At 63.3% G+C, this 55,297-nt stretch carries 54 protein-coding genes and 1 pseudogene (2 of these 55 only partly in view); 34 read left to right on the top strand and 21 right to left on the bottom strand.

The window, feature by feature from the left end; all coding sequences use genetic code 11:
* On the top strand, positions 1–1,050 hold the 3' portion of the coding sequence (locus AC4FS3_RS08510) for an ABC transporter substrate-binding protein (protein ID WP_491020179.1). It extends 138 nt beyond the left edge of the window; only the last 1,050 of its 1,188 coding nucleotides appear in the window; its start codon lies off the left edge, out of view; it ends in the stop codon at positions 1,048–1,050.
* Between the two features lie 15 nt (positions 1,051–1,065).
* Here the strand turns inward: AC4FS3_RS08510 and AC4FS3_RS08505 are convergent, their stop codons facing one another.
* Positions 1,066–1,827: a DeoR/GlpR family DNA-binding transcription regulator gene (locus AC4FS3_RS08505; RefSeq protein WP_491020178.1), complete on the bottom strand. Its 762-nt coding sequence runs from the start codon at positions 1,825–1,827 to the stop codon at positions 1,066–1,068.
* A gap of 164 nt (positions 1,828–1,991) precedes the next feature.
* Here AC4FS3_RS08505 and AC4FS3_RS08500 point away from each other — a divergent pair, with 164 nt between their 5' ends.
* The 3 genes from AC4FS3_RS08500 to eutH all read left to right on the top strand — a co-directional run bounded on the left by AC4FS3_RS08500 (position 1,992) and on the right by eutH (position 6,625).
* Positions 1,992–2,900 carry a phosphotransferase gene (locus tag AC4FS3_RS08500; protein ID WP_491020177.1) on the top strand — a complete coding sequence of 303 codons (909 nt, stop codon included), beginning with the start codon at positions 1,992–1,994 and terminating at the stop codon, positions 2,898–2,900.
* Entirely contained in the window at positions 2,900–5,356 is a 2,457-nt protein-coding gene (locus AC4FS3_RS08495; protein WP_491020176.1) for a GcvT family protein, read from the top strand. Before AC4FS3_RS08500 ends, AC4FS3_RS08495 begins: the two co-directional genes overlap by 1 nt.
* A gap of 72 nt (positions 5,357–5,428) precedes the next feature.
* A complete protein-coding gene (gene eutH, locus AC4FS3_RS08490) occupies positions 5,429–6,625 on the top strand; it encodes an ethanolamine utilization protein EutH (protein WP_491020175.1) in 1,197 nt (398 codons plus the stop codon).
* 49 nt (positions 6,626–6,674) lie between these two features.
* On the opposite strand, the gene AC4FS3_RS08485 is transcribed toward eutH, so the two are convergent.
* Positions 6,675–8,633, bottom strand: coding sequence for an oxidoreductase (locus AC4FS3_RS08485; RefSeq protein ID WP_491020174.1), 1,959 nt, complete (start codon positions 8,631–8,633; stop codon positions 6,675–6,677).
* 95 nt (positions 8,634–8,728) lie between these two features.
* Here AC4FS3_RS08485 and AC4FS3_RS08480 point away from each other — a divergent pair, with 95 nt between their 5' ends.
* Both AC4FS3_RS08480 and AC4FS3_RS08475 read left to right on the top strand, forming a co-directional pair.
* Positions 8,729–9,328 (top strand): helix-turn-helix domain-containing protein, encoded by a 600-nt coding sequence (locus tag AC4FS3_RS08480; protein ID WP_491020173.1) that lies wholly within the window; start codon positions 8,729–8,731, stop codon positions 9,326–9,328.
* Positions 9,329–9,589: 261 nt separating this feature from the next.
* Positions 9,590–10,627, top strand: coding sequence for a LacI family DNA-binding transcriptional regulator (locus AC4FS3_RS08475; RefSeq protein ID WP_491020172.1), 1,038 nt, complete (start codon positions 9,590–9,592; stop codon positions 10,625–10,627).
* A gap of 152 nt (positions 10,628–10,779) precedes the next feature.
* On the opposite strand, the gene AC4FS3_RS08470 is transcribed toward AC4FS3_RS08475, so the two are convergent.
* The 3 genes from AC4FS3_RS08470 to dapF form a co-directional block, all read right to left on the bottom strand.
* Positions 10,780–11,877 carry a hypothetical protein gene (locus tag AC4FS3_RS08470; RefSeq protein WP_491020171.1) on the bottom strand — a complete coding sequence of 366 codons (1,098 nt, stop codon included), beginning with the start codon at positions 11,875–11,877 and terminating at the stop codon, positions 10,780–10,782.
* A gap of 171 nt (positions 11,878–12,048) precedes the next feature.
* A complete protein-coding gene (mtaB, locus tag AC4FS3_RS08465; RefSeq protein ID WP_491020170.1) occupies positions 12,049–13,323 on the bottom strand; it encodes a tRNA (N(6)-L-threonylcarbamoyladenosine(37)-C(2))-methylthiotransferase MtaB in 1,275 nt (424 codons plus the stop codon).
* Positions 13,320–14,174, bottom strand: a complete 855-nt coding sequence (gene dapF / locus AC4FS3_RS08460; RefSeq protein WP_491020169.1) for a diaminopimelate epimerase — start codon at positions 14,172–14,174, stop codon at positions 13,320–13,322. The genes mtaB and dapF overlap by 4 nt, the downstream gene beginning before the upstream one ends.
* A 155-nt stretch (positions 14,175–14,329) precedes the next feature.
* Between dapF and AC4FS3_RS08455 the strand changes: the two genes are divergently transcribed.
* Positions 14,330–15,748: an amidase gene (locus AC4FS3_RS08455; protein WP_491020168.1), complete on the top strand. Its 1,419-nt coding sequence runs from the start codon at positions 14,330–14,332 to the stop codon at positions 15,746–15,748.
* A gap of 166 nt (positions 15,749–15,914) precedes the next feature.
* Here the strand turns inward: AC4FS3_RS08455 and exaC are convergent, their stop codons facing one another.
* Complete coding sequence (gene exaC / locus AC4FS3_RS08450) at positions 15,915–17,432, bottom strand: acetaldehyde dehydrogenase ExaC (RefSeq protein WP_491020167.1); 1,518 nt, start codon at positions 17,430–17,432, stop codon at positions 15,915–15,917.
* 179 nt (positions 17,433–17,611) lie between these two features.
* The gene (locus AC4FS3_RS08445; protein WP_491020166.1) at positions 17,612–18,574 is read right to left on the bottom strand and encodes a helix-turn-helix domain-containing protein; all 963 of its coding nucleotides are present in this window, start codon (positions 18,572–18,574) and stop codon (positions 17,612–17,614) included.
* A 305-nt stretch (positions 18,575–18,879) separates the two neighbouring features.
* Here AC4FS3_RS08445 and AC4FS3_RS08440 point away from each other — a divergent pair, with 305 nt between their 5' ends.
* The 5 genes from AC4FS3_RS08440 (at position 18,880) to modC (ending at position 22,848) form a co-directional block, all read left to right on the top strand.
* Positions 18,880–19,764 (top strand): bestrophin family protein, encoded by an 885-nt coding sequence (locus tag AC4FS3_RS08440; RefSeq protein WP_491020165.1) that lies wholly within the window; start codon positions 18,880–18,882, stop codon positions 19,762–19,764.
* 41 nt (positions 19,765–19,805) lie between these two features.
* Positions 19,806–20,150 carry a winged helix-turn-helix domain-containing protein gene (locus AC4FS3_RS08435; RefSeq protein WP_253188428.1) on the top strand — a complete coding sequence of 115 codons (345 nt, stop codon included), beginning with the start codon at positions 19,806–19,808 and terminating at the stop codon, positions 20,148–20,150.
* Positions 20,151–20,251: 101 nt separating this feature from the next.
* The gene (gene modA, locus AC4FS3_RS08430) at positions 20,252–21,034 is read left to right on the top strand and encodes a molybdate ABC transporter substrate-binding protein (protein ID WP_491020164.1); all 783 of its coding nucleotides are present in this window, start codon (positions 20,252–20,254) and stop codon (positions 21,032–21,034) included.
* Positions 21,035–21,058: 24 nt separating this feature from the next.
* Positions 21,059–21,757: a molybdate ABC transporter permease subunit gene (gene modB / locus AC4FS3_RS08425; RefSeq protein ID WP_491020163.1), complete on the top strand. Its 699-nt coding sequence runs from the start codon at positions 21,059–21,061 to the stop codon at positions 21,755–21,757.
* Positions 21,754–22,848 carry a molybdenum ABC transporter ATP-binding protein gene (modC, locus tag AC4FS3_RS08420; protein ID WP_491020162.1) on the top strand — a complete coding sequence of 365 codons (1,095 nt, stop codon included), beginning with the start codon at positions 21,754–21,756 and terminating at the stop codon, positions 22,846–22,848. Before modB ends, modC begins: the two co-directional genes overlap by 4 nt.
* A gap of 215 nt (positions 22,849–23,063) precedes the next feature.
* Here the strand turns inward: modC and AC4FS3_RS08415 are convergent, their stop codons facing one another.
* A complete protein-coding gene (locus AC4FS3_RS08415; RefSeq protein WP_491020161.1) occupies positions 23,064–24,152 on the bottom strand; it encodes a helix-turn-helix transcriptional regulator in 1,089 nt (362 codons plus the stop codon).
* A gap of 77 nt (positions 24,153–24,229) precedes the next feature.
* Positions 24,230–25,249 (bottom strand): polyprenyl synthetase family protein, encoded by a 1,020-nt coding sequence (locus AC4FS3_RS08410; RefSeq protein ID WP_283176187.1) that lies wholly within the window; start codon positions 25,247–25,249, stop codon positions 24,230–24,232.
* Between the two features lie 81 nt (positions 25,250–25,330).
* Between AC4FS3_RS08410 and AC4FS3_RS08405 the strand changes: the two genes are divergently transcribed.
* The 3 genes from AC4FS3_RS08405 (at position 25,331) to AC4FS3_RS08395 (ending at position 26,592) form a co-directional block, all read left to right on the top strand.
* Positions 25,331–25,546: a putative signal transducing protein gene (locus AC4FS3_RS08405; protein ID WP_491020160.1), complete on the top strand. Its 216-nt coding sequence runs from the start codon at positions 25,331–25,333 to the stop codon at positions 25,544–25,546.
* Positions 25,543–26,313, top strand: a complete 771-nt coding sequence (locus AC4FS3_RS08400) for a tRNA1(Val) (adenine(37)-N6)-methyltransferase (protein ID WP_491020159.1) — start codon at positions 25,543–25,545, stop codon at positions 26,311–26,313. The genes AC4FS3_RS08405 and AC4FS3_RS08400 overlap by 4 nt, the downstream gene beginning before the upstream one ends.
* Positions 26,314–26,421: 108 nt before the next feature.
* A complete protein-coding gene (locus AC4FS3_RS08395; protein ID WP_491020158.1) occupies positions 26,422–26,592 on the top strand; it encodes a YdcH family protein in 171 nt (56 codons plus the stop codon).
* Positions 26,593–26,638: 46 nt separating this feature from the next.
* On the opposite strand, the gene yddG is transcribed toward AC4FS3_RS08395, so the two are convergent.
* The 4 genes from yddG to AC4FS3_RS08375 all read right to left on the bottom strand — a co-directional run bounded on the left by yddG (position 26,639) and on the right by AC4FS3_RS08375 (position 30,720).
* Positions 26,639–27,490, bottom strand: a complete 852-nt coding sequence (gene yddG, locus AC4FS3_RS08390) for an aromatic amino acid exporter YddG (protein ID WP_491020157.1) — start codon at positions 27,488–27,490, stop codon at positions 26,639–26,641.
* Between the two features lie 141 nt (positions 27,491–27,631).
* Positions 27,632–28,357, bottom strand: a complete 726-nt coding sequence (locus AC4FS3_RS08385; protein ID WP_092899490.1) for a beta-ketoacyl-ACP reductase — start codon at positions 28,355–28,357, stop codon at positions 27,632–27,634.
* A 196-nt stretch (positions 28,358–28,553) separates the two neighbouring features.
* Positions 28,554–29,729, bottom strand: coding sequence for an acetyl-CoA C-acetyltransferase (locus AC4FS3_RS08380; RefSeq protein ID WP_491020156.1), 1,176 nt, complete (start codon positions 29,727–29,729; stop codon positions 28,554–28,556).
* 133 nt (positions 29,730–29,862) lie between these two features.
* Positions 29,863–30,720, bottom strand: coding sequence for an EAL domain-containing protein (locus tag AC4FS3_RS08375; protein WP_491020155.1), 858 nt, complete (start codon positions 30,718–30,720; stop codon positions 29,863–29,865).
* A 104-nt stretch (positions 30,721–30,824) separates the two neighbouring features.
* On the opposite strand from AC4FS3_RS08375, the gene AC4FS3_RS08370 reads away from it, so the two are divergent.
* The 4 genes from AC4FS3_RS08370 to AC4FS3_RS08355 all read left to right on the top strand — a co-directional run bounded on the left by AC4FS3_RS08370 (position 30,825) and on the right by AC4FS3_RS08355 (position 33,262).
* Positions 30,825–31,406 (top strand): DNA-3-methyladenine glycosylase I, encoded by a 582-nt coding sequence (locus AC4FS3_RS08370; RefSeq protein WP_491020154.1) that lies wholly within the window; start codon positions 30,825–30,827, stop codon positions 31,404–31,406.
* 95 nt (positions 31,407–31,501) lie between these two features.
* Complete coding sequence (locus tag AC4FS3_RS08365; RefSeq protein ID WP_491020153.1) at positions 31,502–32,419, top strand: tetratricopeptide repeat protein; 918 nt, start codon at positions 31,502–31,504, stop codon at positions 32,417–32,419.
* A 1-nt stretch (position 32,420) separates the two neighbouring features.
* The gene (locus tag AC4FS3_RS08360) at positions 32,421–33,062 is read left to right on the top strand and encodes an LON peptidase substrate-binding domain-containing protein (protein WP_491020152.1); all 642 of its coding nucleotides are present in this window, start codon (positions 32,421–32,423) and stop codon (positions 33,060–33,062) included.
* Positions 33,059–33,262, top strand: coding sequence for a Trm112 family protein (locus AC4FS3_RS08355; protein WP_491020151.1), 204 nt, complete (start codon positions 33,059–33,061; stop codon positions 33,260–33,262). The genes AC4FS3_RS08360 and AC4FS3_RS08355 overlap by 4 nt, the downstream gene beginning before the upstream one ends.
* A 74-nt stretch (positions 33,263–33,336) precedes the next feature.
* Here the strand turns inward: AC4FS3_RS08355 and AC4FS3_RS08350 are convergent, their stop codons facing one another.
* A complete protein-coding gene (locus AC4FS3_RS08350) occupies positions 33,337–34,569 on the bottom strand; it encodes an RsmB/NOP family class I SAM-dependent RNA methyltransferase (protein WP_491020150.1) in 1,233 nt (410 codons plus the stop codon).
* Between the two features lie 67 nt (positions 34,570–34,636).
* Here AC4FS3_RS08350 and AC4FS3_RS08345 point away from each other — a divergent pair, with 67 nt between their 5' ends.
* Complete coding sequence (locus AC4FS3_RS08345; RefSeq protein WP_283176177.1) at positions 34,637–34,825, top strand: DUF1674 domain-containing protein; 189 nt, start codon at positions 34,637–34,639, stop codon at positions 34,823–34,825.
* A gap of 127 nt (positions 34,826–34,952) precedes the next feature.
* On the opposite strand, the gene dapB is transcribed toward AC4FS3_RS08345, so the two are convergent.
* Positions 34,953–35,762 (bottom strand): 4-hydroxy-tetrahydrodipicolinate reductase, encoded by an 810-nt coding sequence (gene dapB, locus AC4FS3_RS08340; RefSeq protein WP_491020149.1) that lies wholly within the window; start codon positions 35,760–35,762, stop codon positions 34,953–34,955.
* 99 nt (positions 35,763–35,861) lie between these two features.
* Here dapB and rbfA point away from each other — a divergent pair, with 99 nt between their 5' ends.
* The 3 genes from rbfA to truB are packed head-to-tail and all read left to right on the top strand — an operon-like array spanning position 35,862 to position 37,942.
* The gene (gene rbfA, locus AC4FS3_RS08335) at positions 35,862–36,293 is read left to right on the top strand and encodes a 30S ribosome-binding factor RbfA (protein WP_491020148.1); all 432 of its coding nucleotides are present in this window, start codon (positions 35,862–35,864) and stop codon (positions 36,291–36,293) included.
* Complete coding sequence (locus AC4FS3_RS08330; RefSeq protein ID WP_491020147.1) at positions 36,290–37,036, top strand: phosphodiester glycosidase family protein; 747 nt, start codon at positions 36,290–36,292, stop codon at positions 37,034–37,036. Before rbfA ends, AC4FS3_RS08330 begins: the two co-directional genes overlap by 4 nt.
* A gap of 3 nt (positions 37,037–37,039) precedes the next feature.
* A complete protein-coding gene (gene truB / locus AC4FS3_RS08325) occupies positions 37,040–37,942 on the top strand; it encodes a tRNA pseudouridine(55) synthase TruB (RefSeq protein ID WP_491020146.1) in 903 nt (300 codons plus the stop codon).
* Between the two features lie 114 nt (positions 37,943–38,056).
* On the opposite strand, the gene AC4FS3_RS08320 is transcribed toward truB, so the two are convergent.
* The gene (locus AC4FS3_RS08320; RefSeq protein ID WP_491020145.1) at positions 38,057–39,382 is read right to left on the bottom strand and encodes a calcium-binding protein; all 1,326 of its coding nucleotides are present in this window, start codon (positions 39,380–39,382) and stop codon (positions 38,057–38,059) included.
* Positions 39,383–39,760: 378 nt separating this feature from the next.
* On the opposite strand from AC4FS3_RS08320, the gene rpsO reads away from it, so the two are divergent.
* From rpsO to AC4FS3_RS08275, 9 genes are all read left to right on the top strand, one after another.
* Positions 39,761–40,030, top strand: coding sequence for a 30S ribosomal protein S15 (gene rpsO, locus AC4FS3_RS08315; protein ID WP_198836558.1), 270 nt, complete (start codon positions 39,761–39,763; stop codon positions 40,028–40,030).
* 202 nt (positions 40,031–40,232) lie between these two features.
* Entirely contained in the window at positions 40,233–42,452 is a 2,220-nt protein-coding gene (gene mbhE / locus AC4FS3_RS08310; protein ID WP_491020144.1) for a hydrogen gas-evolving membrane-bound hydrogenase subunit E, read from the top strand.
* Positions 42,449–42,862: an MnhB domain-containing protein gene (locus AC4FS3_RS08305; protein WP_491020143.1), complete on the top strand. Its 414-nt coding sequence runs from the start codon at positions 42,449–42,451 to the stop codon at positions 42,860–42,862. The genes mbhE and AC4FS3_RS08305 overlap by 4 nt, the downstream gene beginning before the upstream one ends.
* Positions 42,862–43,230, top strand: coding sequence for a Na+/H+ antiporter subunit C (locus AC4FS3_RS08300; protein WP_491020142.1), 369 nt, complete (start codon positions 42,862–42,864; stop codon positions 43,228–43,230). The genes AC4FS3_RS08305 and AC4FS3_RS08300 overlap by 1 nt, the downstream gene beginning before the upstream one ends.
* The gene (locus AC4FS3_RS08295) at positions 43,227–44,726 is read left to right on the top strand and encodes a Na+/H+ antiporter subunit D (RefSeq protein WP_491020141.1); all 1,500 of its coding nucleotides are present in this window, start codon (positions 43,227–43,229) and stop codon (positions 44,724–44,726) included. Before AC4FS3_RS08300 ends, AC4FS3_RS08295 begins: the two co-directional genes overlap by 4 nt.
* On the top strand, positions 44,723–45,085 hold the full coding sequence (locus AC4FS3_RS08290; protein WP_491020140.1) for a Na+/H+ antiporter subunit E: 363 nt from the start codon (positions 44,723–44,725) through the stop codon (positions 45,083–45,085). Before AC4FS3_RS08295 ends, AC4FS3_RS08290 begins: the two co-directional genes overlap by 4 nt.
* The gene (locus AC4FS3_RS08285; RefSeq protein WP_198836552.1) at positions 45,082–45,378 is read left to right on the top strand and encodes an MrpF/PhaF family protein; all 297 of its coding nucleotides are present in this window, start codon (positions 45,082–45,084) and stop codon (positions 45,376–45,378) included. The genes AC4FS3_RS08290 and AC4FS3_RS08285 overlap by 4 nt, the downstream gene beginning before the upstream one ends.
* A complete protein-coding gene (gene mnhG / locus AC4FS3_RS08280; protein WP_283176165.1) occupies positions 45,371–45,670 on the top strand; it encodes a monovalent cation/H(+) antiporter subunit G in 300 nt (99 codons plus the stop codon). Before AC4FS3_RS08285 ends, mnhG begins: the two co-directional genes overlap by 8 nt.
* 111 nt (positions 45,671–45,781) lie before the next feature.
* Positions 45,782–46,435 carry a hypothetical protein gene (locus tag AC4FS3_RS08275; protein WP_198836550.1) on the top strand — a complete coding sequence of 218 codons (654 nt, stop codon included), beginning with the start codon at positions 45,782–45,784 and terminating at the stop codon, positions 46,433–46,435.
* 64 nt (positions 46,436–46,499) lie between these two features.
* Here AC4FS3_RS08275 and pnp read toward each other — a convergent pair whose 3' ends face one another.
* From pnp to AC4FS3_RS08255, 4 genes are all read right to left on the bottom strand, one after another.
* Entirely contained in the window at positions 46,500–48,638 is a 2,139-nt protein-coding gene (gene pnp, locus AC4FS3_RS08270) for a polyribonucleotide nucleotidyltransferase (RefSeq protein WP_283176164.1), read from the bottom strand.
* Positions 48,639–48,818: 180 nt separating this feature from the next.
* Positions 48,819–49,835, bottom strand: a complete 1,017-nt coding sequence (locus AC4FS3_RS08265) for a hypothetical protein (RefSeq protein WP_491020139.1) — start codon at positions 49,833–49,835, stop codon at positions 48,819–48,821.
* 254 nt (positions 49,836–50,089) lie between these two features.
* Positions 50,090–50,284, bottom strand: a complete 195-nt coding sequence (locus AC4FS3_RS08260) for an SUMF1/EgtB/PvdO family nonheme iron enzyme (protein ID WP_491020204.1) — start codon at positions 50,282–50,284, stop codon at positions 50,090–50,092.
* A gap of 172 nt (positions 50,285–50,456) precedes the next feature.
* Positions 50,457–50,669 carry a hypothetical protein gene (locus tag AC4FS3_RS08255; protein WP_491020138.1) on the bottom strand — a complete coding sequence of 71 codons (213 nt, stop codon included), beginning with the start codon at positions 50,667–50,669 and terminating at the stop codon, positions 50,457–50,459.
* 558 nt (positions 50,670–51,227) lie between these two features.
* Here AC4FS3_RS08255 and AC4FS3_RS08250 point away from each other — a divergent pair.
* Positions 51,228–51,727: pseudogene (locus AC4FS3_RS08250) on the top strand (integrase core domain-containing protein); the annotation flags it as partial.
* A 2,035-nt stretch (positions 51,728–53,762) separates the two neighbouring features.
* Here AC4FS3_RS08250 and AC4FS3_RS08245 read toward each other — a convergent pair.
* Positions 53,763–54,659 carry a DMT family transporter gene (locus AC4FS3_RS08245; RefSeq protein WP_491020137.1) on the bottom strand — a complete coding sequence of 299 codons (897 nt, stop codon included), beginning with the start codon at positions 54,657–54,659 and terminating at the stop codon, positions 53,763–53,765.
* Positions 54,660–54,825: 166 nt separating this feature from the next.
* On the opposite strand from AC4FS3_RS08245, the gene AC4FS3_RS08240 reads away from it, so the two are divergent.
* Positions 54,826–55,297 carry the 5' portion of a LysR family transcriptional regulator gene (locus AC4FS3_RS08240; protein WP_491020136.1) on the top strand. 419 nt of this gene lie beyond the right edge of the window, so the window shows 472 of its 891 coding nt (coding positions 1–472); the start codon lies at positions 54,826–54,828; its stop codon lies beyond the right edge, outside the window.

Genomic DNA, 55,297 nt, shown 5'->3' with positions numbered 1-55,297 from the left:
ATGGCGCCCGAGAGCTTCGATGTTTATGACCAGTGGTTCCATTCGCTGGATCTTTTATGGACGGCGGCCTCGATCCGCCCGATCGACACGACGCGGCTCGCGCGGTGGGATGAGGTGACCATCGCCGGAACGCGCCCCGGCGCCAATGGGCGGCAGCCTGGCAGCTGGCCCGGAAGCCTCCTTTATGCGCAATCTGATCGCAGCCTTGCAGCCTGGCCGCAGCCCGGAGAGGCCCCGCAAATATCCATGTTGCCAACAACTTACAACGTGGACAGCTTCGTCTGGACGCCGGATATGTCGGCTCTGCGCCGCGCGGAAGAGGCGGAAAGCTGGGCCTGGCTTCTCGATGGGCGCTGGCATGGGCGCGCGGCGCTCGCCGCTGATCCGGCTGCAAGCGTGGTAGAGCTTGCGCTGGCGGCGCGGGCGGCCGGGCTGGTCGACATCGCCGATCCGGGCGATCTGACCATCGAAGAGATCGACGCACTTTTCGCCGTGCTGATGCCCCTGCGCCGGTCGGGTCATTTTACACGCTTCTGGGCGACATCTGATGATGCGGTGCGGCTGATGACGCCACAGGGCAGCGGTGGCGGGCCGGTGATCTCGGCTTTGTGGTCGCCCGCCTATTACGCGATGCGGGCCATGGGGCGCGATCTGCATTACGCGGTGCCGGGCGAGGGATATCGTGGCTGGCATTCCGGGCTTTGCCTTTCGGCGGCACTGTCGGGCGAGCGGCTTGAGATGGCCTATGCCTGGCTCAACTGGTGGCTCGATGGTGTGCCCGGGGCGATTATGGCGCGGCAGGGCTATTACATGTCGGTGGTCCAGCCGCTTCGCGACACGCTGACGCCGGCCGAATGGGCCTTCTGGTATGCGGGCGAGCCTGCCTGCGAAGATCTTGCGGGCAGTGACGGGCAGATCGTGGTCCGGCGCGGCGAGCGGCGCGAAGGCGGCAGCTATCAGGACCGTGTCGCCCGCATCGCCGTCTGGTCGACCATCATGCCCGAACATAATTATCTGATCCGGCGCTGGCGCGAATTTCTCGGGGATTGAGGGCGCTGCGCCGGTTCAGTCGCTGGCGCGGATCAGCACGCCTCCGGCCTGCAGCGCGGCCTCTAGATCCGGCGGCGGCGGCTGGTCACAGATCACCTCGTCAATCGCGTCAAAGCCGCAGACCTGCACCAGGCCCTGCACCCCGAATTTCGTCGCATCCGTCACCACCACCCGCCTGCGGCCGCAGCGCAGCACGGCGAGGGCGAATTCCGCCTCCTCCAGATCGTAATCCATCACCCCGGTCTGGGCATCAATTGCCCCGACCGAGATCACCGCATGATCGACGCTGAACCGGCTGACAAAATCTATCGCCGAGACCCCGAAGGACGCGCCACTGTCGCTTCGCAGCCTGCCGCCCGCCATATAGACCTGGTTGCCATTCACCGTGGCCAGAGTGCGGGCAATGTCTGAAGAATTCGTCACCACCACCAGCCGATGATGCTGCAAAAGCGCGCGTGCCAGCAGGCTCGTCGTTGTTCCGGTATCCAGCATCACCGAATCCCCGTCACGGATCGTCGCGGCGGCGCGGCGCACGATGATGTCTTTCGCCGCGCGGTTTTCGCGCATCCGCCGCTCGAACGGGGCCTCACGCAGCGTCGAGGCCAGCCCGATCATGCCATGCATCCGCACGATCTCGCCCTGCGCGGCGAGGGTCTTCACATCGCGGCGAATGGTCTCGGCCGAGACACGCAGCCGCGCGGCAAGCTCGTTGATTCCGGCTGTTCCCTGGCCGGACAGTATCGCGAGAATCTGGCCGTGACGCGGAGAGTGATCCATGAAAGCCCTGTTGTCGTGACCGTTTGCGCAGCTTTGGCGCGAAATAATGACCGATTCCACAATAACCGGTCAAGATCGGTCATAAATCCACATTTTTGTTGACGCAATCCCAAAGCCACCGCCAGTCTTACGCAACATGCGGCGACAGACTGCAGGGGGGGGCTATGACCGGAGAGACAAGGGTTCCGCCAGAGAAGGCGGCGATCATCGGGGCGCTGCCAGTTTGGCAGGGCGACATCAGCATTGCGCCGCTTCTGGGCGGTATCAGCAATGAAAGCTGGCTGGTGCGCGATGAGCAGGGCGGCCATGTGGTGCGCTTTGGCAAGGATTATCCGTTCCACCACGTGATCCGCGAGCGCGAGATCATGACCGCCCGCGCCGCTGAAGCGGCCGGTTTCGCCCCGGCGGTCGAATTCGCCGGGCCGGGTGTCATGGTCAGCCGCCACCTGAGCGCGCATACGTTCAACGCCGGTGATGTGCGGGGCAATATCGACGGGCTGGCACGGCTGATCCGCGATTTCCACCGCGAGATGGGGCGCCATGTCTCGGGGCCGGGATTCATCTTCTGGCCCTTCCATGTGATCCGCGATTATGCCCGCACTTTGCGGACGGGTGGCAGCCGCAAACTGGCGGATCTGCCGCGCTACCTCGCATTGGCTGATGAGCTGGAGGAAGCGCAGATCCCGCTCCCGATCATTTTCAGCCATAATGACCTGCTTCCGGCGAATTTTCTCGATGATGGCAACCGGCTCTGGCTGATTGATTTCGAATATGCCGGGTTCTCGACGGCCATGTTCGACCTGGCGGGCGTGTCATCGAATGCGGGCTTTTCGGCGACCGAGACGAACACGCTTCTGCGGGCCTATTTCGGCGAAGCGCCGTCCCGCGACCTCTTGCGCGCCATGGCGGCGATGCAATGCGCCAGCCTTTTGCGTGAGGCGATGTGGAGCATGGCGTCCGAGCTGTATCTGAACGCGCCCGGCACCGATTACCCGGCCTATACCGAAGAAAACCTCGCGCGGTTTGAGATCGCGCTCGACCATTACCGCTCAGTTTACGGAAAGAAAACCTGATGTCGCAGACCCTGCCCGCACATGCTCAGATCGTGGTGATCGGGGGCGGTATTATCGGCTGCTCGACCGCCTATCACCTGGCGCGCGATCACAAGGCGGATGTGATCCTGCTGGAACAGGGCAAAATCACATCGGGGTCGACCTGGCACGCGGCGGGGCTGGTGGGGCAGTTGCGCTCTTCGGCCTCGATCACCAGGGTTCTGAAATATTCGGTTGATCTGTATAAGTCCCTCGCCGCCGAGACCGGGCTTGAAACCGGCTGGAAGATGACCGGCTGCCTCAGGCTTGCGACCAATGAGGATCGCTGGACCGAGTATCGCCGCCTCGCCACCACCGCGAGAAGCTTCGGAATGGAGATGCATCTTGTCTCGCCTGAAGAGGTCAAACGGATGTGGCCGCTGATGGATGTTTCGGATCTGGTCGGTGCCTCCTGGTTGCCGACGGACGGGCAGGCCAGCCCTTCGGATATCACGCAGTCGTTGGCCAAAGGCGCGCGGATGCATGGTGCGAAGCTGGTGGAAAATGTCCGCGTCACCGGGTTCGTGATGGAGGGGAACCGTATCACGGCGGTCGAGACCGATCAGGGTGTGATCCAATGCGAAAAGGTGGTGAATTGCGGCGGGCAATGGGCGCGCCAGGTGGGGGCGAAAGCGGGTGTCAATGTGCCGCTGCAACCCGTCAAACACCAGTATATCGTGACGGAAAAGATCGAGGGTCTGGCATCGGATGCGCCGACTTTGCGCGACCCCGACCGGCGCACGTATTTCAAGGAAGAGGTCGGCGGTCTCGTGATGGGGGGCTATGAGCCGAACCCGCAGAGCTGGCGCACGGGGCTTCCTGGTGGTGATGTGCCGGACCAGTGGGAATTCCAGCTGTTCGATGATGATTTCGACCATTTCGAGCAGCATATGAAAGAGGCCATCGCCCGGGTGCCAAAGCTCGCGGAAACCGGCCTCAAGCAGATGATCAACGGGCCGGAAAGCTTCACCCCGGATGGGAACTTCATCCTCGGTCTCGCGCCGGAATGCGCCAATATGTTTGTAGGCGCCGGGTTCAACGCCTTTGGCATCGCCTCGGGCGGCGGGGCGGGCTGGGCGCTGGCGGAATGGGTGATGCGGGGCGAGGCGCCGCTGGATCTCTGGTCGGTTGATATCCGCCGCTTTTCGGGCCTGCACCGCGATCGTGCCTGGGTCGAAGAGCGCACGCTTGAGGCTTACGGCAAGCATTACACCATCGGCTTCCCGCATGAGGAATATGAAAGCGGGCGCCCGCGCATCACCTCGCCGCTTTACACGCGGTTGAAAGACCATGGCGCGGTGTTCGGATCGAAACTCGGATGGGAACGGCCGAACTGGTTTGCCGGCCCGGGCGAAGAGCCGCGTGATCTCTATTCGATGGGGCGCCAGAACTGGTTTGATGCGGTGGGCCGGGAACATCGTCTGGTGCGCGAGGGGGTTGGCGTCTTCGACCAGTCGTCTTTCGCGAAATATGAGGTGGCCGGGGCAGGGGCGGCCGATGCGCTGGAGCTGATCTGTGCGAGCCATGTGGCGAAAGCGCCGGGCCGCCTGACCTATACCCAGATCCTGAACTCGCGCGGCGGCATCGAATGCGATCTGACCGTGGCGCGGCTGGCCGATGACCGTTTTTACCTCGTGAGCGGGACGGGGTCGCGCACCCATGACTTTGCCTGGATTGCCGATCACTTGCCTGCCGGCGATGTAGCGATCCGCGATGTGACCGAGGATTATGGTACCCTGTCTTTGATGGGGCCGAAAGCGCGCGAGGTGCTGACTTCGGTCACAAAGGCGGATGTGTCGAATGCGGCCTTCCCCTTTGGCGCGGTTCGTGCGCTGGAGATCGCCGGCCATCAGGTCCGCGCGCTGCGGGTCACCTATGTCGGCGAGCTCGGATGGGAGTTGCATGTGCCTCTTTCCGGTACAGGCGATGTGTTCGATGCGCTGATGGCGGCAGGCGCCCCGCATGGCATTCGCCCGACCGGCTACCGCGCGATTGAAAGCCTGCGGCTGGAAAAAGGGTACCGCGCCTGGGGATCCGACATCACCCCGAATGACAATCCGTTCGAGGCGGGCCTTGGCTGGGCGGTCAAGCTGAAACGCGATACCGATTTCATCGGGCGCAAAGCCTGCGAGGCTGCGGCGGGCGCCGCCCTGGTCAAACGGCTTGCCGGGTTCACCACCGATGATCCCGATGTGGTGCTGCTGGGGCGTGAAACGATCCTCAGAGACGGCGAGCCGGTCGGCTATCTGACGAGCGGAGGCTATGGCTACAGCCTGCAAAGCCCGATCGGCTTTGGCTATGTGCGTAATGAGGCGGGCGTCAGCGACGCGTTCCTGCAATCGGGGCGGTATGAACTGGTCGTCGCCAATGAGGTCCGGCCCGCGAAACTGCATCTCGATCCGCTTTACGACCCGGGCTCGCTGCGGGTGAAAGCATAGGTGACTGCAGGCCGGGCCCGAAATGGCCCGGCCTTTTATCAATGAAAACAATAATCAACAGGAGGGACAGCAATGGCTTCCATTGGAACATATATTATCTGGCTGATCATGGTCTGCGCCGTCGCGGGCGCGATCGCCGCGATCCGCGATCCTGAAAAGGGGCTTGGCAAAGAGTTCACCGAGGGTCTGCATTCCATCGGTCCGATTTTCATTCCTGTGGCCGGGATCATGGCCGCGATTCCCTATCTTTCGCATTTTATCGAATTCGCGGCCGGGCCGCTTTTCGCCCTTGTGGGCGCTGACCCCTCGATTGCCGCGACCACGGTGATTGCGGGCGATATGGGGGGCTACCAGCTGGCCGACAAAATTGCCCAGACGCGCGAGGCATGGGCGATTGCGACAGTAGTCGGTTTCATGTCGGGCGCGACGATCATCTTCTCGATCCCGGTCGGCCTCGCCATGCTGAAGAAGGCCGACCATAAATATATGGCACTGGGCATCATGTCCGGCATTCTCTCGGTGCCGGTCGGGGTGCTGATCTCCTGCACGGTGATCGCACTTTCGGGGCTGGATATCCGCCCGGAGGTCTCGACCACGTCCGATGCGAATTTCGCCCTGACGCTCGGTTTTGGCGAGATATTCCGCAACCTCCTGCCGCTGATCATCTTCTGCGTGGCAATCGCGCTCGGCCTGCGGTTCGCGCCGGATGCTATGATCACCGGCTTTCTGTGGTTCGGAAAAATCATGTATGCGGGCATCACGCTGGTGCTGGTGGCCTCGATCGTCGAATATTTCACCGGGTTCTTTACCAATGTCTTTGGCCATTGGGGCTTTGATCCGATCATCGCGGATGAGGCCGACCAGTTCCGCGCGCTGGAAGTGGCGGGCTATATCGGCATCATGCTCGCCGGGGCCTTCCCGATGGTCTACCTTCTGACCAAATACCTCGCGAAACCGATGGAGGTGCTGGGTGCGAAAATCGGCGTGGCGCCCGAAGGCGCGGCGGGGCTGCTCGCGGCCTGCGCCAATATCCTTGCCATGTTCCGGCTGGTGGAAAAGATGCGCCCGCGTGACAAGGTGGTGGCGATTGCCTTTGCGGTTTGCGCGGCCTTTACCTTCGGCGATCACCTGGCTTTCACCGCGAATTTCCAGCCGACGCTGATTGCGCCGCTGATCCTGGGCAAGCTCCTCGGCGGTGTGGCGGGCTTTATCCTCGCGGTCTGGCTGTCTGTGCCGAAAGCCGAGGCGCTGGCGGCGGCAGAGCGCTGATCCTTCCTTGCCGCCCGGGCGCAGGCCCGGGCGGGACTTGACGCGAAGGTCAGAGGGCGCGACCGGCCAGCATCCCCTCATAGACCGCCTCTTCCGCGGTGCGGGGGGTCTCGCAATCGCCGATGCCATGACATTCGATGCCCAGGGCCGTGATCTCAGACCTGAGCCCGTCAAAGCGCAGATGCCCGGACGACAGAACCAGCATATCCACGCCCTCGATTTCAATCGGCAGCTCTGATGCGGTGTGCTGCAGAAAGACCGTATCGCCAAAGGTGCCGATCAGTCGCGCATAGGGCGTGACCCTGACGCCCATCCGGTGCAGCGAGGCCGCCGTCGCATCGCGAACGTAGAAGGGCAGCGCCTCGCCCATATAAAGCCCGTTCACCGCCAGATCGACTCCGGCGCCGTCCCGCGCCAGGGCCTCAGCCACGCCCGGCCCTATCCAGTCGGCGCGCCAGTCGACCACCACCACCCGCGCCCCGGGTTTCACATCGCGCTTCAGGATCTGCCAGGCGGTGGCGACCCTGATCTCGCCATCCGTCTCAAACGGCGGCAAATAGGGCGTGGCGCCGGTCGCGAGCACCACCGCATCCGGGGCGAAATCGCGCAACAGGCTTGCATCGACGCGGGTGTTCTTGCGGATTGTCACGCCCGCAAGCGCGCATTCGCGGGTGAGATTGGTCACGATGCCGCCAAACTCTGCGCGATGCGGCAAAAGCTGCGCCAGCAATGCCTGCCCGCCCAGGCGTGGTTCCGCCTCGAAAAGCGTCACGTGATGACCGCGCTCTGCCGCCACCGCTGCCGCTTTCAGCCCGGCCGGGCCGCCGCCGATCACCATGACTTTGCGGGGCCGCGCGGTTGCGGGATGAATGGCGAACACCGTCTCGCGCCCGGTCTCAGGGTGCTGAATGCAGGAAATTGGCAGGCCCCGATGAAAGTGGTGAATACAGGCCTGGTTGCAGCCGATACAGGCGCGGATGTCGTCGAACCGCCCCTGATCCGCCTTGACCGGCATTTCGGGGTCACAGATCAGCGCGCGGGTCATGCCGCAGCCATCGGCCTCGCCGCGCGCGATCACCAGTTCCGCCTCTTGCGGCTGATTGATGCGGCCGGTGATGAAGACCGGCACCTGAAGTGCCGCCTTGAACGCACGGGCCTCGGGCGCCGTATAGGCGGTCGGGAAATTCATCGGCGGCGCGATATGGACCGCGCCGCCGATGGTCGCCGAGGTGCCAATGGTGACGGAAAGATAGTCGATCCGCGTGCCAAGCCCCTTCGCGGCGGCCAGCGTCTCGGCATTGGTCAGCCCGGCCTCGTCTTTCTCACTGGCCGAGATCCTGAGCCCGATGATGAAATCATCCGCCGTTGCCGCGCGCATCGCCTCCAGCACATCCGCCATGAATTTCAGACGGTTGCTATCTGAGCCGCCATAGTCATCCTGGCGCCGGTTGACGCGCGGGTTCAGGAATTGCGCCGGCAGATAGCCATGCGAGGCGACCAGTTCGACGCCGTCAAGGCCGGCCCTGTACATCCGCTGCGCGGCATCGGCATAGCCTTGCGTGATTTCGGCGATCATCGCGGCATCCATTTCGCGCGGCATATTGCGGAACCGCTCATTCGGGGTGCCGGATGCGGAATATGCCACCGCCAGCATCCCATTCGCGCTTTCCATGATTTCGCGCCCGGGATGGAACAGTTGCGAAACCACCCGCGCACCATGCCTGTGGCAGCGCCGCGCCAGTTCGGCATAGCCCGAGATACAGTCATCTGTCGTCGCCATGATCAGATGCGAGGTATAGCGCGCCGTCTCATGCACGCCCGCCACCTGGGTCACGATCAGCCCGGTGCCGCCTTTGGCGCGTGCCTCCTGATAGGCGATATAGGCCTCGTTCACGAGCCCATGTTCCGGCAGGCAGGTGTCATGCCCGGTCGAGATGATGCGGTTGCGGATCTCGCGCCCCCGGATGGTCAATGGGCGGAACAGGTGCGGAAACATCGCGTCGGTCATGGCTGCCCGGGCTCCCTGGGTGGCGGATGCGGCAGGTTTGACAGGGCAAGTAAAAAAATCAATAGTATTTTTTACTGACGGAGGGGGGATGCAGGATGAAGCCGGATGAGCCGCGCCTGAAGGCTGCGACTGCCGCCGAGGGCCGCGTCCTGGGCGAAAGGCTGCGTGAGCTGCGCAAGAGGCGCAAACAGACGCTGGCGCAGCTGGCTGAGGGGGCAGGGCTGTCGATCGGCTATCTGAGCCAGATCGAACGGGATCTTGCCGAACCCTCGATCAACGCGCTGGTTTCCATTGCGCAGCATCTGGGCGTGACGGTGCAATGGTTTTTCGCCGGCGACGAGCAAGCGGTGCCCGAAGCCGAGCAGGGCTATGTCATCCGCCAGGCCAACCGCCTCCAGGTCGCCTATCAGGGCGGCGCGGTCGATGAATTGCTGACGCCGCGCATGTCGATGGCACTTGAGATGATCCGCTCGCGCCTGCCGCCCGGCGCCGAAGCACAGGATGCCTATAGTCATGACGGTGACGAGGTCGGTCTGGTGCTGTCGGGGCAGCTGGAGCTCTGGGTCGGTGACCGTCATTTCCGGCTGGAGGCGGGAGACAGCTTTTCCTTCGCCTCAAGCGAGCCGCATCGCTATCGCAATCCGGGCCCGGCTGAGACTGAGGTGATCTGGGCGATAAGCCCGCCAACCTACTGATATATTTTTGAAAATAAAGCTGTGTGGGGAGGATGTGAAGGGGGGTGAATTTGGCCCACCACCCCCCCTCAGGGGTCCGGAGGCTCATATAGAGAGCTTGCACAGAGCATCCGGATCACAGTTTTCACTGTTAGCGCTATCATTAGCAGGGGATTACTGCCTGTTCAAGCCCCTCCTGAGGCGCTAACAATCAGGAAAGCGCTGTTTCATGACCCGCCCCGATCTGCCCGCCCGTTTCAGATCCCGCCAGAGGACCACCCATTGACCAAACCAACGCCGCCCGAACCCCACCGCGCCCTGACCCTCCGCGATGTGTCAGAGGCTTCCGGGGTCAGCGAAATGACGGTCAGCCGGGTGTTGCGCAATCGCGGCGATGTGTCAGAGACGACGCGGGCCAGGGTCCTCGAGGCCGCGCGCCGTCTGGGCTATGTGCCTAATAAAATCGCGGGCGCGCTGGCGAGCCAGCGGGTCAATCTGGTCGGAGTGGTGATCCCGTCCTTGTCGAATATGGTCTTTCCCGAAGTGATGACGGGAATTTCGAAGACGCTGGAAGATACCGGTTTGCAGCCGGTGGTGGGAGTCTCGAATTATCAGGTCGATCGCGAAGAGCAGGTCATCTATGAGATGCTGTCATGGCGGCCCTCGGGGCTGATCGTGGCGGGGCTGGAACATTCCGAGGCGTCAAAGGCGATGCTGGCGCAGGCCGGTATCCCGATTGTCGAGATCATGGATATCGACGGCACACCGGTCGACAGTATGGTGGGGATCTCGCATCGCCGCGCCGGTCGCAAGATGGCCGAGGCGATCATCGCGGCGGGCTATCGCAAGATAGCTTTCCTTGGAACCCATATGCCGACGAATGACCACCGTGCGAGAAAGCGGCTGGAAGGGTTCGAAGAGGCGCTGGCCGCTGCCGGCCTCTCGCTGGTGGACCGCGAGTTCTATTCCGGTGGCTCGGCGCTCGCCAAGGGGCGCGAGATGACCGAGACGCTGCTGAAGCGCCGCCCGGATGTCGATTTCCTGTATTATTCCAATGATATGATCGGTGCAGGTGGGCTGCTGTGGTGTCTTGAGCAGGGATTGGATGTGCCGGGCCGGATCGGGCTTGCCGGGTTCAACGGGGTCGAATTGCTCGACGGTCTGCCGCGCCGCCTGGCGACGATGGATGCCTGCCGTCTGGAAACCGGAGTCGCCGCGGCCGAGATCATTGCCGGCAAACGGTCGAGCGGGGTTATCGGCGGCGAGGTGATCGAGTTCGAGCCCAAGCTGCAGCCGGGCGACACCATCCGCAAGCTTTGAAGGGCGGAACGCGGGCAGGGGGCTCTGCCCCCGTCTCCTTGCGGAGACTCCCCCGGGATATTTAAGGACAGATGAAATCAGGCAGCGGGATTTCATCTGTCCTTAAATATCCCCGCCGGAGGCTTCCGAAGATGCCACCGGCGGGGCGCTGGTCATTTCCAGCTGACATGGTCATCCATGGTGCAGCCATAGGGCGCGTTCCGATCCCCGAAGCGCTCTTCGAGCTTGCCGCAGGCCCAGAGATTGACCGGTTCCGGCATCATCGCATTGATCTCCATTCCCAGCGGATCATGCGGATCCGAGCTGCCGGTCACATACCAGAGCCACCAGCCAAGCGCCGCCAGAACGAAGAAGAGGATCACCCCAAGCCCGGCCAGAACATTGCGCAGGGCCCCGCCGCCGCGTTTCTTGGCCGGGGTTTCGCTGTGCTGCGGCTGGCCGAATTTTTCGGCCTCCTCGCGGTCCAGCAGGGCCAGCGCCTCACGGCGTTCCTGATCGGTCAGATCGATCCGCGTCAGACCCCGGTCCAGCAAGGCCGGGAGCCGGGAGCCGGTGCCCTTTACCCCCAGGCCGTAGCCATTGCCCTGATCATCCCAGACCATCAGCGGATCGTCGCCCTTGCGCAGGGTAGTGGTCAGCACGGGTTTGGGCTGGTCCTTGTCATGATAGCTGATCTGCGTTTTGCCGCGCAGGTTCTGCATATTGGTGATCACAAGCGGCAGCAGCGTCAGGCGAGAGGGTTGCGCGAGGGCGCGCGACGCCTTGCCTGCCCGGAGCTGCTGCCAGAGGATCGCCGCCGCGCCGCCAAAGAACAGCAGCGCGAAGGCCGCCAGCATCAGGATCCGGTTCCAGATCTTTTCGACGCCAAGGCTCAGCGTCGCCAGATGCGGCTTGTCGCCCGAGATCACCACATCGACCCAGTAATCGCCGCTATGGAAATCGATGAACATCAGCCTGATATCGGATTCGTAATGCTGGCCCTGGTAGTTATAGGCGACGTGAGCCTCGCAATCGGTGAAAAAGGCTTTGCGGGTCGTGCATTGGCCGTTCCGGACATCGCTGTCTTCAACCGTCACCGGGTTCTGGCTGATTTGCCAGTCGCGCCAGATATCCGGACCCTGCCACCAGGCCAGAAAGCCGCCGACGATCAGCATGACAATCACCGCGAAAAGGGTGGCACCGGGCGGAGAAATGCTGCCGGGGGTGAGCTTCAGCGGGCGGTCGGGGAGGGTCAGGTTTGTATAAGACATCGGACTCATAACTCAGCGTGAATTTTGAGCAAGCTGTCACAGACAGGTGATGAGACCCAGATCAAAAGTGATTTGTTCAGGAAAACCAGACCTTGGCGCCCGCAGGCCCATCAAGGGGAACCTGTGCGGGGAGCAGCCGATGCGGGCCGGCCCGAGACGCAGCCGGGGATGTCAGAGCGGGGTGGCGATCAGGCGGGTGCCGTCCTGGCCGGTGATGCGGGCCGGGATGATGCGGCCCTCGGGCTGGGCATCTGCAAAGCTGACTTCGGTAAACTGGCCGGTGCGGCCGTTATGCGCACCTTCGGTCAGGACCTGATGCAGGGCGCCCTGCTGGCTTTCCAGATGGCGGATGAGCGCGCTTTCTCCGGCGGCGCGCAGCCGGGCGGCGCGCTCGCGGATCGTCGGGCCTTTCACCTGTGGCATCCGCGCGGCGGGGGTACCTTTTCGGGGCGAATAGGGGAAGACATGCAGGAAGGTCAGGTCGCAGTCTTTGACCAGCTTCAGGCTGTTTTCAAACATCTCGTCGGTCTCGGTCGGGAAACCCGCAATGATATCGGCGCCGAAGATCAGATCGGGGCGCAGGCTGCGGGCCTCTTCGCAGAAGCGGATCGCGTCGTCGCGCAGATGGCGGCGCTTCATCCGTTTCAGGATCATGTCGTCGCCTGCCTGCAGGCTGAGATGCAGATGCGGCATCAGCCGGCTTTCGGTCGCGATCGCCTGCATCAGGTTCTCATCGGCTTCGATCGAGTCGATGGACGAAATCCTCAGCCGTGCCAGATCCGGCACCAGCCGCAGGATCCGCATCACCAGATCGCCAAGGCGCGGCGTCGCGGGCAGGTCTGCCCCCCAGGAGGTGAGATCGACACCGGTCAGGACAACTTCCTGAAATCCCTTGTCGACCAGACGTTTGATCTGTTCGATCACCACACCGGCGGGGACAGAGCGCGAATTGCCACGCCCATAGGGGATGATGCAGAAGGTGCAGCGATGGTCGCAGCCATTCTGCACCTGGACATAGGCGCGATGGCGGCCGAAGCCGTCGATCAGATGGCCGGCGGTTTCTTTCACCGACATGATGTCATTGACCAGCGTCTTCTCGGTCACGCCGATCAGGTCCGGGGCCAGGAGGGGCGCGCGCAGCCCTGTCCAGGTCTCGGCCTGCATCTTTTCGTGATTGCCGATGACTTTCGTCACCTCGGGCATCGCTGCAAAGGTCTCGGGTTCGGTCTGTGCCGCGCAGCCGGTGACGATCACCGGGGCGCCGGGGTTTTCCCGCGCCAGACGACGGATTTCCTGCTTGGCCTTGCGCACGGCCTCGGCCGTCACCGCGCAGGTATTGACCACGACCGCACCATTGACCCCGGCGGCGGCGGCGAGTTCCTTCATCGCCTCGGTCTCATAGGCGTTCAGGCGGCAGCCCAGGGTGGCGAAAACAGGCGCGTTCATGTCAGGGACGCCAGGAAGGCGGGCGGGATACGGCCCTCGAAGACCAGCGCTACCGGTCCGGCCATCCAGACGCCATCCTCGCGCCAGTCTATCTCCAGCGCGCCGCCGTCAAGGTCGAGCGTCACGCGCCGCCCGGTCAGTCCGCGCAGATGCGCCGCGACGGCCGCGGCACAGGCGCCCGAGCCGCAGGCGAGCGTGATGCCGGCGCCGCGCTCCCAGACCCGCATGCGCAACCTGTCGGGGCCAGTCAGGCTGGCGAATTCGACATTGGTGCGTTCGGGGAACAGCGGGTCATGTTCGATCCGAGGGCCGAGGCCAGCGACATCCGCCATATCCGCATCAGGCACAAAGAACACGCAATGCGGGTTGCCCATACCAACCGCCACCGGCGCACCATCCAGCGGCAGCTGCGCGGTATCGACCGGATGTGACAGCGGCACCTCGGCCCAGTCCAGCTGCGGCTGGCCCATATTCACATTGACCCGGCCATCTTTCAGCCGCTCGGCCCGAAGGGTTCCGCGTTGGGTGATCAGCGTCACCGCATCTTTGCCCAGATCGCGCATCACGTAATCCGAGACGCAGCGCGTGGCATTGCCGCAGGCCCCGGCGCGGCTGCCATCGGTGTTCCAGAAATACAGCGTGAAATCGACGCCGGGCTGATCTGCGGGTGCCGGCCGGATCTCGGCCAGCTGATCAAAGCCCACGCCCCGGTTGCGGTCGCCAAGCGCGCGCGCCAGCGCAGCCGTTACCATCGCCTCGCCGCGTGCCCGCGAGTCGATCACCACGAAATCATTGCCCGCCCCATGCATCTTGATGAAGGGCAGGCCGCTGGGGTCAGGGCCCTGTGTCATGCGCCCCATATACGCCTGCGCCGCCCCGCAATCCAGAGCGCAAAATGCAGGCCCGTATGCCGGTTTTGCAGGGGGTGCTTTGCTGTCCTGAGGGGCTTTCACCCGGGTCGCCGCCTCTGCTAGCCTTCGGGCGAATGCATTGTCACGGGACTGCCATGGATCTCACCGCTTGCTCCGCTCTCGATCTCTCGCAGCTGATCACCCGGCGCGAAGTGAAGCCGTCCGAGGTGATGGAGGCGCATCTGGCCCTCATCGCTTTGGTGAACCCGCAGGTGAATGCGGTGATCTCGCTGCGCGATCCCGACCAGATCATGGCAGAGGCGCGGGCGCTGGACGCTGTGGCACCTGCGGGCGCGCTGTTTGGCCTGCCGCTGGCGGTGAAGGATCTCCTGAACACCAAAGGCCTCCGGACAACCTATGGCTCGCCGCTTTACGCCGATCACATACCCGAGGCCGATGATCTGATCGTTGCACGGATGCGGGCGGCAGGGGCGGTCGTGATCGGCAAGACCAATACGCCGGAATGGGGGCATGGCAGCCACAGCTTTAACCCGGTGCATGGCGTGACGCGCAATCCCTATGACCTGACGCGAAGCGCCGGCGGGTCATCGGGAGGCGCGGCGGCGGCGCTGGCCGCGCGGATGGTGCCGCTGGCGGATGGGTCGGATATGATGGGCAGCCTCAGAAACCCCGCAGCCTTTTGTAATGTCTACGGGTTTCGTCCGAGCTGGGGGCTTGTCCCGACCGATGCCGGGGCCGAGACTTTCCTTGACACGATGGCGACGGAAGGCCCGATGGCCCGCGATATCGCCGATCTCGCGCTGCTTTTGGGCGTTCAGGCCGGGGCCAACCCGCTGACCCCCTTTGGTCAGCCCGTGCAGGATTACCTCGGTGCGGTCAGGGCTGCGCCGGATGATCTCAACGGGAAGCGCATTGCCTGGTTTGGTGATTTCAACGGTCAGATCCCGTTTGAGCCAGGCATCATCGCCGCCTGTGAGGCCGGGCTGAAGACCTTTGAAAGCCTCGGTGCCGAAGTGGTGCCGGTGCCGCTCCCTCTGCCGATGGCCGATCTCTGGCAGGCCTGGGTCACGATCCGCAGCTTCCTGAATTTCGGGGGCAAAGGGGCTGAGCGCCATACGCCTGCCCGCTGGGCGCAGCTCAAACCCGAAACGCAATGGGAGGTCGAGACCGGCGCAGGCGTGACGGCAGAGGCGCTCTACCAGGCGTCGAAAATCCGCTCCGCCTGGTATGCGCGCGCGCATCAGCTGCTGGCGGAGTATGATGCGCTGGTGATGCCGGTGGCGCAGGTCTGGCCCTTCCCGGCAGACTGGCGCTATCCCGAAAGCATCGATGGCCAAAGGATGGACACCTATCACCGCTGGATGGAGGTGGTGGTGCCGGTCTCGCTGATCGGCCTGCCCGCTTTGGCGGTTCCGGTGGGATTCGGCGCGAACGGCCTGCCGACAGGGATCCAGATCGCGGGCCGCCACGGATCCGACGCCGCGATTCTCGCCATGGGCGAAGCCTGGCACCGCGCCACCCGCTGGCCGGAAAAGAACCCGCCCCGGATCTGAGGCCCTGCCCGCCCCGGAAAACCGGGAAAGGGCAGTCCCCGGGCCAGGGCGGGCCGGAGGGCCAGAGGCTGCCCGGGCCGGAACCCGATGCACCCTCCGACAGGGAGAGCAAGAGGGGGTCCGGGGGAGAGTACTCTCCCCCGGCTTTGCCCCGGATCGGTGGGGCTCAGAAGAAGCCGAGTTTCTTCGGATTGTAGGAGACCAGCAGGTTCTTGGTTTCCTGATAATGGTCGAGCATCATCTTATGGTTCTCGCGCCCGATCCCCGACTGTTTGTACCCGCCAAAGGCCGCGCCGGCCGGATAAAGATGGTAGCAATTGGTCCAGACCCGGCCCGCTTCGATCGCGCGACCGGCGCGATAGGCGGTGTTTGCATTGCGCGACCAGACCCCGGCGCCCAGACCGAAGACGGTGTCATTGGCGATCTCGATCGCCTCGTCCTGGGTCTTGAAGGTGGTCACCGACACGACCGGCCCGAAGATCTCCTCCTGGAAGACCCGCATCTTGTTGGTGCCTTCAAAGACAGTCGGCTGGATGTAGAAGCCTTTCGAGATATCGCCGTTGAAATGGTTCGCCTGGCCGCCGGTCAGCACTTTCGCGCCTTCCTTCGGGCCGAGTTCCAGATAGGACGAGATCTTATCGAATTGCTGTTTTGAGGCCTGGGCACCGATCATCGTATTCGCCTGACGCGGGTCGCCTGCCACGATGGCTTCGACCCGCTTCAGCGCGCGTTCCATGAACCGGTCATAGATCGATTCCTGGATCAGGGCGCGCGACGGGCAGGTGCAGACCTCGCCCTGGTTCAGCGCGAAAAGGGTGAAGCCTTCCAGCGCCTTGTCGAAGTAATCGTCATCCTCATCCATCACATCTTCAAAGAAGATGTTCGGCGATTTGCCGCCCAGCTCCAGGGTGATATTGGTCAGGTTATCGGCTGCGGCCCGCATGATCGACTTGCCCACCGGGGTCGAGCCGGTGAAGGCGATCTTCGCGATGCGCGGGCTCGATGCCAGCGCCGCACCGGCCTCGGCACCGGTGCCGTTGACGATGTTCAGCACGCCCGGCGGCAGCAGGTCTTCGATGAATGAAAGCAGGAACAGGATCGAGGCCGGGGTCTGCTCTGCCGGTTTCAGCACGACACAATTCCCCGCCGCGAGCGCCGGTGCCAGTTTCCAGGCCGCCATCAGGATCGGGAAGTTCCAGGGGATGATCTGGCCCACAACGCCCAGCGGCTCGTGGAAGTGATAGGCGACGGTGTCATCGTCGATCTGCCCGATCGAGCCCTCCTGCGCCCGGATCGCGCCGGCGAAATAGCGGAAATGGTCGACTGCCAGCGGGATATCTGCCGCCATGGTCTCGCGCAGCGGTTTGCCGTTATCCCAGGTCTCGGCAATCGCGATGGCTTCGAGATTCTCTTCGATCCGTGCGGCAATCTGCAGCAGGATGTTAGAACGCGTCGTGGCCGAAGTCTGCGCCCAGCCGCGACGGGCGGCATGTGCGGCATCCAGTGCCGCTTCGATATCGGACGCATCCGAACGCGCAACCTCACAGATCACACTGCCGGTGACGGGCGAGATGTTCTCCATATAGCGGCCGGCTTTCGGCGCGACCCACTGGCCGCCGATAAAGTTTTCATAGCGGGTTTTGTAGGGCGCAGTGCTCAGGCCGAATTCTTCATGCTTGGTCATGGTAGCTCCTCCGTTGGCCGCTCTCCCTTGCGGCTGATGACACTAAGCTGGCGTCTGATTGCAGGCGGGTCACCCCTTGGGATATGCCGCAGCTGCGAAAGATGTCGCAGTTCTGAGACAGTCTGTCCTGCCGACTGCCCGTCAGAGCGATTGTCGTGCGGCAATCAGTCGGGCCGCACTCAGTCGGACCGGCCCATTTTGCGATGCAGAGTCGCGCGGCTGATCCCAAGCGCCCGTGCCGCCGCCGAGATATTGCCGCCGGTGCGCGCAATGGCGCGGTGGATCACCGCGCGTTCGCCATCTTCGGGGCGCAGATGGCTGCTGACGCCCAGCAGATCGGCGGCAGGGACCGGGTTTCTGGCCAGATCACCGGTAAGACCCAGATGCTGGCGCGCCATGCGCGTGGCGCCGATCACCAGCTCATCGGCATCGACCGCCAGAAGCGCGCCGGTGCCGCGATCCGCACCGGGAACCAGCACCATCCGCGCGCCGCTGTAACGCGCCTGGAACAGATCGGCCTCGATCCGGCGGGCGGCCTCATGCACCGAATGGCTCAACAGGCCCGAAAACCCTTCGGCGATATCGGCACGTACGGTCGAGACGTCCAGCACCGCCACCAGATCGCCCGAAGGATCCCAGATCGGCGCCGAGGCGCAGGTCAGCGCGGTATTTGCGGCAAGGTAATGCTGGTCACGATGGATCACCACCGGCCGCCCTTCGGCAAGGCAGGTGCCGATGCCATTGGTGCCAACCGCCGCTTCGCTCCAGTCCGAACCGGCACTGAGGCCGGCCTCCTGGAAATCGCGGTCTTCCGATTGCTTCACCAGACGTTCAAAGGGAATGCCGTCCTCGCTTGCAAGGATCACGCTGGCGCCAAAACCGCCGACCACCTGAAACAGCCGCTCCAGCGTCGGGCGGGCGGCGCGGGTCACCGGCTCCATCCTCTCGCGCAGCCGGGCGAGGCCGATCCCGTCCAGCCGCTGATCACGTGGCGCAAGGGCCGAAGGCGCCAGCCCATGGCGGGCCGAACGCGCCCAGGAGGCGACAATCGAAGACCGCGCGGCCTGGCCCTTTTCCAGCGCGGCGGAAACCTGGGCCACATGGTCGCGGATGGTGCGGCTGGTGGTGATATTGCCTGGCATGGATCGGCCTTCTCCCCTCCGCCGTCCGGGAACAGGATCCCGTCCGGAATTGCATCTCGGAAACAGCAGTTCTTTCCCCCGGGGCCCGGCTTTTCTGCTACTCTCTGCGCCAGGGCTGCAGGCGCGCCGGTCTGTGGCGCCGGTTTGCCGCTGCCAGCTATTTGGGCATTGCCCGCAGAACTGCATCACTCCGGATGCGACAGAGTAACGCATGTTCTGCTTTCGGGGGCAAGAAATCTTGTGGCGCCGTCACGAGCCTGTGCATCGGGTGCCGCAACGCCAATCTGAAAAGGTCGTGGTCCAGGATGATCGTCCGTGACAAACCAACCCCGCTGCAACTTCTGACCGCCACGCGCGGTTCGATTGTCTTCCAGGTCGCACCGCCGGTGCTGTTCGTTGCCTGTTTCGCGCTAGTGGTGGTCCTGCTCGACCATATGACGCCCTGGGTGCCGCATCTGAACGCCGCTGCCTATACGGTGTTCGGGATCGGGCTGTCGCTTTTCCTCGGGTTTCGCAATGCCGCCGCCTATGACCGCTGGTGGGAGGCGAGGAAGCTCTGGGGCGGGCTGCTGGCCGATCTGCGCAGCTTTGCCCGGGAGGTCGGGACTTTCGTGCCTGACCCGCAGCGGCGCGAGCGGATGCTGCGGCTGGCGCTGGAATTCATCCATGCCCACCGGATCAACCTGCGCAAACTGGTGCCGCCGGCGACCGGGCCCGGGGCGCAGTTCCGCGCGGCCACGCACCCGCCCTGCGCCGCGATGGATGCGATCACCGATGAACTGAGCGCGGGCTACCGGTCGGGCGAGATCGACGGCTTCGGCGCGCGCGCGCTGACCACCCGCATGGCCAATCTCGCCCTGCTCCAGGCGGGGGCCGAGCGCATCGCCAACAGCCCGTTGCCCTATGTCTATTCGCTGCTGATCTATCGCACGACCTGGCTATATTGCCTGCTGCTGCCACTGGCGCTGGCGGAAACCACCGGCTGGCTCTCGCCTTTGTTCACCGCCATCGTGGCCTATATGTTCCTTGGCCTGGCGGAAGTGACCGAGGAACTGAGCCATCCCTTCGGCACCAGCCCCAATGGACTCGCGCTGGATGCGATCTGTCGCGCCTGCGAGATCAGCCTTGCGCCGCATCTGGGGGAGGAGCCGCCGAAACCGCTGGGGCCGGTCGAGCATTATCTCAGCTAGAGCCTCTTGCCAGCCGCGCTCAGGAGGGGGAAACTGGCGTGATGAAACGCTTTTTCCTGCGCCTTTACTTTGACAATGCGATGGTCGGCCCCGGCAAGGCCGAACTTCTGGAACATATCCGCGAGACCGGCTCCATCTCGGCGGCCGGTCGCGCCATGGGGATGAGTTACAAACGCGCCTGGATGCTGGTGGAAGAGCTGAACGCGGCCTTTGCCAGCCCGCTGGTCGCCAGCGCGCGCGGCGGCTCGGGCGGGGGTGGCGCGCATCTGACGCCCGAGGGCGAACAGGTGCTGGCGCTTTTCCGCGAGATCGAACGCAAATCGCGCGAAGCAGGTGCCGAAGAGATCGCCGTGCTCGAGACGATGCTGGCGCCGGCTCAGCCCTGATTTGCGGCAAATGGCGTTGTGGCGAGCGGGAAATAACCCTTGCGCCTGTTCGTCCTGGCGGTCTTTATATCCGCAAAGATATATCGAACCGGAGGAATCCCATGTCTTTCGCCAGCCGTAAATTCGCCCGCCGCTCTGCGCTGTTTGCGACCGCTTTCAGCCTCGCGCTGCCCGCCATGGCCCAGGCCGAAGAGGTCGTGGTCTTTGCCGCCGCGTCGATGAAGAACGCGCTGGATGAGGTCGCGGCGAAATTCCAGGAGGAAACCGGCAATACGGTGGTGATTTCCTATGCCGGCTCGAATGCGCTGGCGAAGCAGATCATCGAAGGCGCGCCCGCCGATATCTTTATCTCGGCCGCCGTCAACTGGATGGATGAGGTCGAAAAGGCCGGTCTGGTTGTCGAAGGCGCGCGCGGCGATCTTTTGGGCAATACGCTGGTCCTCGTTGCGCACGGCAAGGATGCCGCGCCGGTCGAGATTGGTGAGGGCTTTGATCTGAAAGCGCTTTTGGGCGATGAGAAGCTCGCCATGGCCTTGATCGATTCCGTGCCCGCCGGCCAGTATGGCAAGGCCGCGCTGGAACATCTGGGCCAATGGGGCGCGGTGGAGGGATCGGTTGCTCAGGCCGATAATGTCCGCGCGACGCTGGCGCTGGTGGCCCAGGGCGAGGCGCCTTATGGCATCGTCTATGCGACCGACGCCGTGGCCGAGGATAATGTCACCGTGGTCGGCACCTTCCCCGCTGACAGCCACAAACCGATCGTCTACCCTGCCGCCCTGCTGACCGGCGCGGCGGATGCGGCGGACCGCGCCTTTTACGAGGCGCTTTCGGGGGATGAGGCCCACAGGATCTTTGCCGCCGAAGGCTTTTCGATCCTGAACTGAGACTGATGAAAGGGCCTGAGAGGAGTGACGGACTGGCTGTCTCCTGACGAATGGAACGCGGTGATGCTGTCGCTGCGGGTGTCGTTCTGGGCGGTTCTGGTCAGCCTGCCTCTGGGGCTTTTCATCGCCCATGCCCTTGCCCGGTGGGAGTTTCCCGGCAAGCAGGTGCTGAACGGCATCGTGCATCTGCCGCTGATCCTGCCGCCGGTCGTCACCGGTTATCTGCTGCTGATGACGTTCGGGCGCAAAGGCACGGTGGGGTACTATCTCGACCAGTGGTTCGGGATCGTCTTTGCCTTTCGCTGGACCGGGGCCGCGATGGCTGCAGCCGTCATGGCTTTCCCGCTGATGGTGCGCGCCATGCGGCTCGCCATCGAGGCAGTGGATCCGAAACTGGAACAGGCCAGCGCCACGCTCGGGGCGTCGAAACCCTGGGTCTGGCTGACGGTGACGCTGCCGATGATCCTGCCAGGCGTGATCGCAGGCTGCATCCTTGCCTTCGCCAAAGCGATGGGGGAATTCGGCGCCACGATCACTTTCGTGTCGAACATCCCGGGCCAGACCCGCACCCTGCCATCGGCAATCTACAGTTTCATGCAGGTGCCGGGCGGCGAGGCGCAGGCCGCCCGCCTCGTCTGGGTCGCCATTGCGATTGCCATGGCAGCGCTTTTGCTGTCGGAATGGGTCTCGCGGGTTGTTGCGCGCAGGATTTCAGGGCAATGACGCTGTCGGTTTCCCTGCAGCACCGCTTTCCCGGCATCACGCTGGATGTGCAGTTTGACGCGCCCCTGGGGGTGACGGCGCTCTTTGGCCGCTCGGGATCCGGCAAAACCACGGTGGTCAATGCTGTGGCCGGGCTTTTGCGCCCCGATCAGGGCCGGATCACGCTGGGTGACCGGGTCTTGCTTGATACCGCGCGCGGGCATTTCCTGCCGCCGCATAAGCGCCGCATCGGCTATGTCTTTCAGGACGCACGTCTTTTCCCGCATCTGACGGTGCGTCAGAACCTGCTTTATGGCCGCTGGTTCGCGCCGAAGGGCCGCGCGGGCGCTGCCTTTGATCAGGTGGTCGACCTGCTGGGGATCGCCCTCTTGCTGGACCGCCGCCCCGGTCGCCTGTCTGGCGGCGAGAAAAGCCGGGTGGCGCTTGGTCGGGCGCTTTTGTCCGACCCCGATCTTTTGTTGATGGACGAGCCGCTCGCCGCGCTGGACGAGGCGCGGAAATCCGAAATCCTGCCCTATCTGGAACGGCTGCGGGACACGGTGGCGCTGCCGATCCTTTATGTCAGCCATTCGCCGGCCGAGGTGGCGCGGCTGGCGACGACGGTTGTGATGCTTGAGGCAGGCCAGGTAAGCCGTGCCGGCCCTGCGGCCGAGGTGCTGGCCGACCCGGTTTCCGCGCGCGGCTTTGGCCCGCGCGAGGCGGGGGCAGTGCTGAACCTGCGCGCCGGCGCGACTGATTCCGATGGGCTGACGCGGCTTGAGACTGGTGGCGGCGCGCTCTGGCTGTCTTTGCCGGGCGTGGCCGAGGGGACGGCGCTGCGCCTGCGGATCCTTGCGCGCGATGTCATGCTGGCGCGACAGCAGCCGGAAGCGATTTCGGCGCTGAATATTCTTGACGCCACGGTGCGGGAAATCTCGGAGAAAGACGGCGAGGTGCTGGTGCGCCTTGAGGTGGGCGAGGCGGCGCTGCTGGCGCAGATCACCCTGCGTTCGGCCAGGCTGCTTGAGCTTGCACCGGGGATGCAGGTCTTCGCGGTGGTCAAATCGGTGGCGGTGGCCCCGGGGACGGCAGGGGCGGGAACCGTGGCGTAGGCGCGGATCACGCCGCGCAACAGTTACTGCTGCATTTTCACCCTGCCGGGTGATGGGTCGCCCCGACAGACGGGAGTATCCATGGCCTATTGATGTAAGACCTTTCATTCGTTTTTGCCGGGGGAGGCGCCGTCAGAACGCGACCTCCCCCGGATTTCGGCCCTGATACCGGACCGGCACTAACCCTGCGTTCAGACGTGGATCAGGGACGATGTTCAGCCCCGCCCGCTCAGTCGTCGCATCAGGGCCAGCTGGCTTTCGGATCCCGTCTTGTGAAGCAGGCTCTTCACCTGGCTGCGGATTGTTTCGACCGAGCGGCTATGGGCGTCGGCGATTGCCCGGATCGAGAGCCCCTGCGTGATCCCCGTCAGCACCCGTGTTTCGGCCGCACTCAGCGCATAACGCTGCTGGAAATGCGCAATGCGCAGCGGTTCGGACCTCACCTGCCCCTCTTCGATGATCAATCCGGCGGCCGGACCACACAGAAATTCGGATATCGGCTCGCGGGCGGCACGGAACAGGGTCAGCCGGCAGCCATTCTGATGCCAGACATGCGCTGTGGGCCCGTCATAGCCCCGTGCCAGGATCTGCACCAGAAACTGACGCGCCGCCTCATCTGCAAGGTGAATGCGGCCAGTCGGGGTCAGGGTAAAGAGATCCGCGCGCCGCGCCGCCACTTCAGCCGCCGGCGAAATCGATGTCGGTTTCAGATCATCACCGATCACGCAAAGCCCGGTGCCGAGCACGCCAAGCGCCTCGGCGGCAAAATTGCCCGGCATGGCCTCTCTGCCGAGATTGGCGAAATGGCGCATCACCCGCTGAAGATGCGGCCTCAGGGCCTCAAGCCGATGGCCCATCATCGTGGCGATTTCAGGATCGCTGTCGCCGAAAATCGTGGTCAGCAGCATATGTTCGCCGCCCCGGCGCCCGAGAGTCACGCCGGCCGAGCCGATAAATCCGGCGGGGCGCAGGAAATCGCTGTAAAACTCGGTCCGCTTCAGCGCGTCGCGCGAGGTGACCTCGTGATCGACGATCACATCATTGGAGAGACGCAGGATGTGATCGGGCAGCCAGGGGTTGAGCTGGCAGTAATATGCGGCGTAATCCGAGATCTGCTTTGCACCGATGCCTGAGGTCAGTTCCAGCCGTCCGACACCGCCACTCATATGGTCCTTTTGCAGCAGGAACAGAGCGCCGCCATTAATGCGATCTGATGCCAGCAGACTCAGAAACCGCGACCAGTCCGCTTCCCCAAGCAGAATTGAATAAAGCGCCTCGGTCAGGTCGGCATGAAGATCAGGCAAGCAACACCCCTTCCTTCCCGCAAGGAAAGCACAGGCTTTTGCGGAAAGAAAGTCAGCAGTGCGGGCGCTGACCGCGGTTACGCGATGCGCGAAACCACGAAATCCGCAAGATCGCCCAGGATCGCCTTGAGCGGATGATCGGGGAGCGGTGCCAGCGCGGCGCGCGCGGTCGCGGCCCAGGCGAGGGCATCGACGCGGGCGGCAGCCAGCGCGCCATGGCGCTCCATCAGCGAAAGCGCGATCTCCAGATCGCCGTCACGCTGATCGCCTTTGGCGATGACGCGGATCCAGAAAGCCTGTTCTTCCGCATCGGCTTTGGCGACCGCCTTGATCAGCGGCAGGGTCAGTTTGCGTTCGCGGAAATCATCGCCGGTGTTCTTGCCGATCACAGCCGAGGTGCCACCGTAATCCAGAAGGTCATCGGCAATCTGGAAGGCGATGCCAAGCGCGTCGCCATAAGTATAGAGCGCCCGGACCTGATCAGGCGTCGCCCCGGCAATCTCGGCACCGGATTCCGTGGCTGCTGAAAACAGTGCTGCCGTCTTGCCGCGCACCACCCGGATATAGGTGTCCTCTGTGGTGGCCAGATCCCGGGCGGCGGTGAGTTGCAGCACCTCGCCTTCGGCAATCGTCGCCGAGGCATTGGCGAGAATATCAAGCACGCGCAGGCTGCCCGGTTCGACCATCAGCTGGAAGGCGCGGGCGAACAGATAATCGCCGACCAGCACCGAGGACTTGTTGTCCCATAAAAGATTGGCGGTCGGCCGGCCGCGGCGCTGCGCGCTCTCATCGACGACATCATCATGCAAAAGCGTGGCGGTATGGATGAACTCAACCGTGGCGGCGAGCTTCTGGTGGTCTTCGCCGCCGGGATTTCTGGCCGGATAGCCGCAGATATGCGCCGCGGCGAGCACCAGCATCGGTCGGATCCGTTTGCCGCCAGCTTCGATCAGATGGGCGGTGACTTCGGGGATGCGGGGCGCATGTTCACTGGCCATCCGCGCGCGGATGATCGCATTGACGGCGGCCATATCCGGGGCCAGAGCCTCCGCCAGCCGGTCCTGCGGACCGCGATGCGCGTTGTCACTGCCGTCCATCTTCATCCCCAAACACTCAGGTCAACTCCTGGCGGGCAGGCGCCTCTTGCCCTGACGGCGCGGTGCGGCTACCCAAAACCTATGAAAGAGCTTTTGCGCACGACCGACCCGACGGTGATCGCCTATGCGACGGCCCTTCTTGAGGGCGAGGGAATAACAGCCTTCGACCTGGACGTCCACATGAGTGTACTTGATGGTTCACTCGGAATTTTGCCGCGCCGCCTGATGGTTGCAGACCGCGACCTCTTCATGGCGCGGGCGATCGTGACGGATAACGGCCTGGAGGTTTCGCCATGAGCACGGAGCAGTTTGCCGACTGGGATTTGTCGGATGACAAGTTTCTGTGCGGCAGGCTCAGGCTCTGGCAGCCGCTCAGAGGTTACAGGGCGGCGACGGATGCCGTGCTGCTTGCGGCGGCCTGTGGCGCGAAGCCGGGCCAGCAGGTGCTGGATCTGGGTTGCGGCGCGGGGGCGGTGTCGCTGTGCCTCGCCGCGAGGGTGCCGGATCTGCGGCTCGCGGGGCTGGAGGTGCAGCCGCTTTACGCCGCCCTTGCCCGCCGGAATGCGGAACGCAATGGCATCGCGATGGAGGTGCATGAGGGCGATCTGAGCCGGATGCCCCTGGCCCTGCGTCATGATTTCGACCATGTGGTCGCAAATCCGCCCTGGTATCCGGCCGGGGGCAGCGCCTCGCCGGTGGATATAAGGGCCAAAGCGATGCAGGTGGTCCTGCCGGTATCGGACTGGGTGGCGGCGGCCACGCGGCGCCTGGCGCCCGGCGGATGGCTGACGCTGATCGCAGGCGCGGATTCGGTGCCCGCGCTCATGGCGGCGCTGGCGCCAAAGCTCGGCTCGGCCTCGATCCTGCCACTGGCGGCGCGTGAGGGGCGCGAAGCGCTCCGGGTGATTTTGCGGGCAAAGAAAGGGGGCCGCGCTGCCTTTCGCCTGTTGCCGCCGCTGGTGATCCATGAGGGCCTGGCGCATGACGGCGACCGCGAAAGCTATACTGCGGAAGCAAATGCAATTTTGCGTGACGGCGCAGGCCTGCCGGCGCGTTTTGGCTGATTAATAGAGAATTACCGGCAATATTTGTTGCGATCAAATGAAAGAGAGATGACACGACTCGCGTTCCGTGCTGCAATCCTCCTTACGCGAACCATACAGGAGGACGAAATGACCATTTCTTCGCATCTGGCAGAACTTCGCAAGAAGCACGAGGTGCTCTCTGATAAGGTCGAGAAAGGGCAACGCAGCCCCGCGACCGATGCAATCCAGATCGCAGAATGGAAGCGCCAGAAGCTCCGGCTGAAAGAGGAAATTGGCCGCCTCAGCGCCTCCCACTGAGTGAATTCTCCTGAGCCCCGGCCGGAAAAGCCCGTGTCTGTGTGGATCAGGACGCCTTGCGGGAGGCGATCAGCGCACCACTGGTGATCAGGATCGCTGCCGCAAGGATGGCCCAGCTGGCTTCGGCTTTGCCTGCGATGATCAGGGCAAGCGTTGACAGCAAAGGGGCAGCATAAGAGGCGACACCCAGAAGCTGGATGTCGCCTCTTTTCATGCCGATATCCCAGGTGAAGAACGCCGCGCCCACCGGCCCAACCCCCAGCAGCAGCACCGAGAGCCAGCCGGCAGTGCCGGTGGGCCAGAGTGTCTCCTCCAGCGCAAGATGAGCAACCAGCGACAAGGCGGCGGAGGCGAGACAGAAGATGGTGACGCTTTCTGTCGGCACAGTGCCCAGACGGCGCGAGATGACGGAATAGACCGACCAGGTGAGTGCGCAGCCAAAAGCCAGGATCATGCCGGTCGTGCTGAAACCGCTTTCTTTGCCACCGCCAAGGATGATCAGCGCAGCGCCGGCAAAGGCGACAGCTGCCCCGAGCAGCTGCGGCAGGCGCAGTTTTTCGCCTGGCAAAAGTCCGGAAAAAAGGACGATGAACAGCGGCCAGAGATAGGCGATCAGCCCGGTTTCTGCGGTGGGTGACACGCGAAAGGCTGTGAAGTAAAGAAAGTGATATCCGAAAAGACCAATTGTTCCAAATGCATAGACTTTCCACGAGATGGTCTTTAACAGATGGAACCCGTTTCGCGCCGTCCAGACCAGCCCGATGCTTCCGCCAATGGCGAAACAAATCGCGTTGAGCAGGAAGGGCGGCACGGGATCTGATCCGATGGTCAGAAGGGCCAGCAAGGCCCACATCAGGATTGCGCTAAATCCGATGGCCGTAGCCTTGCTTTGCGACATTTCAGCTCTCCCGCCCCCGTTTCCTTAAGTAAGGAAACGGCCCGGAGTTTTCTTTGAAAACTCCGGCGCCCTTGTAATCTGGTACCGCAGAAAGAGAAAGACCCGCCGGGGCGGGCCTTTCATGAAGCGCGACGGGATCCATCAGACGACGAACTGGCCGCCGTTTGCAGAGATGGTCGATCCGGTGATGAACCCGGCATCATCCGAGGCAAGGAAGGCCACGCAGCGCGCGATCTCTTCCGGCTCGCCGAGGCGGCCGACCGGGATTTGCGGGATGATGCGTTCGGCGAGGACTTTCTCGTCGATGGCACGCACCATCTCGGTGCCAATATAGCCGGGGCAGATCGCATTTACCGTGATGCCGGCCCGCGCGCCCTCCTGGGCCAGCGATTTGGTAAAGCCGAGATCTCCCGATTTCGCCGCCGAGTAATTCGCCTGGCCTGCCTGACCTTTTTGCCCGTTGATCGAAGAAATATTGATCACGCGGCCGAATTTGCGATCCCGCATACCCGACCAGAGCGGGTGGGTCATATTAAACAGGCCGGTCAGATTGGTGTCGATGACTTCTTTCCACTGGCCGGGGGTCATTTTGTGGAACATGGCATCGCGGGTGATGCCGGCATTGTTCACCAGCACATCTACCGGTCCCAGATCGGCCTCGACCTTTTTGATGCCTTCAACGCAGGCATCATAATCTGCAACTGACCATTTATAGGCCGGAATGCCGGTTTCCGCAGTAAAGGCCCTGGCCGCATCGTCATTGCCGGCATAATTTGCCGCAACCTTATAGCCGGCCGCTTTCAGCGCGATTGAAATAGCCGCGCCGATGCCGCGAGAACCGCCGGTGACGAGTGCAACTCTGGACATGATTCCTCCTCAGAAAAGCTGTTCCCAGGAAGTTAGCGGCAGTTCATCATGCGCGCAACATTGTTTCAAAAAATATTTTGCGTGCGCAGCAAAGTTTCATCATGGCCGTATGTTTGTAACGTGGCCCGGCTATGGAAAAGGGCACCGGATCGCGCCGGTGCCCCTGAATTTAGGTTTATATTACAAATTTTTGATGTCACTCGCGCTCAAGGCACATCGCGACACCCATGCCGCCGCCGATGCAAAGTGTAGCGAGGCCCTTCTTCGCACCCGTCCGGTTCATTTCGAAGATAAGCGTATTGAGGATTCGCGCGCCCGAAGCGCCGATCGGGTGACCGATCGCAATCGCGCCGCCATTGACGTTCACCTTTGCCGGATCCCAGCCCATGTCCTTGTTCACCGCGCAGGCCTGAGCGGCAAAGGCTTCATTCGCCTCAACGAGGTCAAGGTCTGCGGCCTTCCAGCCCGCCTTGTCCAGCGCTTTGCGCGAGGCATAGATCGGGCCTACACCCATGATCGACGGATCAAGACCAGCCGTCGCATGAGAGGCAATCCGCGCGAGCACTTTCAGCCCGCGTTTCGCGGCTTCCTCTTCGGTCATCAGCAATACGGCGGCCGCGCCGTCATTGAGGCCCGACGCATTGGCGGCGGTCACGGTTCCGTCTTTGGTGAAGGCGGGTTTCAGCTTTTGCATCGCCTCGATCGTGGCGCCGTGGCGGATATATTCATCGCTGTCGACCAGGATATCGCCTTTACGGGTCTTCACCGTGAAGGGCGCGATCTCATCTTTGAACTTGCCGGCTTTCTGCGCCGCTTCGGCTTTGTTCTGGCTGGCGACGGCGAATTCATCCTGCTGCTCGCGCGAGATCTGCCATTGAGCGGCTACATTCTCGGCGGTCTGGCCCATGTGATAATTGTTGAACGCATCCCAGAGGCCGTCTTTGATCATCGAGTCGATCATCTTCATGTCGCCCATCTTGGTGCCGGCGCGCAGATGCGCGACATGGGGCGAGAGGCTCATGCTTTCCTGACCGCCGGCGATGACGATCCCGGCCGCGCCGGTCTGGATCTGCTGGGCGCCAAGCGCGACCGTGCGCAGACCCGAACCGCAGACCTGGTTGATCGACCAGGCCGGGCTTTCCTTGGGAAGGCCGGCGAGGATATGGGCCTGACGGGCCGGGTTCTGGCCCTGACCTGCGGTGAGCACCTGGCCCAGAATGGTCTCGTCGATTTCGGACTTGTCGATCCCGGCCCGGGCGATAACGGCCTCGATCACACTCGCTCCCAGTTCATGCGCCGGTGTATTGGCGAAAGCCCCATTGAACGAGCCCACGGCGGTCCGTGCGGCCGAAACGATTACGATATTGGTCATCTGAAGCCTCTCCTCAGGCAGTAACGTCGGGCAGAGATCCGCGAGGGGATCGAGCGGCCCGCAGGGTCTTCTTTGGCGAAGAGGGACACAATCAGAAGAAATACGCAAGAATATTGCGCGACAGTTTTTGGCCTCAGCCTGCGGGTGTTGCCGCTTGCCTGGCGCGGAGATACTGGCTGAAATCGGGATCGAGTTCCGGCCTGCCGAACAGATAGCCCTGCAGACAGCCGACGCCCTGTTCCCGCAGCCAGTTCGCTTCTTCGTTGCTTTCGACCGCTTCGGCCACGAGGAACATGCCAAATTCCTGCGCCATGGCGATGGCTGCGCGCACGATCGGCTGGTTTTCCGGATCCCTGTGACAATCGCGGATAAAGCGGCCATCGAGCTTGGCGATGTCAAAACCGAATTCATAAAGCAGGCTCAGCGAGGTGACGCTGTCGCCGAAGTCATCCAGGGTGAAGGTGATGCCGTAGCCCCGCAACTCGTCCATGAAGGGGATCAGCACGTCCGGCATCTGCATCGCCGAGGCCTCGTTGATCTCAAGGATCAGCCCTTTGCCGATGCCAGGATATTCCCCAAGAACGCGGCGCAAAAGCTGCGTCCAGGGCTTATAGCCCACCGATCTCGCCGACATATTCACAGCGATTCGCACCCCGGGATTGCGCCGCAGCGTCATCAGCCCCAGCCGCAGCGCCGCCACGTCGATTTCGCGCCCAAGCTCGCGGGTTTCGGCGACCGACATGAAGTCGCGCGCCGGAATCGTCATCTGCTTTTCATCCAGCAGCCGGATATAGCCTTCATAAAAACCGATAATATCAGGGGCGGTGGCATAGACGGCGGGCTGGAAGGCCAGCCGCATCCGCTTGTGCTGCAACGCCTCGCGCACCATGTGCAGCACCGCGCGCTCTGCCGAGGAAACCGCCATGGCAAAAGGAGAGGCCTCCTTGCCGTCGAGATCGAACTTCTTGCGCCGCGCTTGTTCGAAGCTCATCCCCGCTGTCCTTATTGTTCGGGTGACACTTTGCGCGAAGATGGGTAAACCGAGGCTGAACGTTCTGCGTTTGTTTCAAATTTTGCCTATTCCGCGAGGCCGATATGACTGCCGATTCCATGCAACGTTGTCCCTGGTGCGGCACAGACCCGCTTTATGTCGCCTATCACGATGAGGAATGGGGGCGCCCTGAACGCGACCCGCGCGCCCTGTGGGAAATGTTGATCCTCGAAGGCTTCCAGGCCGGCCTCTCCTGGTACACGATATTGAAAAAACGCGAAAATTTCCGCGCAGCCTTTCAGGGCTTTCAGCCGGAAACCATCGCCTCCTGGGGCGCGGATGAGGTGGAGCGTCTGCTTCTGGACCCCGGTATCGTGCGCCATCGCGGCAAGATCGAGAGCACGATCCGCTCGGCCCGCGCCTTTCTCGAGATCGAGGCGGCCGAGGGGTTCTCACCCTGGCTCTGGTCTTTCACCGGCGGCGGGGTGTTGCAGAACCGGCTCGGCACGATGGCGCAGGCCGTGGCCTCGACGCCTGAAAGCACCGCCATGTCCAAGGCCCTGAAAAAACGGGGTTTCAATTTCTGCGGTGCGGCAATCACCTATGCCTTCATGCAGGCGGCGGGGATGGTGAATGACCATCTGACCAGTTGCCCGCAACATGGGGAATGTGCTGCGCTCGCCTGATCGGGGGAGCGATCAGGCAGGAGCGGACGCGCCCCCCCTTGGCGACTGCGACATCAGCGCGCATATAGGGGCAAAGCCGCGAAAGTGAGGACAGCATGTTCGGTCTTGATGAGACACAAAAGCCCGCCGCCAGCCAGCCTGGCGATCTGATCAAAGACGGTTCTGATGCGACATTCATGGCCGATGTGATCGACGCCTCGCGCGATGTGCCGGTGATCGTTGATTTCTGGGCGACCTGGTGCGGACCCTGCAAACAGCTCGGGCCGGCGCTGGAGGCTGCGGTCACGGCGGCGAAAGGCAAGGTGCGGCTGGTCAAGATCGATGTCGATCAGAACCAGATGGTCGCCGGTCAGCTGCGCGTGCAGTCGATTCCGACGGTCTATGCCTTCTGGCAGGGCCAGCCGGTTGACGGCTTCCAGGGCGCGCTTCCCGGCTCGGAAATCAAGAAATTCGTCGAGAAACTGGTGGCGCTTGGCGGTGACGACGGGGGCCTCGGCGATGCGCTTGCCGCCGCCGAAGAGATGCTGACAAATGGCGACTATGCCGATGCGGTCGAGACATTCGCAGCCATCCTTGGCGAAGAACCCGAGAATGCGGCGGCCTTTGGTGGCCTCGCCCGCAGCCATATCGGCGCCGGCGATTTTGACGCCGCAGAGGCGCTTTTGCAGACCGTTCCGGCCGCAATTGCCGGCACGCAGGAAGTCGAGGCTGCCCGCGCGCAGCTGGAACTGGCGCGGCAGGCTGCCAATGCCGGCCCCGAGGCCGAGTTGCAGGCCGCCGTTGACGCTGACCCGGCCAATCACCAGGCGCGGTTTGATCTTGCCGTGGCGCTCAATGCCAGTGGCAAGGTCGATGAGGCGGTGGACCAGTTGCTGGAATTGTTCCGGCGCGACCGTGAATGGAATGACGGCTCCGCGCGCGCGCAGCTCTTCACCATTTTCGACGCGCTGAAGCCGCAGGACCCGATTGTGCTGAAAGGGCGGCGGCGGCTCTCTTCGATGATCTTCGTCTGAGATGTTTCCGCTGCGGCCTTCGCTGGCGGATCTGCCGGGGACGATCCCGGTCTTCCCGTTGCCCGGTGCATTGCTCTTGCCCCGGGCGCGGCTGCCTTTGCACATTTTCGAGCCGCGCTATCTCGCGATGATCGACGATTGCCTGAAACATCCGCACCGGCTGATCGGTATGGTCTGTCCGCTGGGCGAGGACCGGCTCTCGACCATCGGCTGCGCCGGTCGTCTGGTGCAACTCGGTGAGACCGATGACCGCCGCTATATGGTCACGCTGGCGGGTCTCACGCGGTTCCGGATGGGCGGCGAGGTCGAGGGCTTTACCCCCTATCGCCGTTTCAACGTGGACTGGTCGCCGTTTGAGCGTGATCTGGGCGGGCCCGAAGAGGATACAGGCCTCGACCGGCCGGCGCTGTTCTCGCTGATCTCGCGTTATCTGGCGGGCCGCGATCTGACCGCTGACTGGAAGGGGCTGGAGGCAGCTCCGGATGAGATTCTCATCAACTCCCTCTCCATGCTGGTGCCGCTGTCGCCCGAAGACCGCCAGGCGCTGCTGGAAACCCCGGATCTTACGACACGGCGCGAGACATTGGTGACTTTGGTGGAATTCGCCCTCAGGGGCGGCAATGGCGATGAGGTGCTGCAATGAGCGAGACCGGCAACGATGACCAGAAACCGGCCGCTTTCGACCGGCGGATGCTCGAGGCCCTGATCTGCCCGGTCACGCATGGGGCGCTGATCTGGGACACTGAGAAGCAGGAATTGGTTTCGAAATCAGCGAAACTTGCCTTCCCGGTGCGGGGCGGCGTTCCGGTTATGCTGGTATCGGAAGCCCGTGAGCTGGATTGACCGCCTGCCAGCGGCGGGCGCGGAATTTTTCTGAAAATTCCGGCCAAATTTCTTACTTAAGAAATTTGCGGCCCTCAGGGGCGATGGAGGCGCATCATGAAAAACCCGTCCATACCGCCCTGCGACGCGAGGTAATCCGGGCGCAGCCGCAGCCCGCCACTTTCTGTCCACCAGTCTGAACTGATGCCATCGAGCTCAAGGCGGGTGGTTTTCAGCCCGGGATGCCGGGCGAGGGCGGCATCAAGCTGGTGCTCACCCTCTTCCGGCAGGAGCGAACAGGTGGCGAATACCAGCCTGCCGCCAGGCTTCAGCCAGGACAGCGCCCGGTCGATCAGCTGCGATTGCAGTTCAGCCAGGCCCCTGATTTCGCTGCCGTCCTTGACGAAAGGCAGGTCGGGGTGGCGGCGGATGGTGCCGCTGGCCGAACAGGGAGCATCCAGCAGGATCGCGTCAAAGAGGGTATCCGGCTCCCAATGCAGGGCGTCGGCGGCGATAAGCTGCGCCTGCAGGCCGGTGCGGGCCAGGTTTTCCTCAACCCGCCGCAGCCGCGCCGGGGAAATATCAAGCGCCGTGACCTCGGCGCCGGTGGCCGCCAGTTGCATCGTCTTGCCGCCAGGCGCTGCGCAGAGATCGAGCACCCGCTCTCCGGCCTGCGCCTGCAAGAGCCGCGCCGGTATTGCGGCGGCCATATCCTGCACCCACCAGCCGCCTTCGGCATAGCCGGGAAGGGCGCTGATCCGGCCAGGATCGGAAAGGCGCAGACTGCCGGTCGGCATGATCTCGCCCTCGGGATGCGGGCCTTCCGGGCGCAGCGTCAGATCAAGCGGCGGTGGGGCAGCGAATACGGTTTCCATCTGATGGACCGCGTCACGGCCCCATTTCTGAACCAGCGGCTGGCGCAGCCAGCGCGGCAGTTTTTGCACCGGCTGCTCTGCGAGGGCGGCCGGGTCGATCCCGCGCAGCACGGCATTGACGAGGCCGGACATATGCCGGGTTTTGCGGTCCTGCTGCGCGATGGCGACGCAGGCATTCACCACGCCATAGGGGGCCGCGCCCAGGGCCATTTCCACCAGCCCGAGCCGGAGAATATTCATCAGGCCGAGCGGCGGCGATTTACGCAGCTTTGGCGCGAGGATGCGGTCGGCAGGGTCCAGCCGGCGCAGCACTTCTTCGGTCAGGCGACCCGCACGGGCGCGGTCCTGCGGCGCGAGATCCGGTTCGGCGAGCTCGGCGAGCATTTTCCCCTCGCCCAGCACCGCATTCAGCGCGGCCACTGCCGCTGCCCGTGCCGCTATACCTTCAGCCATTCTGCGCCCCTTTGCACCTGCCGTCCGGCGCTGTATCACAGACAAGGACCGGAGAGGAACCGCTGCCATGACCGATTGCCAACCGGAAGAACATCGCGATCTGCCGCCCGAGGCGCTGCGGGCGCTTGCCGAAGCCGAGGCGCGGCGCAAGGCTTTGGGCGATCAGGCGGTGCCAAAAGAATATGGCGGGCGCGACGGGCTGGAGCCCGTGCGCTATGGGGATTGGGAGAAGAAGGGGCTCGCGGTCGATTTCTGACCCGATTCACTTCTGACCCCGTTCACATCTGATCGGCAGAGCGCTGGCGGCTGGATGCGGGAGCGCCCTGCGACGGAGTTTCAGCTCAGGAGGAAGCTGGCAGGCCGCATTTAAAAGAGAGGCTGGATCAAAGACCCAGCACATCCGCCATGTCATAATGGCCAGGCTTTTTGCCCTGCCCCCAGAGGACGGCGCGCAATGCGCCCCGGGCGAAGATCGAGCGGTCTGTGGCAAGGTGGCGCAGCACGATGCGTTCGCCATCGGCGGCAAAGATCACATCATGTTCGCCGACGACATCGCCGCCCCGGATCGCTGAAAAACCGATCGTGCCACGGCTGCGGGCGCCGGTGATGCCTTCGCGGGCAGGGGTGCGCAGCTCAGCCAGGCTTTTGCCTCGGCCTTCTGCGGCGGCCTCGCCCAGCATCAGCGCCGTGCCGGACGGCGCGTCGACCTTGTGGCGGTGATGCGCTTCGACCACTTCGATATCCCAGTCTTCATCCAGCGCCGCTGCAACCTTGCGCGCAAGCCCGGTCAGAAGATTGACGCCAAGGCTCATATTGCCGGCGCGGATGATCACCGCATGGCGCGCCGCCGCGCCGAGTTTCGCAATATCCGCATCGCTGAGGCCTGTGGTGCCGATGACATGCACCGCGCGGGCCTGGGCGGCGAGGCCGGCAAATTCCACTGTGGCTGCGGGCGAGGTAAAGTCGATCACGCCCTGGGCTTTGGCGAAGGCCTCGACCGGGTCATCGGTCACGATGATGCCATTCGGCTGGCCGCCCATGCACTCGCCAAGATCGCGGCCGATCCAGAGACTGCCTTCGCGTTCTACCCCGGCGACAAGACGCGCCTTGCCGCTGGCCTGGATGGTTTTCACCAGCATCTGCCCCATGCGGCCCGACATACCCGTGACGACAATACCCGGCAGATCGCTCATGACTTCCTCCAGCGCTTTCCTGCTGTGGTTTAACGCCGACCGCGCGCGGTTGAAACCCTGCCCGTTGCGGGGCGGACGGAAAGGGCTTAAATGCGGGGCATGGCCACAAAACGCACATCCTCCGGTCAGGGGCCGTCCCAGCGTCAGCTGCGGGTTGGCGAACTGATCCGACGTACCCTTTCCGATGTTCTGAACCGGGGCGAGATCCACGACCCGGAGCTGAATGCTATGCCGATCACCGTCGGCGAGGTCTCGCTTTCGACCGATCTCAAGGTGGCGACGGTTTATGTCATGCCGCTTCTGGGTACGGCGCCGGTTGATGAGGCGGTGAAGCTGCTGGCAAAGCACCGGGGCGAGTTGCGCCACCGGGTCGCGGCCGGGCTGACGCTGAAATACGCGCCGGATCTGCGGTTCCGCCCGGACGAGACCTATGACCGGCTTGACGAGACGCGGCGGCTCTTCGCGGATCCGAGGGTGCAGCGCGATATCGAGAGCAAAGATGAGGAAGGGGCCGGGGAGGACGAGGCGTGATCCGCCTCCTCGCAGCCCTGGTGGTGCTGATATCGGGGGCGGGTGCCGCATCGGCCTCGGCCTGTCGGCAGGATATCTTCGAGGGCGTGCCCTTCAGCCTTTGCGAAGTGACGGCTGCGGATGATCTGCGGCTGTTTCTCGATGGCCCCAGGGGCAAGCTCGGCTCGTTCCGCGCGGTGGACCAGGCTTTGGCGGCCGAGGGCAAGACGCTTGGTTTCGCGATGAATGCCGGTATGTATCACCGCGACCGCTCGCCCGTCGGGCTTTATATCGAGGGCGGCGAAGAGAAACACGCCATCGTCACCGCCGAGGGGCCGGGGAATTTCGGCCTGCTGCCAAATGGGGTGTTTTGCTGGGCGGATGGCAGTTTCAATATCAGCGACAGCCGTGAGTTCGAGCCCCTGCGGGGCAATTGCCGATATGCGACGCAATCCGGGCCGATGCTGGTGATCAAGGGTGAACTGCATCCCCGCTTTCTGGAAAACAGCGATTCGACCTATATCCGCAATGGCGTCGGCGTCGATGCGGCGGGGACGAAGGCGGTGTTCGTGATGAGCGACCGCGCGGTCAATTTCCACCAGTTCGCGCGGTTTTTCCGTGACCATCTCGGGCTGACGGATGCGCTTTATTTCGACGGCAATATTTCGCGGCTTTACGCGCCCGAGCTGGGGCGCCATGACGGCGGTTTCGCGATGGGGCCGATTGTCGGCACCGTCGTCGATTCGGGTCAGGCACAGGACTAATCAATGGCGAAAACGCGCAAAGGTCGCCCGGTTTCCGGCTGGGTGATTGTCGACAAGCCTGCGGGCATTGGCTCGACCGATGTGGTGAACAAGGTGAAATGGGCGTTTCAGGCGCAAAAGGCGGGCCATGCGGGCACGCTGGATCCGGATGCGACGGGGGTGCTGGCGGTTGCTCTGGGCGAGGCCACCAAATGCGTGCCGGTGGTGGCGGATGCGCTGAAATGCTACCGGTTCCGGGTGGTGTTCGGGGCCGCGACCTCGACCGATGACGCAAGTGGCGCGGTGATCGCGACCTCGCCCCTGCGGCCTGCGGATGATGAAATCGAGGCGGCGCTGGCCGCGTTTCGTGGCGAGATCCTGCAGGTGCCGCCACAGGTTTCCGCGGTCAAGGTCGATGGAGAGCGCGCCTATGACCTTGCCCGCGAGGGGATCGAGATGGATCTCGCGGCGCGGCCGCTTTGGGTCGACAGCCTTATGCTGCTGGGGCGACCCGATGCCGATCACGCAGACCTGGAAATGGTCTGTGGCAAGGGCGGCTATGTGCGCGCCATTGCGCGCGATCTTGGCCGGGCGCTTGGCTGTCTGGGGCACGTGGCCTGGCTCAGGCGCGAATGGTCGGGCCCGTTCGAGGCGGCTGAAGGGGTCACGATGGCGCAGATCGAGGAGCTGGCGCGGCAAGACGGGATCGACGCTTTGCTGGCGCCGCTCGAACTCGCGCTGGCGGATCTGCCAGAGCTGAAGGCGACGGCGGAAGGGGCGGTGCGGCTGAAGAACGGCAATCCGGGGCAGGTGCTGGGCCATATCGACTATGGCGATGAGGCCTGGGCGAGTTTTGACGGCAAGGCGCTGGCGCTTGGCCGCTATATGGGCGGTGAGCTGCACCCGTCGCGCGTGTTCAATCTTTGACGCGCGGGCTCTGATTTTCGCGGTACGGCTGCGACACTGAAACAGGGCGGCCGATCTGGCCGCCCTTTGATTTTTCGCCTCTGCCTTCTCTGGTTCCTGCAGCGCCGTGCCGGATCAGGCAGCGAGCAGCCTGATTTCGGACGGGTCGATCTGGCCATTCACCTCGGCCACGACAAAGCCGTCGATGCTGATCAGGGATGAGCCGCCGGTCGCGCTTTGCGTCACCGAGACTGCGGGCGAGACATGGGCGGCGGGGTCATAGACCAGCACGATCTCATCATCCTGCGGGTCGTAATCGGTGATGGTCGCGAAGCCGCCTTCACCCAGCCATTGCGTCAGGACGAAGCTGTCAGATCCCGCGCCGCCATGGCCATAATCCCCCGCGCCGAGATGGATCACGTCATCGCCGTCACCACCATTGAGGAAGTCGACTTCGCTATCGTCCCCCTCGGGAAAGGCGCCCCAGAGCGTATCATTCCCGGCGCCGCCATCCAGCGTATCCGAACCCGCACCGCCGACCATCTGATCGTCGCCCTCGCCGCCCCAGAGCCAGTCATCGCCCTCTTCGCCATAAAGGCTGTCATCGCCCTCACCGCCCAGCAGCGTGTCATTGCCGGCGCCGCCCTGGAGCAGGTCGTCGCCTTCATGCCCCATCAGCTGGTCACCGCCATCGCCGCCGTCGAGCGTGTCATCGCCCGCATCACCATGCAATTCGTCGTTGCCGGCACCGCCAAGGACGAGATCATTGCCGGCTCCGGCATTGACGATGTCATTGCCATTGCCGCCATAGACCGTGTCATCGCCATCGCGGGCATTGATCTGATCATTGCCATCTTCGCCCCGGATCAGATCATCGCTGTCGCTGCCGTCCAGCAGATCGTCTCCGGTCGTGCCGGTGACCGGCACAGGCTGCGGCGAGACCAGGCCTGGCCCGGTTCCGGAACCGTCGGGATTGCCCGTGCCCGTGCCCGTGTCGACGTCGGTGCCACCCGTATTATCCGGCAAGGGTTCAACGATCGGGGGATCAGCGACAGGGGGGCCATCCTCTGGGACATGGCCATCTTCAAAGCCGGTGTCGGTTTCATCGGAGCCGCCATCTGTGGGGTCGTCTGTCAGGCTGCCCGTTGCGCTGCCGTTCAGGCCAGACCCGGGCGTGTAACCGAATTGAGTACCGCTTTCGCTGCCGCTGCCCGAAGGCGTGATGCCTCCTGTCCAGCCGCCGCCATGGGTGCCACCCGCGCGGAAAGGGTTCAGGCCGTGGAAGGGGTCGGTCTGAGTGGCACCGTCAGGATCATCCAGCAGATTGCCGTGACCGGTCTGAGGATCGCCCTGGCTGTCCTGGTTTTCGGACTCATCCTCTTCGTCCGTGCTGCGGGCAGAAATGCCCTCAATCAAAGCACCGGCAAACACCGCCCCCAACAATCCCAATAGGCCCAGCATTGTCTCACCTCACATGGCTGACCCCATGGGGGCGTTAACCATTTTTCACGTTAACCATCTGATGCATATGAAAACTTCCTGACTAATTCATACCACGCAGGGGGGTATCCTCATAGAAGATGTTTTGGTTAAATTGTGAAAAATCCGACGCGATCCGTTTCCGGATTCGCTCTGACCGGGCGGGGTCGGCCGGTGCGGGACAGGCCCAGACCCGATCCGATACGCCTTGCCGCCGACAGCGCCAGGGGCTTTCCTTTTGCGCCGAATCCCCGTATAGGCTCGCATCCCCTGCAGCGGTTTTCCCTGCCGGGGTGTAAGGGCCCTGCTGGACGACATCCCGGCTTGTGCCGTCTCTCGCAACACCGAAAGGAGCATCCGATGTCGATCACCGTCGAAGAAAAAGCCCGCCTGATCAAGGAATACGCGACCAAAGCTGGTGATACCGGTTCGCCCGAAGTGCAGGTTTCCATCCTGTCCTCGCGCATCGCGACCCTGACCGAGCATTTCAAAACGCATAAGAAAGACAACCACTCGCGTCGTGGTCTGCTTATGCTCGTCGCGCAGCGCCGCAAGCTGCTGGACTATCTGAAAGCCAAAGACGAAGCGCGTTACAGCTCGCTGATCGCGCGCCTCGGCCTGCGTCGCTGAGGTTTTGCCGCAGCGCCCGGTTTCACCGGGTCGTGTCTGTGTCACAAGAATGCCCGTGCCGAAAGGTGCGGGCATTTTTCTTTGATACCGCCCCTCTCTTATAGCTTAAAACTATAATGACGGCCGCAGATTTCTATTTCTCTCTTCGGGTGCCCGCCTGTATCGACTGAGTGACCGGAGGCGGTAACCGGAGGGGGAGGCCATGGCGCAAGACAAAAGCGGTTTCTCCCTGTCCCGGGCGGCGGGCTATCTGGCAGCAACTGTCGCTTTCGCGCTGTTTGCGGTGCTCTTTGCCCTGGCAGGAGCGGTCCTCACAACCGGCGCGGTCCTGTTCGATCTGGCCTGGGTGCCCTCGCTCGGGATCGGGCTGTCTTTCATGCTTGACCCGCTGGCACTGATCTTTGCCGCGCTGATCACCGGGATCGGCGGGCTGATCTTCCTCTATGCCACCGGCTATATGGGCAACCATCCGCAATTCGGGCGCTTTGTGCTCTTCCTGTTTCTCTTCATGCTTTCGATGCTGGGGCTGGTGCTGGCGCGCGACCTGATCACGTTATTCGTGTTCTGGGAGCTGACCTCGCTCACCTCTTACCTGCTGATCGGCTTCAGTCATGACGATCCGAAGGCGCGCCGCAATGCGCTCCAGGCGATGCTGGTCACGGCAGGTGGCGGGCTTGCGCTCCTGGCCGGGTTCATCCTGATCGGCTTTGCTGCGGGGAGCTATGATCTCGCGGTGATCCTGCAAGGCGGGGGATTGCAGGCCAGCCCGCTTTATGGCGCGATCCTGACGCTGGTGCTTTTGGGGGCATTCACCAAATCTGCGCAGATCCCGTTTCATTTCTGGCTCCCGAATGCCATGGCGGCACCGACCCCGGTTTCGGCCTATCTCCATTCCGCGACCATGGTGAAGGCAGGGGTCTATCTGCTGGCGCGGCTGCATCCGGCGCTCTCTGGCACCGGGGCATGGGAGATCACACTGACCCTGGCCGGCGGCGCGACGGCGCTTTTTGCCTCGGTCATCGCGATCCGCCAGCGCGATCTGAAACAGGCCTTGGCCTGGACGACGCTGATGGCTCTGGGTGTGCTGGTGCTCTTTCTGGCGCAGGGGTCGGGTGTGGCCCTGACGGCGGCGCTGACCTTCCTGATCGTGCATGCGCTTTACAAGGCGGCGCTGTTCATGGTGGTGGGCGCGGTGGATCATGGCACCGGCAGCCGCGATGTGACAGCCTTGCGCGGTTTGCGGCGGGCAATGCCGCTGACCGCGGTTTCGGCGCTTCTGGCTGCGGTCTCGATGGCAGGCCTGCCGCCCTTCCTTGGCTGGATCGGGAAAGAGCTGCTTTATGCCGGGGTCACGCCCTGGCTGGTGCTGCCGCTGCTGGCCTCGAATGCGCTGATCTTTGCGGTGGCGGGCGGGGTGGCGCTGCGACCTTTCTGGGGGGCGCCGCCCGGGCCCTTGTCGCGAGAGCCGCATGAGGCAGGCTGGCAGATGCTGGCCGGGCCGGTCGTGCTGGGGGGGGCGGGTCTCGTCTTCGGGCTGATGCCGGGCCTGTTGCAGCCGTTGCTGGACGCGGCGGTCATGGGATTTCGCGAGGCCCCGGCGGCAGAGCTGCATCTCTGGGCCGGGGTCAACCTGCCGCTGGCGCTCAGCCTTGCGACGTTCGGGCTGGGGGGGGTGCTGTTCCTGGCCGCGCCGCGTCTTCTGGCGCGCGGGACCGGTCTTTCCTTTGCGGACCGCTGCTGGGACCGGTTGCTTGCGGGCCTCGCCGGTTTCGCCACGTTCCTGACCCGGGTGATCCAGTCCGGCAGGCTGAGCCACTACCTCACGCTGAGCTTTCTGACGGCTGGCCTCGTGATCCTTGCCACGCTGGCGGCAAAGCGTCCGCTGCTGGCGGTGGAACTCACCGCGCCGCTGCCGCTTTGGGTGATCGCGGGTTTCATGCTTGGCGGCGCGGCGCTGTCGCTGACGCCGCATTCGCGCATCGCCAATATCGCCGGGATCGGCACGGTCGGGATCGGCGTCGCGCTGATCTTCCTGATCTTCGGCGCGCCGGATGTGGCGGTGACGCAGCTGATGGTCGAGTGCCTCTCTGCCGTCCTGTTCGGCATCGCGCTGTTGCGCCTGCCCGGAATCACCGAGCGCCGCAGCCCCCGCCGTCGCGCGCTGCATTGGGGGATCGCGGGCATTATGGGTCTGTCGGTTACGCTGATCCTACTGGCGATCACCGCGCATCCGCCGGACCGGCAGCTTGCCGATTACTTCGAGGAAAACAGTTACAGCCTCGCGCATGGTCTGAACATCGTGAATGTGATCCTTGTGGATTTCCGGGCCTTTGACACTTTTGGCGAGCTCACCGTGGTTCTTCTGGCCGCCATTGGCGCCTGGGCGCTGCTGAAGCGCCGCATCGGGAGGGCGCGCGGATGAGATCCCCGATCCTTGCCACCGGCGCGCGGCTTTTGTTGCCGCTTTTCCTGGGCTTTGCGCTTTACATCCTTCTGCGCGGCCATAATGCGCCGGGCGGCGGCTTTATCGCCGGCCTGATCGCGGCGCTTGGTTTTGCAATTGTGATCTTCGCCGATGGGCCGGAGGCCGCGCGCCGGATACTGCGGATCGATCCGCGCAGCCTGGGCGGCATCGGGCTGGTTTGCGCCCTGATCGCGGGGCTTGCGGCGGGGCTGAGCGGGGGGGCGCCTTTCCAGGGGATCTGGCTCGATCTTCCGGTCCTGCCGCTGTCCACGGTACTGCTGTTTGACATCGGCGTATTCCTGGCCGTGATCGGCGGCGTCCTCGCGCTGATCTTCGCGCTGGAAGACAGCGGAAAGGCGGGCGGCTGATGGAAACCATCCTTGCGATACTGGCCGGAGCGCTGGTCACCGCCGGGCTCTGGCTGATGCTTTCGGGCAATCTGCTGCGCTTTCTCTTCGGGCTGATGCTGCTTTCGAATGCGGTCAATCTGGCGATTTTTGCCGCCGGACGTCTGACCGAGGGCCGCCCGCCCCTGCTGGAACCCGGCGGCGCGCGGCCTGTCGGCGAGATGGCCAATGCGCTGCCACAGGCGCTGTTGCTGACCGCCATCGTGATTGGCTTCGGTCTCTTCGCCTTCGCCCTGGCGCTGACGATCCGTGCCTATCGCAGCTTTGGCCATCTTGAGGTTGACCGGATGCGCATGGCTGAACCGGAAGAGCCGCGGAGGGAAGCATGAGCTGGATCCTCGCACTTCCGATCCTGACGCCGTTCATCGGGGCCGGGGCCTGCCTGTTCCTGCGCAATCGAAAGGGCGCGGGCTGGATCTCGGTCCTGACGGCGCTGGTCTCGCTGGGGCTCGCGATCTGGCTTCTGGTCACGGTGATCGACCATGGCGTGATCGCGGGTCAGGTGAGCGGCTGGCCTGCGCCCTTCGGGATCACGCTGGTGGCGGATTATCTCTCGGCGGCGATGGTGCTGATCACGGCGATCATCGGGCTGGCGACCGCCCTCTGGGCGATGTCGGAAATCGGCCCGACCTCGGCGCGGCTCGGCTGGTTCACCCTGTTCCAGACGCTGCTGGGCGGTGTGACCGGCGCCTTTCTGACCGGCGATCTTTTCAACCTTTATGTCTGGTTCGAGGTGCTGCTGATCTCGTCCTTTGGCCTGCTGGCGATCGGAGGCAGCCGCAGCGCGACGGACGGTGCAGTGAAATATGTGACGCTGAACCTGATCGCTACGGCGCTGTTTCTCTGCGCCGCCGGGCTAACCTATGGCGCGACCGGCACGCTGAACATGGCCGATCTGCATGGCAGGGTGGCGGCACATCCCGATCAGGGGCTGATGACGGTGATCGCCATGCTGTTCATGCTGGCCTTCGGAATGAAAGCGGCAGTCTTCCCGTTGTTCTTCTGGCTGCCAGCCTCGTATCACACGCCACATTATGCGGTATCCGCCCTTTTTGCCGGGCTTCTGACCAAGGTTGGTGTCTATGCGCTGATCCGGGTCTTCACGCTGATTTTCACCGGGGATCAGGGCTGGACGCATGAGATCCTTCTGTGGTGCGCCTGCCTGACCATGGTAACCGGCGTGCTTGGCGCGGCGGCCCAGAGCGATTTCCGCAAGATCCTTTCCTTCCACATCGTCAGCCAGATTGGCTATATGGTGCTGGGCCTTGCGCTGATGACGCCGCTCGCGCTGGTGGGGGCGGTGTTTTACCTGCTGCACCATATTATCGTGAAGGCGAACCTCTTCCTTGTGGCCGGGGTCTCGCGCCGCCTGACCGGCGCGTCTGATCTGGCGCAGATCGGCGGGCTTTACCGGGCGGCGCCCTTCCTCGCGGTCCTCTTCCTGATCCCGGCCTTTTCGCTTGCGGGCTTTCCGCCGCTTTCGGGCTTCTGGGCGAAATATCTGCTGGTCCGGGCCGCGCTGGAGGAAGGCGCCTGGCTGGTGGCGGGGATCGCGCTTATGGTGGGGCTTCTGACCATTTACTCGATGACCAAGATCTGGGCCGGCGCCTTCTGGAAGCCGCATCCGGGCGGATATGAGCCGGTGCTGGCGCAGCTTTCGCCCCGCGCGCGCGTGCTGATGCTGACTCCGATGGCGGTGCTGGCGGCGATGACGGTGCTGATCGGCGTGATGCCTGAGCCCTTCGTGACTTTTGCCACCACCGCCGCGCAGCAGCTTCTGGAGCCTGAGGCCTATATCCGGACCGTGCTGGGAGCGCGCCCATGAGCCTTGACCCCCGTACTGGCCGCCATATTCTTCCCCGCATCGTTGCCGGCGCCAGCCTTGTGCCCTGGTTCCTGAAAGAGCTGGTGAAATCCTGCCTCCAGGTCGCGCTTGACTGTATCCGGCCGCGCCTGACCCTGTCTCCCGCGATTGTTCAGTTGCCGCTGCGCGCGGATATATCGGATGCCGAGATCTTCCTGCTCTCAAGCCTGATCACCCTGACGCCTGGCACACTGACGCTGGATGTCGCCGGGGACCGCAGTTGCCTCATGATCCATTGCCTGCATGGCAGCGACCCTGAGGCCCTGGTTCAGGAGTTGCAGGATGGTATGGCGCGCCGCGTCAGGGGGGTGTTCAGATGAGTTCTGCTGCGTTTCTGGACCTGAGCCTGACCGGGGCCATGGCGCTGATGGCGCTGGCGGTGTTTCTGGGGCTGCTGCGGTTGTGGAAAGGGCCGACGCTTGGCGACCGGGTGGTGGCGCTTGATATGATGTCGGCGGCGGTGATCGGCTTTTGCGCGCTGTTTGCGCTGAAGGCCGGGATCGGGGCCTATCTCGATATCGCGGTGGCGGTGGCGCTTGTGAGTTTCGTGCCGGTGGTAGCGCTGGCGCGCTATGCCGAGCGGCTGGCGCGGCGGGAGGGGACCGATGACTGAGGTGATCACAGGGGTTCTGGCGCTTGCGGCAGGGGTGTTTGCGGTGATTGCGGCGCTTGGCGTCCTGCGCTTTCCCGATGTATTGACGCGGATGCATGCGGCGTCAAAGGTCGGGGCATTCGCCGGCAGCCTCGCGCTCCTGGCGGCGGCGATTGGTTTTGGCACCACCGGGGCGGTGGTGAAGGCGCTGGTGGCGATCCTGTTTCTTTTTGTCACCGCCCCCATCGCCGCACATCTGATCGGTCGCGCCAGCGCCTGGCGCAGCGGGGGGCTGCCGCGCGGGCGGCGCTGATCGCGCTGGACGGATTGTGATCCCGGCCAGCAGCGCCCGCTTTTGCGCTTTGGCGCGGCATGGCTTATGCTTGATCCAAGAGCAGCCCATCCGTCACCCGCGAGAGACAAAATGTCCCGTATCCTTTCCAGTGCCTTTCTGGTTCTGGCCCTCGGCGCCGGTGCCGCAGCGGCCGATGTCTGTAACTATCGCCTCAGCGAGATGATCGCGCTGCGCGCCCCGAAACTCGCGGCAGCGGCGGCAGATGCAGCCGTCGTCGGACGTTTTGACCCCACTGCGCCGGATTTCCTGACCCTGGTCGACAGCAGCACCGGCTTTTCCGCCGTGGGGGCTGTCGTGGCCGGCGCCAATGCCGCCAAAGCCCTTGGCGGGGCAGAAGCCGCGCTTGGGGCAGGGGGCACCGTGCTGACCTCCTCGGCGCTTGGCATGGCGGCGGGGGCGGCAGCGCTTGGCATTGTCGGGCTGGAGGGCGTCTGCCAGTTCAAAGCCGAACGTCTCACCGATTATTATGAAGTGCTGGCTGTGCTGGCCGCTGTGGCCGAAACCGCCGACCGGGATTTCTTTCAGCTGCAACTGGGGCCCGCGCGCAAGAAGGGCGCCGTGGTCGAGATCTGGGATACCGGCAGCGGCGTGCGCAAACAATATCCCGTGGCCGAGCTTTACTTCGTCAATGGCGAGCTGAAATATCGCCGCTGGGGCTTCAACAAGAACCTCGGGATGCTGATGCAGTTCGAGGGGGGCATCCCCAAAGTCGAACAGAAATGACCTGAGAGAAAGAGAAAAGGCCCCGGATCGCTCCGGGGCCTTTCTTAATTCTGAAGCGGGGGGGTCAGCCCTCGGCTTCTTCTTTCTTCTCGGTGATTTCCAGGCCGGTTTCCTGGTCAACCATCTTCATGCCGAGACGGACCTTGCCGCGATCATCAAAGCCAAGGAGTTTCACCTTAACTTCCTGACCTTCTTTCAGGATCTCATTCGGGTGGTTCAGACGCTTGTTCGCGATCTGCGACACGTGGACCAGACCGTCCCGCTTGCCGAAGAAGTTCACAAACGCGCCGAAATCGACCAGTTTGACGACCTTGCCGGTGTAGATCTTGCCGTCTTCCGGCTCTGCCACGATCGACCAGATCATGTCATAGGCCTTCTTGATGGCATTGGCGTCGTTGGAGGCGATCTTGATCATGCCATCATCATTGATGTCGACTTTCGCGCCCGAGACTTCGACGATCTCGCGGATCACCTTGCCGCCCGAACCGATCACTTCCCGGATCTTATCGGTCGGGATCGACATGGTTTCGATCTTGGGCGCATAGGCCGAGAAGCCCTGCGGCGCGGACAGCGCGGCATTCATCTCGCCAAGGATATGGAGACGGCCGTCTTTGGCCTGGGCCAGAGCCTGCTCCATGATCTCGGGCGTGATGCCTGCGACTTTGATGTCCATCTGCATCGTGGTGATGCCGTTGGCGGTGCCTGCAACCTTGAAATCCATGTCGCCAAGGTGATCTTCATCACCGAGGATGTCGGTCAGAACCGCCCAGCGGCCATCGTCTTCCAGGATCAGACCCATGGCGACGCCGGCAACCGGCGATTTCAGCGGCACACCCGCATCCATCATCGACAGCGAACCGCCGCAGACCGAAGCCATCGACGAAGAGCCGTTCGATTCGGTGATCTCGGACACGACGCGGATCGTGTAGGGGAAATCGGTCGCAGCCGGCAGAACCGCCTGCAGCGCGCGCCATGCCAGCTTGCCATGGCCGATCTCACGACGGCCGGGCGAACCCACGCGGCCAACTTCGCCGACCGAATAGGGCGGGAAGTTGTAATGCAGCAGGAAGTTCGAACGGTAATTGCCGTTCAGCGCGTCGATGATCTGCTCGTCTTCGCCGGTCCCGAGCGTGGTGACCACGAGACCCTGGGTTTCACCGCGGGTGAACAGTGCCGAGCCATGCGCGCGCGGCAGGATGCCGTTTTCGCAGAAGATCGGGCGGACGGTTTTGTTGTCGCGGCCGTCGATCCGGGCGCCACCATTGATGATGTCACCGCGCAGAATGCCCGATTCCAGCTTTTTGATCGCCGAGCCGAGATTCTTGTCGGCAAGATCTTCTTCCGACAGCGAAGCCTTGATCGCTTTCACCGCAGCCGAGATCGCATTGGTGCGGTCCTGCTTGTCACGGATCGCGAAAGCCGCGCGCATCTGGGTTTCGCCAGCGGCGGCCACACGGGTGTAAAGCTCGGAATAATCCGGAGCCTGGAAGTCGAAGGGCTCGTTGGCGGCTTCTTCGGCGAGGTCGATGATCAGGTCGATCACCGGCTGCATCGCGGCATGGCCGAATTTGACGGCGCCGAGCATTTCCTCTTCGGTCAGCTCGTAAGCCTCTGATTCCACCATCATAACGGCGTCTTTGGTGCCGGCGATGACGAGGTCCAGACGCTGGTCCGGGTTGTTCTTCAGCTGGGTCATGTCGTCCATGGCCGGGTTCAGAACATACTGGCCATTGGTGAAGCCAACGCGGGCTGCCCCGATCGGGCCCATGAACGGCACGCCCGAGATGGTCAGTGCGGCCGAAACGGCGATCATCGCGACCACATCGGGGTCATTTACGAGGTCGCAGGACAGCACGGTCGCCATGACGAGGACTTCGTTTTTGAAGCCTTCGACGAAGAGCGGGCGGCAGGGGCGGTCGATCAGACGCGAGGTCAGCGTCTCTTTTTCCGACGGGCGTGCCTCACGCTTGAAAAAGCCGCCAGGAACTTTGCCGGCGGCGTAATACTTTTCCTGGTAGTGAACGGTCAGCGGGAAGAAATCCTGGCCTTCCTTGGCCGTCTTGGCGAAGGTCACATTGGCCATGACCTGGGTTTCGCCCAGCGTCGCGATGACCGAACCATCGGCCTGGCGCGCAACCTTGCCGGTTTCCAGGGTCAGCGTCTCATCGCCCCACTGGATAGATTTTTTCGAAATTTTGAACATGCATTTTCCTCTTGGGAGCGCTCCGGCCCCTGCCGGTCTCCCGATATATGGCGACCCCATTGTCGCCGCCCCAATCCTCATGCATGTGCCCGGGGCCAGGGGCGTCACGTCTCAGATGGCGCGGGCCATACAGGAAAACGGGCTGATTGGGAAGCCCGATCCGGTCGGCGCCCTTCAGCATCAGCCTTTGATCGCCGCCTGCAGCCTTTGCATATCGGCGGTAAGGGCGGGTGTGCTCAGCCCGAGCCTGGTGGCGAGGACCGCGATCCGGATCCGCCAGTCTAAGCGCGCCAGTGCCTCGTGATGGTTGCGGCGCGCGACCTCCGGTGTCCAGGCGTGGACGGCTTCGGCAATCAGATCGAGGTTCTGGTCAAGGTCGATCCCGCCGGTTTCCAGCACCGCGCCGGGCCAGCTGACCAGCCGCAGATCCCCCTCGGGCTGGCGTCCGGCAACGCTGGCGCCGCAGGCCAGCGCATCGGTCCAGCGCGCGGTGACATAGGCGCGCGTCGGGTGAGTATAGGGGGCGGGTGCCGCGATATTCGAATGGGCGATGGTGAATTTCGACCGCGCATACCAGTCGCGCATCAGCTCGGATTGCTGGGTTTCCGGGCTGGCGGGGAAGGGGGGGCGGCCCTGGAACAGCAACCCCCGCGCCGCGCAGGCGGCAGCGGTGCGCGCGTCATCATCCCAGGCCCCGGGCTGGCGGCCGACCCGCAAAATATCAATCGGGCGCTCTGCTGCAGAGCTGCCCAGATCCAGCACATCGGCCCCCCAGCCGAGATATATCGCACGGCCCGGCGCCAGCGCTTCGTAATCCGGGGCATCGCCCTCGCGGGTATAGGCCACCAGGTCGAAATGCGACAGCAGGCGCGCGGCGGGGCGCGGCCAGGTTTCTGTCCAGAAACTGTCGATCACCCAGAGCGCGCGGAAAGCCCTTTTCTCGCGCCAGAGCGGATGGGCGAGCGCCCGCAACAATTCGGAAGGCGAGCGCAGCACAAAGATATCGCCGCCCGTGCCGCCCCGCGGCGGGGGAAACAGCGTCGCGCCAATCCGCCCGGGCAGCGAGAGCCGGCAGGGACCAAGGTCGTAAATCCCGGCCTCAAGGAGCCGTGCCATCAGGCCGAGCAGGTGATTGACCGGCATCCAGCCGGCATCCTGGTTTGCGAAACAGAACAGCCTTGTCGCAGCACGTGTCATGGTATCGGCCTCCGGCATCTGACAGGGGGCCTGCGGCCATATCCCGTGCAGAGATAGCAGAAATTCCGTGACGGTGGAATGGGTTGGTGCGAGCCAGGGGACGGCATTTGTTAACGGCCAGCCTCAGGCCGCATCAGCCCCGATCACCCGAAAGCCAATATGACCGGTCGGGCTTTCCGCTGTAATATGGCTGCGTGAATGCACGAAACAGCAGGTGCAACAGCTGTCATGACACAGATGCGAGCCGCCGCGCCTCACCTTGCTGAGACCCTTGACCTGGCTAACAGGGCTAGGGCGCGGCGGGTAAAGATCCAAAGCTGCCCGCCGTCCCCCCAGACATTGCCGGTCATACTGAACAGCCCATAGCCCTTTGGCGCAAAGGTCCTCACCGGAGCAGTGACGGCAAAACCGTCTTCTGCGCTGTTTCGATCGGGAAAGCGCCTTGCCAGATGTTATGGCCATACCGCCCGGCCGGGGGCAGATCCCTCTCCAAAGGGAGTTTCATCCGCGTAAGCCCGCCGCGCGCGGCATTTTCCGTTGCGCCTCGGAGGGCAGGAAGGCCGGATTGTTCTGGCACAGATCCCTCAGCTGCCAGAAATCCTCTTCCGTATCAACGATCTGCTACCAGGCATCGAGATCGCGGATCAGCCGGTATGTGACATGACGCTGTGTCACATGTTCCTTGTAAAAGGACGGCACTACCGGATCCGGCGCCCTCTCGCCTTTAATAAGCGGCAAGAGCACTTGCCCGCATTGCCGCTTTGGCGCGGTGACATCGGCAATGCCCGGCAAAGTCGGCCCGGCATCGATCATCGCAACCGGATCGGTGACCACCCGCAGCAGCGGGATTTTCGGGTCTGACCGGATCAGCGGTACATTGGTTTCTACAAGGTCGCTTTGCGGAAGATAATGTGATTGCCAGGGTGGAAGCCGTGATCCGCGACAACCATGATCGCCTCATTCGCGGCATGGCGGGACTCGTGCAGCTAATCAGGCACAAGTCCCAGCTGATAGTCAGCCTGGCTACAGGCCGAGCAGTAACTGCGCACGCTTTTCTGCCAGAAAGTCGATCGCCGAGGTTTCGGCCAGAGAGACAATGAAGAAATCATTACCCTCACCATCATCGGTGCCAGGCCGGCCCCGCTAACCCCTGTAGAATTTCATTCGGCACCTCGTTTCTTTGGGCAGCTGAGCTACCGCCCGCAACCTGGCCACTGACACAGGCTGTGATTTGCAGCCTGCCGATCCCTGACGGGAGGGAGATAAGAGCTGTCGGAACGCAGGCAGCACGCGCCTGAGTTCAGGGGGCAGGTCGCACTGGCAGCCCTGAAAGGCGAGGAGCCTTTAGCCGGGCTGGCGTCCTGACCGGTGTCGATCTGAGGAGCGTGCGGCGAGCGGTGCCGGTTTGACCAGCGGCGCATGGGTGTGATGCTGGAACATGTGGGCATGGTGATGAGCGACAGATGCTCTGCCGCATCTGTCGGGAATTAGGGTCATCGGTGCGCCGGCGTCGTGGGCACAAGCTGGCCCTGATCGCCGACACCAGTATCTCGAGGGCAAGGATGGCACGGGAACTTGATGCCCTGGTCAGGATCTCCGACAAGCCCGACTGCATCGTCTCTGACAATGGCACCTGGTTCACCAGCCAGGCGGTCCTGAAATGGGCGACCGACAACGGCGTCGGATGGCACCACATCCACCCCGGCAAGCCGCAGCAGAATGGCTGCATCAAGCCCTTCGAAGGAAGTCTGGGCGACGAATGCCTCTGCGAAGATATCTTCGACAGCCTGGCTGATGCGCGCCGGGCGCTCGAGCAAACTGGCAGCGACGCGCCCGGCGCGCTTGCCCGACCCGAAACCGGTCAGTGTCAACCCCAGGGGCTCCCGTTATGAACGAGGAACAACCGGAGAGAAGGTCGGATCGCTGTGTCGATGATCTGCGCCTCATGCGGGATCAGGGGCGTCATCATGCTGGCCCGCGCCGGACCGCAGACCGGAGCCTGGCACCGGAGCCTGGCAAAGAGCCGTGTGGAACCCCGTCGATACCGCGCAAAATTCGTCAAGAACCGGGAATTGTAAAGGCAAGCCGAACACCGATTTATAGCGCCGGGGTGCGATGGCATCGTCAAAAACGGACCAGAAGAATGTTCTTGCGCGTCATAAGGTTACTTTGTCAGACATCGAGAACTGGCAGGGCTGCGGTCAAGGCAAAAGCCACGTGCATTCCCGGATTTCCGGGAGGCTTGACGCAAACAGCCAAGTCTTCCGTCTGATCTGATATATGTAATCTGCCGCCGGCGAAGAATCCGGGCAGAGTGTCTGCCGACGCCCGGCTTCTGGCCCATCCCGTCGATTGTTTTCAGCGTCATTCTCTGGTGTTGCCCGGCACCCGACACATCCATCGCACCTTACCTGGTCCTGCGCCTCATGGGCGCCGGTCATGTTGGATAATTGATCTGAGGTGGAAAACTCCGGTGGCTTCAGGCCGCAGCTTGCTCCGGAAAGGATTGTTGGCGCCAATCCGTTCATCATGCGGGCGTTGAGAGAAAGCGGGGCAGCACGGTCCGTAGATCATGTCGAGAAAATGGATCAGCGTTATAAATGCCATATGTTTCAGGGGTGTCTATACGGCGGAGACGACTCTGGCGCGCAACCTGATATCCAACGATGAGTGGACCTTCAGATCATCGACAGCACTGTGATCCGCGCTCGTCATCATTTTGCGGGCGCATCAGGGGGACCGTTGATCAAAGGCTCTCGGCCGTTCGAGAGCGGCAGGTAAGAAAACGATCAGCGGATCTTATTCTGGACCACTTCCAGGACCGGGATCCTTCGGCCTTCGGCGATGGGGCTGGCGCTGAGATCCCGGTGAGAACCGGGATCTCGCGGCACAGGATTGCGGCTATATCTGCGATGATCTGGTGACAGCCTAAATCCTCCCGCAGATCGCCGTTCTGGCCGCCTGCTGAGGCTGCGGCACCTGTGACGCCCGGAATACAGCCCGATGAAATTCACGAAGATATCGAAAGCCGCAACGCGCCAGCGATGATCCCGATGCGCAAGAAAAGAGAGCTGTCGATATGCTCCTCTACCCCATGCTCAACCTGGTCGAGGGTTGCTTAAACAAGCTGAAAAACAGCAGCTGGCCGGCAAGCGGTTACGACAATTCCGCAGGCCGTATCCGTGACTTTGCTGACGCCGCCTTCATCAGGCTAATGCCCCGTCATTTTGCATCATGGCCTAAGAACGCCGTTTCCGCCTCAGCCTGCTTCGGCTGGACTCCTTATACGCGCTCTTCTTCAACAGGCCTGCTCCTTCGGCCTCTGGCAATCGGCCTGATGATCCGCCGGTCCACGGTCCTGCCGCGATGGGTTGAACGATGTTCTCCCCTCCGCCTCTTCCTGCTGGATATGCGGCCAAGGTACAGACGGCCCGAACGGCTCTGAACTGGTCTTTTCTGACTTCACGATCCTGCTCCTCCCAATAACACCGCCATCTCCCATAGCGAAGGCGGCGGGGGTTTCCCCGCCGCCGACTGGTCAGCGCCGCTGGGGCTGACGCGGCTGATCGCTACCTGGCTGTTTCTGGCCGGGCATCTGCTGTTCCTGCTGGCGTCCGGGGGCACTGTCGGATTTGTGGTGCGGATCCTTCACCTGAGGTTGTTTGGGATCGCGCGGTTGCTCGCGGGTCGGGTCTCTGGGGTCTGCCATTGCTAGTCCTCCATTTACGACAGGTTTGTCGCGCCTCATGGCGTCGACATCTCTGAAACGTCAGGGCCGCATGATGGCTCCATCACGCAATATCACGCGCGAAATCCAGCCGGATTCATGGGCAGAACCAGGCAGAGGCCTGCCGAAAAGCGCTCCTGCCCACTCTGTCGGGCGCAACCCGACCAGCGAGGCGGTCTTGCAGGCGCGAAGCGCCGGTTCTAGCGCGAGGTCATCCAGACCCCCAGCATCGTGACCGCAAGACCCGCAAACATTGCCATGGTCAGAGGTTCGGAGAACAGCGCCCATGCCCATACCATCGTAACGGGGGGGCTCAGATAAATGGCGGCGCTGACTTTCGCCGCAGGAAACATCCTGAGCGCCGTGTAATAGACCGAGTAGGTCGCAAAGGTCGCGATCAGCACCAGCCAGGCCATGCCGAGTGCGAATTTCTGCGTCAGGGGCGGGGCCAGACTTCCTTCGCTCATCCAGGCGCAGGCTGCAAACAGGACCGAACTGGTAAGGGTGTGAATGCACAGGCTCTGATACACAGGGATGCGCAGCAGGGGCTGTCTGCGGTGCAGAATAGAGGCAAGGGCAAAGACCAGCATCGACACTACTGTCAGCCCATAGGCCCAGAGGGGGGCAGCTCCCAGACTCAGGCTGTCAAAGGTCACAAGCAAGACCCCGGCCAGGGCGATCCCGGTTCCCAGCCATTGGCGTGGGGTAAGGCGTTCCCCCAGCAAAGGTTGCGACATGGCGGCGATGGCAAGCGGAAGCAGATCAGAGATCAGCGCGACGAGGCCCGTCGGGACACGTTCGCCGATGGCCAGCGCAAACCCCCCGAGGTAGAGAAAGACCGCCATCACCCCAAAGCCCATCTGCGCCAGAACCGCCTTCACCGACAGGAGCGGCCCGAAGAAAATCGCAAAGGGCAAAAGGATCAGGCCCGAGATCAGCGTCCGCCAGAACAGCAGCAGGGCAATACCCGCTTCATCATTCGCATACCGGATGCCGACGAAACCAGAGCTCCATCCGACAACCAGCATGAACGCCATGGCAGGCCAGAGGAACCAGGGCCGGGCGCGGGCCGGCAGAGCAGTGGCGAGGTCGGACATTCTGCGTTCCAGTTTGGACAGGATTGGCACTGGCTACGGGGTTTCAGGCCTCGGAGCACATGACAAATTTCGATCTCCCAATGACAGAGGCATCGCAGATGTAATGAATACTTGCCTGAAAAATGCCACCTGGTCATGACTGTGGGGTGACCTGTGAGGTATTATCATGACCGAACTTCTATCGCGGCGCCTCGATATCGACGCTTTGCGCGCTGTCAGGGCCATCCGTCAGCACGGTGGCGTCACGCGCGCGGCCGAGGCGCTCGGGCTGACGCAATCCGCAGTCAGCCACAAGATAAAGCGCCTGGAGGCCAGCCTGGATTGCGAGATCCTCTGTCGCAGGCCGGGCATGGCGGTTTTCACAAAGCAGGGCGAAGAACTGCTGTCCTATGCCGACCGGATCCTCAGCCTGCATGACGAAGCGCTGCTGAGCCTGACAAAAAACGATCTCAGCGGCCGCATCCTGCTGGGTCTGACCGAGGACACCACCTGCTCGGATCTTGCGCGGATCCTTGGGCGCTTTCACCGCCTGCATCCCCAGGTGTCGGTTCGCACCCGGGTCCGCATGAGCCTCGTTTTGCGCGCCATGCTGGATCGCGGCGAGCTCGACGCCGCCATCGTGCAGGTCTTTGCTCATG

This window comes from Pseudogemmobacter sp. TB195, assembly GCF_058313095.1.
The sequence above is the reverse complement of the archived record's forward strand: the minus strand, read 5'-3'. Positions and strand labels throughout refer to the sequence as shown.

Excerpts from the sequence above, each read along its gene's own strand:
- AC4FS3_RS08505 (WP_491020178.1), bottom strand. The coding sequence starts at position 1,827 with ATGGATCACTCTCCGCGTCACGGCCAGATTCTCGCGATACTGTCCGGC.
- AC4FS3_RS08500 (WP_491020177.1), top strand. The coding sequence starts at position 1,992 with ATGACCGGAGAGACAAGGGTTCCGCCAGAGAAGGCGGCGATCATCGGG.
- AC4FS3_RS08495 (WP_491020176.1), top strand. The coding sequence starts at position 2,900 with ATGTCGCAGACCCTGCCCGCACATGCTCAGATCGTGGTGATCGGGGGC.
- eutH (WP_491020175.1), top strand. The coding sequence starts at position 5,429 with ATGGCTTCCATTGGAACATATATTATCTGGCTGATCATGGTCTGCGCC.
- AC4FS3_RS08485 (WP_491020174.1), bottom strand. The coding sequence starts at position 8,633 with ATGACCGACGCGATGTTTCCGCACCTGTTCCGCCCATTGACCATCCGG.
- AC4FS3_RS08480 (WP_491020173.1), top strand. The coding sequence starts at position 8,729 with ATGAAGCCGGATGAGCCGCGCCTGAAGGCTGCGACTGCCGCCGAGGGC.
- AC4FS3_RS08470 (WP_491020171.1), bottom strand. The coding sequence starts at position 11,877 with ATGTCTTATACAAACCTGACCCTCCCCGACCGCCCGCTGAAGCTCACC.
- mtaB (WP_491020170.1), bottom strand. The coding sequence starts at position 13,323 with ATGAACGCGCCTGTTTTCGCCACCCTGGGCTGCCGCCTGAACGCCTAT.
- dapF (WP_491020169.1), bottom strand. The coding sequence starts at position 14,174 with ATGACACAGGGCCCTGACCCCAGCGGCCTGCCCTTCATCAAGATGCAT.
- AC4FS3_RS08455 (WP_491020168.1), top strand. The coding sequence starts at position 14,330 with ATGGATCTCACCGCTTGCTCCGCTCTCGATCTCTCGCAGCTGATCACC.
- exaC (WP_491020167.1), bottom strand. The coding sequence starts at position 17,432 with ATGACCAAGCATGAAGAATTCGGCCTGAGCACTGCGCCCTACAAAACC.
- AC4FS3_RS08445 (WP_491020166.1), bottom strand. The coding sequence starts at position 18,574 with ATGCCAGGCAATATCACCACCAGCCGCACCATCCGCGACCATGTGGCC.
- AC4FS3_RS08440 (WP_491020165.1), top strand. The coding sequence starts at position 18,880 with ATGATCGTCCGTGACAAACCAACCCCGCTGCAACTTCTGACCGCCACG.
- AC4FS3_RS08435 (WP_253188428.1), top strand. The coding sequence starts at position 19,806 with ATGAAACGCTTTTTCCTGCGCCTTTACTTTGACAATGCGATGGTCGGC.
- modA (WP_491020164.1), top strand. The coding sequence starts at position 20,252 with ATGTCTTTCGCCAGCCGTAAATTCGCCCGCCGCTCTGCGCTGTTTGCG.
- modC (WP_491020162.1), top strand. The coding sequence starts at position 21,754 with ATGACGCTGTCGGTTTCCCTGCAGCACCGCTTTCCCGGCATCACGCTG.
- AC4FS3_RS08410 (WP_283176187.1), bottom strand. The coding sequence starts at position 25,249 with ATGGACGGCAGTGACAACGCGCATCGCGGTCCGCAGGACCGGCTGGCG.
- AC4FS3_RS08405 (WP_491020160.1), top strand. The coding sequence starts at position 25,331 with ATGAAAGAGCTTTTGCGCACGACCGACCCGACGGTGATCGCCTATGCG.
- AC4FS3_RS08400 (WP_491020159.1), top strand. The coding sequence starts at position 25,543 with ATGAGCACGGAGCAGTTTGCCGACTGGGATTTGTCGGATGACAAGTTT.
- AC4FS3_RS08395 (WP_491020158.1), top strand. The coding sequence starts at position 26,422 with ATGACCATTTCTTCGCATCTGGCAGAACTTCGCAAGAAGCACGAGGTG.
- yddG (WP_491020157.1), bottom strand. The coding sequence starts at position 27,490 with ATGTCGCAAAGCAAGGCTACGGCCATCGGATTTAGCGCAATCCTGATG.
- AC4FS3_RS08385 (WP_092899490.1), bottom strand. The coding sequence starts at position 28,357 with ATGTCCAGAGTTGCACTCGTCACCGGCGGTTCTCGCGGCATCGGCGCG.
- AC4FS3_RS08380 (WP_491020156.1), bottom strand. The coding sequence starts at position 29,729 with ATGACCAATATCGTAATCGTTTCGGCCGCACGGACCGCCGTGGGCTCG.
- AC4FS3_RS08375 (WP_491020155.1), bottom strand. The coding sequence starts at position 30,720 with ATGAGCTTCGAACAAGCGCGGCGCAAGAAGTTCGATCTCGACGGCAAG.
- AC4FS3_RS08370 (WP_491020154.1), top strand. The coding sequence starts at position 30,825 with ATGACTGCCGATTCCATGCAACGTTGTCCCTGGTGCGGCACAGACCCG.
- AC4FS3_RS08365 (WP_491020153.1), top strand. The coding sequence starts at position 31,502 with ATGTTCGGTCTTGATGAGACACAAAAGCCCGCCGCCAGCCAGCCTGGC.
- AC4FS3_RS08360 (WP_491020152.1), top strand. The coding sequence starts at position 32,421 with ATGTTTCCGCTGCGGCCTTCGCTGGCGGATCTGCCGGGGACGATCCCG.
- AC4FS3_RS08355 (WP_491020151.1), top strand. The coding sequence starts at position 33,059 with ATGAGCGAGACCGGCAACGATGACCAGAAACCGGCCGCTTTCGACCGG.
- AC4FS3_RS08350 (WP_491020150.1), bottom strand. The coding sequence starts at position 34,569 with ATGGCTGAAGGTATAGCGGCACGGGCAGCGGCAGTGGCCGCGCTGAAT.
- AC4FS3_RS08345 (WP_283176177.1), top strand. The coding sequence starts at position 34,637 with ATGACCGATTGCCAACCGGAAGAACATCGCGATCTGCCGCCCGAGGCG.
- dapB (WP_491020149.1), bottom strand. The coding sequence starts at position 35,762 with ATGAGCGATCTGCCGGGTATTGTCGTCACGGGTATGTCGGGCCGCATG.
- rbfA (WP_491020148.1), top strand. The coding sequence starts at position 35,862 with ATGGCCACAAAACGCACATCCTCCGGTCAGGGGCCGTCCCAGCGTCAG.
- truB (WP_491020146.1), top strand. The coding sequence starts at position 37,040 with ATGGCGAAAACGCGCAAAGGTCGCCCGGTTTCCGGCTGGGTGATTGTC.
- AC4FS3_RS08320 (WP_491020145.1), bottom strand. The coding sequence starts at position 39,382 with ATGCTGGGCCTATTGGGATTGTTGGGGGCGGTGTTTGCCGGTGCTTTG.
- rpsO (WP_198836558.1), top strand. The coding sequence starts at position 39,761 with ATGTCGATCACCGTCGAAGAAAAAGCCCGCCTGATCAAGGAATACGCG.
- mbhE (WP_491020144.1), top strand. The coding sequence starts at position 40,233 with ATGGCGCAAGACAAAAGCGGTTTCTCCCTGTCCCGGGCGGCGGGCTAT.
- AC4FS3_RS08305 (WP_491020143.1), top strand. The coding sequence starts at position 42,449 with ATGAGATCCCCGATCCTTGCCACCGGCGCGCGGCTTTTGTTGCCGCTT.
- AC4FS3_RS08300 (WP_491020142.1), top strand. The coding sequence starts at position 42,862 with ATGGAAACCATCCTTGCGATACTGGCCGGAGCGCTGGTCACCGCCGGG.
- AC4FS3_RS08295 (WP_491020141.1), top strand. The coding sequence starts at position 43,227 with ATGAGCTGGATCCTCGCACTTCCGATCCTGACGCCGTTCATCGGGGCC.
- AC4FS3_RS08290 (WP_491020140.1), top strand. The coding sequence starts at position 44,723 with ATGAGCCTTGACCCCCGTACTGGCCGCCATATTCTTCCCCGCATCGTT.
- AC4FS3_RS08285 (WP_198836552.1), top strand. The coding sequence starts at position 45,082 with ATGAGTTCTGCTGCGTTTCTGGACCTGAGCCTGACCGGGGCCATGGCG.
- mnhG (WP_283176165.1), top strand. The coding sequence starts at position 45,371 with ATGACTGAGGTGATCACAGGGGTTCTGGCGCTTGCGGCAGGGGTGTTT.
- AC4FS3_RS08275 (WP_198836550.1), top strand. The coding sequence starts at position 45,782 with ATGTCCCGTATCCTTTCCAGTGCCTTTCTGGTTCTGGCCCTCGGCGCC.
- pnp (WP_283176164.1), bottom strand. The coding sequence starts at position 48,638 with ATGTTCAAAATTTCGAAAAAATCTATCCAGTGGGGCGATGAGACGCTG.
- AC4FS3_RS08265 (WP_491020139.1), bottom strand. The coding sequence starts at position 49,835 with ATGACACGTGCTGCGACAAGGCTGTTCTGTTTCGCAAACCAGGATGCC.
- AC4FS3_RS08245 (WP_491020137.1), bottom strand. The coding sequence starts at position 54,659 with ATGTCCGACCTCGCCACTGCTCTGCCGGCCCGCGCCCGGCCCTGGTTC.